At 63.2% G+C, this 54,375-nt stretch carries 63 protein-coding genes and 1 tRNA gene (2 of these 64 only partly in view); 41 read left to right on the top strand and 23 right to left on the bottom strand.

What is annotated here, in order from left to right:
• Positions 1–567, top strand: the 3' portion of a protein-coding gene (urtE, locus tag FJ414_RS07350; RefSeq protein ID WP_140642909.1) for an urea ABC transporter ATP-binding subunit UrtE. Its footprint begins 129 nt before the window's first position; 567 of the gene's 696 nt are visible here — the last part of the coding sequence; the start codon falls outside the window, past its left edge; the stop codon is at positions 565–567.
• A gap of 395 nt (positions 568–962) precedes the next feature.
• Positions 963–1,139: a hypothetical protein gene (locus tag FJ414_RS07345; protein WP_095765283.1), complete on the top strand. Its 177-nt coding sequence runs from the start codon at positions 963–965 to the stop codon at positions 1,137–1,139.
• 44 nt (positions 1,140–1,183) lie between these two features.
• Here FJ414_RS07345 and FJ414_RS07340 read toward each other — a convergent pair whose 3' ends face one another.
• Entirely contained in the window at positions 1,184–2,221 is a 1,038-nt protein-coding gene (locus FJ414_RS07340; RefSeq protein WP_140642907.1) for a DUF1254 domain-containing protein, read from the bottom strand.
• A 111-nt stretch (positions 2,222–2,332) separates the two neighbouring features.
• On the opposite strand from FJ414_RS07340, the gene FJ414_RS07335 reads away from it, so the two are divergent.
• The gene (locus FJ414_RS07335) at positions 2,333–3,232 is read left to right on the top strand and encodes a LysR family transcriptional regulator (RefSeq protein ID WP_140642905.1); all 900 of its coding nucleotides are present in this window, start codon (positions 2,333–2,335) and stop codon (positions 3,230–3,232) included.
• A 20-nt stretch (positions 3,233–3,252) separates the two neighbouring features.
• On the opposite strand, the gene FJ414_RS07330 is transcribed toward FJ414_RS07335, so the two are convergent.
• The 11 genes from FJ414_RS07330 to FJ414_RS07280 all read right to left on the bottom strand — a co-directional run bounded on the left by FJ414_RS07330 (position 3,253) and on the right by FJ414_RS07280 (position 12,605).
• Complete coding sequence (locus tag FJ414_RS07330) at positions 3,253–4,404, bottom strand: GGDEF domain-containing protein (protein ID WP_140642902.1); 1,152 nt, start codon at positions 4,402–4,404, stop codon at positions 3,253–3,255.
• A gap of 104 nt (positions 4,405–4,508) precedes the next feature.
• Positions 4,509–4,766: a hypothetical protein gene (locus FJ414_RS07325; RefSeq protein ID WP_140642900.1), complete on the bottom strand. Its 258-nt coding sequence runs from the start codon at positions 4,764–4,766 to the stop codon at positions 4,509–4,511.
• Positions 4,767–4,982: 216 nt separating this feature from the next.
• A complete protein-coding gene (locus FJ414_RS07320) occupies positions 4,983–5,786 on the bottom strand; it encodes a DUF72 domain-containing protein (protein ID WP_140642898.1) in 804 nt (267 codons plus the stop codon).
• Between the two features lie 26 nt (positions 5,787–5,812).
• On the bottom strand, positions 5,813–6,271 hold the full coding sequence (locus FJ414_RS07315) for a GNAT family N-acetyltransferase (RefSeq protein ID WP_140642895.1): 459 nt from the start codon (positions 6,269–6,271) through the stop codon (positions 5,813–5,815).
• Positions 6,268–6,678, bottom strand: a complete 411-nt coding sequence (locus tag FJ414_RS07310; RefSeq protein WP_140642892.1) for a DUF302 domain-containing protein — start codon at positions 6,676–6,678, stop codon at positions 6,268–6,270. The genes FJ414_RS07315 and FJ414_RS07310 overlap by 4 nt, the downstream gene beginning before the upstream one ends.
• The gene (gene uvrA, locus FJ414_RS07305) at positions 6,678–9,599 is read right to left on the bottom strand and encodes an excinuclease ABC subunit UvrA (RefSeq protein WP_140642889.1); all 2,922 of its coding nucleotides are present in this window, start codon (positions 9,597–9,599) and stop codon (positions 6,678–6,680) included. Before uvrA ends, FJ414_RS07310 begins: the two co-directional genes overlap by 1 nt.
• Positions 9,600–10,414: 815 nt before the next feature.
• Positions 10,415–10,696 carry a hypothetical protein gene (locus FJ414_RS07300; RefSeq protein ID WP_140642995.1) on the bottom strand — a complete coding sequence of 94 codons (282 nt, stop codon included), beginning with the start codon at positions 10,694–10,696 and terminating at the stop codon, positions 10,415–10,417.
• Between the two features lie 76 nt (positions 10,697–10,772).
• Positions 10,773–11,375, bottom strand: coding sequence for an ATP-dependent Clp protease proteolytic subunit (locus FJ414_RS07295; RefSeq protein WP_140642887.1), 603 nt, complete (start codon positions 11,373–11,375; stop codon positions 10,773–10,775).
• Between the two features lie 20 nt (positions 11,376–11,395).
• Positions 11,396–11,869 carry an SRPBCC domain-containing protein gene (locus FJ414_RS07290; protein ID WP_140642885.1) on the bottom strand — a complete coding sequence of 158 codons (474 nt, stop codon included), beginning with the start codon at positions 11,867–11,869 and terminating at the stop codon, positions 11,396–11,398.
• Positions 11,866–12,180, bottom strand: a complete 315-nt coding sequence (locus FJ414_RS07285) for a metalloregulator ArsR/SmtB family transcription factor (protein WP_140642883.1) — start codon at positions 12,178–12,180, stop codon at positions 11,866–11,868. The genes FJ414_RS07290 and FJ414_RS07285 overlap by 4 nt, the downstream gene beginning before the upstream one ends.
• 44 nt (positions 12,181–12,224) lie before the next feature.
• On the bottom strand, positions 12,225–12,605 hold the full coding sequence (locus tag FJ414_RS07280; RefSeq protein ID WP_246672318.1) for a cupin domain-containing protein: 381 nt from the start codon (positions 12,603–12,605) through the stop codon (positions 12,225–12,227).
• Between the two features lie 194 nt (positions 12,606–12,799).
• Between FJ414_RS07280 and FJ414_RS07275 the strand changes: the two genes are divergently transcribed.
• From FJ414_RS07275 to FJ414_RS07265, 3 genes are read left to right on the top strand one after another with little or no spacing between them, the layout of a single operon-like run.
• Entirely contained in the window at positions 12,800–13,318 is a 519-nt protein-coding gene (locus FJ414_RS07275; RefSeq protein WP_140642880.1) for a single-stranded DNA-binding protein, read from the top strand.
• 34 nt (positions 13,319–13,352) lie between these two features.
• A complete protein-coding gene (locus FJ414_RS07270) occupies positions 13,353–13,751 on the top strand; it encodes a DUF2306 domain-containing protein (protein ID WP_140642877.1) in 399 nt (132 codons plus the stop codon).
• 22 nt (positions 13,752–13,773) lie between these two features.
• Positions 13,774–14,208, top strand: a complete 435-nt coding sequence (locus FJ414_RS07265) for an OsmC family protein (RefSeq protein WP_140642875.1) — start codon at positions 13,774–13,776, stop codon at positions 14,206–14,208.
• A gap of 43 nt (positions 14,209–14,251) precedes the next feature.
• Here the strand turns inward: FJ414_RS07265 and FJ414_RS07260 are convergent, their stop codons facing one another.
• From FJ414_RS07260 to FJ414_RS07250, 3 genes are all read right to left on the bottom strand, one after another.
• On the bottom strand, positions 14,252–14,881 hold the full coding sequence (locus FJ414_RS07260) for a MarC family protein (protein WP_140642873.1): 630 nt from the start codon (positions 14,879–14,881) through the stop codon (positions 14,252–14,254).
• A 94-nt stretch (positions 14,882–14,975) separates the two neighbouring features.
• Complete coding sequence (locus FJ414_RS07255; RefSeq protein ID WP_140642871.1) at positions 14,976–15,353, bottom strand: VOC family protein; 378 nt, start codon at positions 15,351–15,353, stop codon at positions 14,976–14,978.
• A gap of 32 nt (positions 15,354–15,385) precedes the next feature.
• The gene (locus FJ414_RS07250; protein ID WP_140642869.1) at positions 15,386–15,916 is read right to left on the bottom strand and encodes a hypothetical protein; all 531 of its coding nucleotides are present in this window, start codon (positions 15,914–15,916) and stop codon (positions 15,386–15,388) included.
• Positions 15,917–16,001: 85 nt separating this feature from the next.
• On the opposite strand from FJ414_RS07250, the gene FJ414_RS07245 reads away from it, so the two are divergent.
• Together FJ414_RS07245 and gyrA are read left to right on the top strand one after the other, a co-directional pair.
• A complete protein-coding gene (locus FJ414_RS07245; protein WP_140642866.1) occupies positions 16,002–16,829 on the top strand; it encodes an AraC family transcriptional regulator in 828 nt (275 codons plus the stop codon).
• Positions 16,830–17,214: 385 nt separating this feature from the next.
• Entirely contained in the window at positions 17,215–20,004 is a 2,790-nt protein-coding gene (gene gyrA / locus FJ414_RS07235) for a DNA gyrase subunit A (RefSeq protein WP_140642864.1), read from the top strand.
• Positions 20,005–20,055: 51 nt separating this feature from the next.
• Here the strand turns inward: gyrA and FJ414_RS07230 are convergent, their stop codons facing one another.
• Entirely contained in the window at positions 20,056–20,208 is a 153-nt protein-coding gene (locus FJ414_RS07230; protein ID WP_095765297.1) for a hypothetical protein, read from the bottom strand.
• A 191-nt stretch (positions 20,209–20,399) separates the two neighbouring features.
• On the opposite strand from FJ414_RS07230, the gene coaD reads away from it, so the two are divergent.
• The 7 genes from coaD (at position 20,400) to tgt (ending at position 24,980) form a co-directional block, all read left to right on the top strand.
• Positions 20,400–20,900 carry a pantetheine-phosphate adenylyltransferase gene (coaD, locus tag FJ414_RS07225; RefSeq protein ID WP_140642862.1) on the top strand — a complete coding sequence of 167 codons (501 nt, stop codon included), beginning with the start codon at positions 20,400–20,402 and terminating at the stop codon, positions 20,898–20,900.
• Between the two features lie 77 nt (positions 20,901–20,977).
• Complete coding sequence (locus FJ414_RS07220) at positions 20,978–21,508, top strand: peptidylprolyl isomerase (RefSeq protein WP_246672319.1); 531 nt, start codon at positions 20,978–20,980, stop codon at positions 21,506–21,508.
• A gap of 29 nt (positions 21,509–21,537) precedes the next feature.
• Positions 21,538–22,050: a peptidylprolyl isomerase gene (locus tag FJ414_RS07215; protein ID WP_140642858.1), complete on the top strand. Its 513-nt coding sequence runs from the start codon at positions 21,538–21,540 to the stop codon at positions 22,048–22,050.
• A gap of 10 nt (positions 22,051–22,060) precedes the next feature.
• On the top strand, positions 22,061–22,510 hold the full coding sequence (locus FJ414_RS07210) for a DMT family transporter (protein ID WP_140642855.1): 450 nt from the start codon (positions 22,061–22,063) through the stop codon (positions 22,508–22,510).
• Positions 22,510–23,598, top strand: a complete 1,089-nt coding sequence (queA, locus tag FJ414_RS07205; protein ID WP_140642853.1) for a tRNA preQ1(34) S-adenosylmethionine ribosyltransferase-isomerase QueA — start codon at positions 22,510–22,512, stop codon at positions 23,596–23,598. Before FJ414_RS07210 ends, queA begins: the two co-directional genes overlap by 1 nt.
• Positions 23,588–23,857: a hypothetical protein gene (locus FJ414_RS07200; protein WP_140642850.1), complete on the top strand. Its 270-nt coding sequence runs from the start codon at positions 23,588–23,590 to the stop codon at positions 23,855–23,857. The genes queA and FJ414_RS07200 overlap by 11 nt, the downstream gene beginning before the upstream one ends.
• Positions 23,850–24,980, top strand: a complete 1,131-nt coding sequence (gene tgt, locus FJ414_RS07195; RefSeq protein WP_140642847.1) for a tRNA guanosine(34) transglycosylase Tgt — start codon at positions 23,850–23,852, stop codon at positions 24,978–24,980. The genes FJ414_RS07200 and tgt overlap by 8 nt, the downstream gene beginning before the upstream one ends.
• Before the next feature lie 84 nt (positions 24,981–25,064).
• On the opposite strand, the gene FJ414_RS07190 is transcribed toward tgt, so the two are convergent.
• Positions 25,065–25,484: a DUF4864 domain-containing protein gene (locus FJ414_RS07190; protein WP_140642844.1), complete on the bottom strand. Its 420-nt coding sequence runs from the start codon at positions 25,482–25,484 to the stop codon at positions 25,065–25,067.
• Positions 25,485–25,700: 216 nt separating this feature from the next.
• On the opposite strand from FJ414_RS07190, the gene FJ414_RS07185 reads away from it, so the two are divergent.
• The 16 genes from FJ414_RS07185 (at position 25,701) to FJ414_RS07110 (ending at position 42,483) form a co-directional block, all read left to right on the top strand.
• Positions 25,701–25,937, top strand: coding sequence for an Lrp/AsnC family transcriptional regulator (locus FJ414_RS07185; protein ID WP_040995065.1), 237 nt, complete (start codon positions 25,701–25,703; stop codon positions 25,935–25,937).
• A gap of 167 nt (positions 25,938–26,104) precedes the next feature.
• A complete protein-coding gene (locus FJ414_RS07180) occupies positions 26,105–27,517 on the top strand; it encodes a circularly permuted type 2 ATP-grasp protein (RefSeq protein WP_181181547.1) in 1,413 nt (470 codons plus the stop codon).
• 123 nt (positions 27,518–27,640) lie between these two features.
• A complete protein-coding gene (locus FJ414_RS07175) occupies positions 27,641–28,582 on the top strand; it encodes an alpha-E domain-containing protein (RefSeq protein ID WP_140642842.1) in 942 nt (313 codons plus the stop codon).
• Between the two features lie 21 nt (positions 28,583–28,603).
• Entirely contained in the window at positions 28,604–29,398 is a 795-nt protein-coding gene (locus FJ414_RS07170; protein WP_140642839.1) for a transglutaminase family protein, read from the top strand.
• A 134-nt stretch (positions 29,399–29,532) separates the two neighbouring features.
• Positions 29,533–30,264: a peptidase gene (locus FJ414_RS07165; RefSeq protein WP_140642836.1), complete on the top strand. Its 732-nt coding sequence runs from the start codon at positions 29,533–29,535 to the stop codon at positions 30,262–30,264.
• Positions 30,265–30,363: 99 nt separating this feature from the next.
• Positions 30,364–31,776 carry a pyridoxal-dependent decarboxylase gene (locus FJ414_RS07160; protein WP_140642834.1) on the top strand — a complete coding sequence of 471 codons (1,413 nt, stop codon included), beginning with the start codon at positions 30,364–30,366 and terminating at the stop codon, positions 31,774–31,776.
• A gap of 125 nt (positions 31,777–31,901) precedes the next feature.
• Positions 31,902–32,669 (top strand): DeoR/GlpR family DNA-binding transcription regulator, encoded by a 768-nt coding sequence (locus FJ414_RS07155; protein ID WP_140642832.1) that lies wholly within the window; start codon positions 31,902–31,904, stop codon positions 32,667–32,669.
• A 126-nt stretch (positions 32,670–32,795) separates the two neighbouring features.
• Complete coding sequence (glpD, locus tag FJ414_RS07150; protein ID WP_140642829.1) at positions 32,796–34,322, top strand: glycerol-3-phosphate dehydrogenase; 1,527 nt, start codon at positions 32,796–32,798, stop codon at positions 34,320–34,322.
• Between the two features lie 39 nt (positions 34,323–34,361).
• Complete coding sequence (locus FJ414_RS07145) at positions 34,362–35,441, top strand: ABC transporter ATP-binding protein (protein WP_140642825.1); 1,080 nt, start codon at positions 34,362–34,364, stop codon at positions 35,439–35,441.
• 10 nt (positions 35,442–35,451) lie between these two features.
• Positions 35,452–36,519 carry an ABC transporter ATP-binding protein gene (locus FJ414_RS07140; protein ID WP_140642823.1) on the top strand — a complete coding sequence of 356 codons (1,068 nt, stop codon included), beginning with the start codon at positions 35,452–35,454 and terminating at the stop codon, positions 36,517–36,519.
• The gene (locus FJ414_RS07135) at positions 36,520–37,386 is read left to right on the top strand and encodes a sugar ABC transporter permease (protein ID WP_140642821.1); all 867 of its coding nucleotides are present in this window, start codon (positions 36,520–36,522) and stop codon (positions 37,384–37,386) included. It abuts the gene before it with no gap.
• A 1-nt stretch (position 37,387) separates the two neighbouring features.
• Positions 37,388–38,296, top strand: coding sequence for a carbohydrate ABC transporter permease (locus tag FJ414_RS07130; RefSeq protein WP_140642818.1), 909 nt, complete (start codon positions 37,388–37,390; stop codon positions 38,294–38,296).
• A 3-nt stretch (positions 38,297–38,299) separates the two neighbouring features.
• Entirely contained in the window at positions 38,300–38,587 is a 288-nt protein-coding gene (locus FJ414_RS07125; RefSeq protein WP_140642816.1) for a DUF2160 domain-containing protein, read from the top strand.
• 76 nt (positions 38,588–38,663) lie between these two features.
• Positions 38,664–40,394: an ABC transporter substrate-binding protein gene (locus tag FJ414_RS07120; protein ID WP_140642813.1), complete on the top strand. Its 1,731-nt coding sequence runs from the start codon at positions 38,664–38,666 to the stop codon at positions 40,392–40,394.
• Between the two features lie 92 nt (positions 40,395–40,486).
• Positions 40,487–41,980 carry a glycerol kinase GlpK gene (gene glpK, locus FJ414_RS07115; protein WP_140642811.1) on the top strand — a complete coding sequence of 498 codons (1,494 nt, stop codon included), beginning with the start codon at positions 40,487–40,489 and terminating at the stop codon, positions 41,978–41,980.
• Between the two features lie 32 nt (positions 41,981–42,012).
• The gene (locus FJ414_RS07110) at positions 42,013–42,483 is read left to right on the top strand and encodes a DUF6882 domain-containing protein (RefSeq protein ID WP_140642807.1); all 471 of its coding nucleotides are present in this window, start codon (positions 42,013–42,015) and stop codon (positions 42,481–42,483) included.
• 107 nt (positions 42,484–42,590) lie between these two features.
• Here FJ414_RS07110 and FJ414_RS07105 read toward each other — a convergent pair whose 3' ends face one another.
• Positions 42,591–43,055, bottom strand: coding sequence for a BA14K family protein (locus FJ414_RS07105; protein WP_140642801.1), 465 nt, complete (start codon positions 43,053–43,055; stop codon positions 42,591–42,593).
• A gap of 289 nt (positions 43,056–43,344) precedes the next feature.
• Between FJ414_RS07105 and FJ414_RS07100 the strand changes: the two genes are divergently transcribed.
• The 3 genes from FJ414_RS07100 to FJ414_RS07090 all read left to right on the top strand — a co-directional run bounded on the left by FJ414_RS07100 (position 43,345) and on the right by FJ414_RS07090 (position 44,968).
• A tRNA-Lys gene (locus tag FJ414_RS07100) sits at positions 43,345–43,420 on the top strand.
• Positions 43,421–43,472: 52 nt separating this feature from the next.
• Positions 43,473–43,724, top strand: a complete 252-nt coding sequence (locus tag FJ414_RS07095; RefSeq protein WP_140642793.1) for a hypothetical protein — start codon at positions 43,473–43,475, stop codon at positions 43,722–43,724.
• A 98-nt stretch (positions 43,725–43,822) separates the two neighbouring features.
• A complete protein-coding gene (locus FJ414_RS07090; RefSeq protein ID WP_140642790.1) occupies positions 43,823–44,968 on the top strand; it encodes a hypothetical protein in 1,146 nt (381 codons plus the stop codon).
• Positions 44,969–44,988: 20 nt separating this feature from the next.
• Here FJ414_RS07090 and dprA read toward each other — a convergent pair whose 3' ends face one another.
• The 4 genes from dprA to FJ414_RS07070 form a co-directional block, all read right to left on the bottom strand.
• Positions 44,989–46,116 carry a DNA-processing protein DprA gene (gene dprA, locus FJ414_RS07085; protein ID WP_140642788.1) on the bottom strand — a complete coding sequence of 376 codons (1,128 nt, stop codon included), beginning with the start codon at positions 46,114–46,116 and terminating at the stop codon, positions 44,989–44,991.
• The gene (gene plsY / locus FJ414_RS07080) at positions 46,113–46,694 is read right to left on the bottom strand and encodes a glycerol-3-phosphate 1-O-acyltransferase PlsY (RefSeq protein ID WP_140642786.1); all 582 of its coding nucleotides are present in this window, start codon (positions 46,692–46,694) and stop codon (positions 46,113–46,115) included. Before plsY ends, dprA begins: the two co-directional genes overlap by 4 nt.
• A gap of 187 nt (positions 46,695–46,881) precedes the next feature.
• A complete protein-coding gene (locus FJ414_RS07075) occupies positions 46,882–48,168 on the bottom strand; it encodes a dihydroorotase (protein WP_140642782.1) in 1,287 nt (428 codons plus the stop codon).
• Positions 48,165–49,130, bottom strand: a complete 966-nt coding sequence (locus FJ414_RS07070) for an aspartate carbamoyltransferase catalytic subunit (RefSeq protein WP_140642779.1) — start codon at positions 49,128–49,130, stop codon at positions 48,165–48,167. Before FJ414_RS07070 ends, FJ414_RS07075 begins: the two co-directional genes overlap by 4 nt.
• Positions 49,131–49,313: 183 nt before the next feature.
• Between FJ414_RS07070 and FJ414_RS07065 the strand changes: the two genes are divergently transcribed.
• The 3 genes from FJ414_RS07065 (at position 49,314) to FJ414_RS07055 (ending at position 52,008) form a co-directional block, all read left to right on the top strand.
• Positions 49,314–50,942, top strand: coding sequence for a DNA alkylation response protein (locus FJ414_RS07065; protein WP_140642777.1), 1,629 nt, complete (start codon positions 49,314–49,316; stop codon positions 50,940–50,942).
• 167 nt (positions 50,943–51,109) lie between these two features.
• The gene (locus FJ414_RS07060) at positions 51,110–51,667 is read left to right on the top strand and encodes a hypothetical protein (RefSeq protein ID WP_140642775.1); all 558 of its coding nucleotides are present in this window, start codon (positions 51,110–51,112) and stop codon (positions 51,665–51,667) included.
• Positions 51,667–52,008: a DUF6105 family protein gene (locus tag FJ414_RS07055; protein WP_140642773.1), complete on the top strand. Its 342-nt coding sequence runs from the start codon at positions 51,667–51,669 to the stop codon at positions 52,006–52,008. Before FJ414_RS07060 ends, FJ414_RS07055 begins: the two co-directional genes overlap by 1 nt.
• Here FJ414_RS07055 and ruvX read toward each other — a convergent pair.
• Positions 51,950–52,432, bottom strand: coding sequence for a Holliday junction resolvase RuvX (gene ruvX, locus FJ414_RS07050; protein ID WP_140642770.1), 483 nt, complete (start codon positions 52,430–52,432; stop codon positions 51,950–51,952). The two genes, FJ414_RS07055 and ruvX, sit on opposite strands and share 59 nt — an antisense overlap.
• Before the next feature lie 118 nt (positions 52,433–52,550).
• Here ruvX and FJ414_RS07045 point away from each other — a divergent pair, with 118 nt between their 5' ends.
• From FJ414_RS07045 to FJ414_RS07030, 4 genes are all read left to right on the top strand, one after another.
• The gene (locus tag FJ414_RS07045; protein WP_140642768.1) at positions 52,551–53,258 is read left to right on the top strand and encodes a metal-dependent hydrolase; all 708 of its coding nucleotides are present in this window, start codon (positions 52,551–52,553) and stop codon (positions 53,256–53,258) included.
• A gap of 266 nt (positions 53,259–53,524) precedes the next feature.
• Positions 53,525–53,761, top strand: coding sequence for a hypothetical protein (locus FJ414_RS31725; protein ID WP_246672317.1), 237 nt, complete (start codon positions 53,525–53,527; stop codon positions 53,759–53,761).
• Between the two features lie 48 nt (positions 53,762–53,809).
• Positions 53,810–54,097, top strand: coding sequence for an Asp-tRNA(Asn)/Glu-tRNA(Gln) amidotransferase subunit GatC (gene gatC, locus FJ414_RS07035; protein WP_140642765.1), 288 nt, complete (start codon positions 53,810–53,812; stop codon positions 54,095–54,097).
• Positions 54,098–54,100: 3 nt separating this feature from the next.
• Positions 54,101–54,375: the 5' portion of a GNAT family N-acetyltransferase gene (locus FJ414_RS07030; protein WP_140642763.1), read on the top strand. 184 nt of this gene lie beyond the right edge of the window; only the first 275 of its 459 coding nucleotides appear in the window; it begins with the start codon at positions 54,101–54,103; its stop codon lies beyond the right edge, outside the window.

The following is a 54,375-nucleotide window of genomic DNA, read 5'->3' as shown; positions in this document are numbered from 1 at the left end:
ATGAGATCGATCGTCGGCCATCACCGGCTGACGAGCGGAAGCGTTGCCTTCGAGGGGAAGGCGCTCGACCGGAGCGCGGCGTATGATCGCGCCCGGTCGGGCATCGCATTCGTGCCGCAGGGCAGGGAGGTTTTTCCACTGCTGACGGTGCGCGAGAACCTGGAATCGGGTTTCGCGCCGCTCAGGCGTGCAGACCGTAGTGTTCCGGCACATGTCTTCGAGCTGTTCCCGGTCTTGAAGCAGATGCTGTCGCGCCGCGGCGGCGACCTTTCCGGCGGGCAACAGCAGCAACTCGCCATAGGCCGGGCGCTGGTGATGCGGCCCAAGCTCTTGGTGCTCGATGAGCCCACCGAAGGCATCCAGCCTTCGATCATAAAGGATATCGGCCGCGCCATCCGCTATCTGCGCGACCAGGCGGGGATCGCGGTGCTTCTGGTCGAGCAATATCTCGACTTCTGCCGGGAGCTTGCCGACGAGGTCAACATCATGGATCGCGGCCAGATCGTGCATACCGGTCCGGCCGAGGACCTCGACCGGGCGGATGTGCGGAAGTTCCTGACAGTGTAGCGCCGGTCGTCATCCTTGGGCGAAGCAGCGACGCCGCGCACCGATGCCGGATGATGCGGCGGTGCAGAATAATAGCCGTTCAACCTCGCTCCTACCGCCCTATGTTTTTGCACCGTTAGTGACGCTTCGAAGTAACGGAATGGATCCTCAGGTCTTCGCTCCGCTTCGCGTCACTACGCCCAAGGATGACGAAGTGTTCGACGGCTTTGGTGCGTCGAATACCGCATGCTAATCTTTTCTTGGCCTTGGTGAGTCGGCCGCTTTCCGTATCAGTCGCGAATGAGGGGGAAGGCGCGCGGACACCGCCCGCAAGTTCCACGCAAGCAAGCCTGCTTAGCTTCCCCGCAGTGATTGTCGGTCAACGCGTCCAAAAAGAATCTTGCCAGGGGACGGCGATGGAACGTTTTGTCGAGGACTACCAAAAGCGGCGTCTCACCGAGCGCGTCGATATCATGACCGCGATCAACATCCTGATGTCGCAAGGCTATGACGAGGATCATCTCCTGGATGAGATCACCAAGGTTTTCTACGTCGATCTCGACGCCTTCAACGAAGTGATCTCACACCATTGACGGCCTGCGTTCAATCTCGACTGCAGATGAAACGAGTGCCAACCTCAATTCTCAGGTCGCGCCAACGGAAATAACCACCTGCCGTCGATGATTTCTGCCCGCGGTCGAAAGAGACGTACCGTGTAGTTCCAACCGGGTGTGATCGGCAGACAATTCAGGACCTGGCCGTCGCACCCGCCGAACTGGATGCTGACGGCACCGTCAGCCCCTTTTTTCGCAGTCAGGCTGTTCACCGAATAGGCGTTATCCTTGTTGGGCTGGAGATAGCCTTCCTTGTTGTAGACGGTGAGTGACCAGAAGCCGTCGACAGGCACTTCCCCAACCGTCAATTCGTGGATCGTGGCGCCGTCATTCCGCGCAGGCGTCGTCGGAAGATAGAGAGAGTCCTTCTCGGGAGCTCCGCCCCAAAGCATGGCGCTTCCGATCAGATGCTTGACGGGGTCGACCTGATCTTCACTGGCGCCAAACATGCGGCGCGTGTCGGAAACTGTCGTTCCCAACTGCAAGAGCGCCGCCTGCACTTTCTTGAGGCTTGCCTCGTCCCAGTTGGGGACGTCGAACGTGCCTGTCCCCTCCTGAGAGAATTGCACTGCATCCTGCAGCGCGTGAACCTGTTCGATATCTGCCTTGTTCGTGTAGTTGACAAGGAAACGCACGACGGCAATCGCATAGCGAGTGCCGATCGTATCCCGGGTTAGCGTGTACCTGCCGGCATCGTAGAAAGTGGCCCGGGTGTATTGATCTTCATTGACGACCTGTAGCCCCATGAAGCGCCTGCCTGCGTCCGGCAGCGTAATGGTCGCCGGCCCGGCGTCGAGATCGACAATCACAAACGAGTACAGCGTGTCGCGGTTGGGGCGAACGATGCCTTGCTGCACGGGAGGGGCGAGCTCGCGGCCATGCCGGAATTTCCCGAAGCCGCCGCTCTTGACCACCCCGGCAAAATAAACATCGGTCTGCGCGCGGTTGTAGTTTTCGAATGTGACGGCTTGGGCTGTCGAAGGACTTGCCCGTGCCGACGTGACGGAACTCGCTAGCAACAATGACATGCCTATCAAAATCCTGATGCCGGCCTTCTTCATAGTGCCCTCCGGGTCGGAGATCTTACGATCCCGGGTTTGCTACGCCGGCCAGATGTGGAAGTGAACAGTCAGCCTTGACAGTCATCCTATCAAATATGGTAGGCCTGCCGCATGGATTTCAACGCTACGCGGATGTTTGTTGCGGTCGTCCAGGCGGGCAGCCTGTCGGCGGCAGCGACTCGTCTCGGAATACCCCTTCCGACACTGAGCCGCCGTGTCCGGGAACTGGAGCGGCAGCTCAACGTGCAGTTGTTGGCCCGCTCGGCACGCGGCACCAGACTGACTGACGCTGGCATGAGGCTGTACGAGCACGCCGCTCGCGGTGTCGAGGCATTGCTGGAGGCAGAGCAGGCTGTGGTGAGCGACCAGGCCCAGTTGAGAGGACGTTTGCGGCTGTCTTTTCCGCCGACGGTCCAGCCATGGTGGGATTTGCTCGCCGCCTTCCAGCATCGCTATCCGGACATACAGATCTATGTCTACTCAACCGAACGTCGGCTGGACCTGATCGAGGACGGTATCGATATTTCCCTACGGGTCGGCGCGATCGTTCACGAGGGCATGGTGGCGCGACAGATGATGTCCGTCCGCAATGTTCTCGTCGCCAGCCCAAGGTTGGTCGAGCGTTTCGGTATGCCGGCCGATCCCGATGCGCTTCATCGCTTGCCGTGCGCGGTGTGGGCCTCGCGCGTCGATACTCCTGTCCGCTGGCAATTGGGCGACCATGTCATTGAACCGAACGCGATTCTGTCCACCAATGACTATCACCACCTGTTTAATCGTGCGGTCGGCGGCGATGTTGTGACAGAGTTGCCGCCATTCCTGGCGGCCGCGCCCATTCGCGAGAAGCGCCTGGTGAGGCTGCTACAGCAATATCCCTTGCCCGAGTGGTCAATCAATCTGCTGTATCCGCCACAGCGCCACCGATCGACTATCGTCAGGGCATATCTCGACTTCTGCCAGAGCTACCTCCCGAAGATCGTGCAAGCCTGCGAGATCGATGCCGACGAATAGGTAACGGTTGCGAGCGACAGCTAGCCCGCGCGGCGCAGTGCTGCTGCGAGCACGCGGTTGCGGCCGTCTCGCTTGGCGGCATAGAGCGCCTTGTCGGCGGCCCTGAGCACTTTGTCGAAGTTCATGCCGTCCGTGCTGCCGAAGGCGAAGCCGGCGCTGACCGTGCAGCGCAATGGCCCGGTCTCTGTCTCCACCGTGCGCGCGGCGAAGGCGGCCCTGACACGTTCGGCCGTCGCCTCGGCTGTCTCGGGCAAGGTGCGCCTCAACACCATGGCGAATTCCTCGCCGCCCATGCGGGCAACCGAGTCGCTCGGGCGCAGATCGGCGGAGAGCACTTCGGCAAAGACCTTCAGCACCTCGTCTCCCGCAGCGTGACCGAACTGGTCGTTGACCGCCTTGAAGCCGTCGAGGTCAAACACCACCACAGCCGTGAAAGCGCCGACGGGTGTCTTGCCGTGAAGGTCGAACAACGCGCGGCGGTTGAGCAGCCCGGTCAAGGCATCGGTCTGCGCCTCGCGCTGATGATGGCGGGCTAGCCGCCCCTGGTTGAGCGCCAGCGACAATGCGCCGATGCCGGTCATGGAGGCGATGACGATGACAAGGCTCAGATCCTCCGCCCAATTGCTCGGCGCATGGCCGAGGACGAGCTTGCCGTCCCATGCCAGCACGGCCGCGCACAGCACGAAGGATGCGGCCGTCAGCGAATAGAGCAGCGCCACGCCGATGAGGTGGACGGGGGCCTCCGCGCGACTCCGCCAATATTGATACGCGGTGCCGAACAGCAGCAGCGCGGCCAGGGCGTTTTCCAGCATGAAGCCCAGCCCGTCATAGCCGATCGCCATGGGCGGCAAGGCGAGAGCATAGGAAATGCCGACGCCAAGCGCGATAAACGGCAATGGCGAGCGTCTTGTCCTGAATTGATGGGCAGCGCCAAGCATCACGGAGAAGCAGAGCAGCAGCAGCGCCAGCGTCAGCACGCCAAGGGCCGTTCCGGGTCTCTCAATATAAGCCTCGTAGGCAAAGACCTCGGCCACGACGACCAGCACGCTGATCGCCCAAGTCAGCAGGAATTTGTCGGAACGGGCGGTCAGCCATGTTCCGAACAGTGTGAGGCTGAGGCAGGCTGCGGAGAAGCCGACGGCCAGCAGCAATGAATTGTAGTCGAGAAGCATGCACTCGCCCTTGCCGCCGCCGGGTCTCTGCAACCTGTCGTGCGTGCATTAGTGCGGCAAGGAAGTATCGATTACGTTACGATAGCGGTGAAGATGCCATTAATTCAGAAGACCGCCACCAACAATAGCAGGATGATGCCGACCCCCATCATCAGCAGACCCGGCCAGTTCTGTGAGAGGCCGAGGAAACCGAGGCCGCGCCGACGTGGCTCAAGCGTCGGGCCAGGCGTTGTGAGGTTTGGCATCGGGCGATCGGATGCTGCAGGTGCCGGATCGCTAAGTTTCCCGCGCCTCAGGACCGCACCCGCCATGTACACAATGCCGGCGACAATGAGCAATGCCCCGATGAGGATGACAGCCATATCACCTCGCTTTCTTCGGGCTCTCCCGATGCCGGAGCCCGGGCCATTGTTCCGCGACGCTCAACCGCTATGGAAACCTGCTCCCGGCGAGAAAGGCAAAACGGTCAAGACGCCCCGTAAGTTCCGACGAAGCTGCCGGAGGCAAGGCGCAGCCGACGCCAGGCAGGCAGGATCCGATGCTCAAACAAAAGGATATGGCCGCAGTGAAGGCTCGCCTCAATCGGTGATCCGCTTCATCAGAGCCATGGCGCCGAATGGCGCGCGCACCTTGCCCTCGGTGATGAAGTAGGCGAACACGTCGCGCGGCTTGACCGGAGCATCGGTCTTGGGATCGGCGCGCGGCAGGTCGGCGGGTTGCTTGCCTTGTGCCCATGTCTTCACCCGTCCCGCCCATTCGTCCAGGCCTTTCGGCGTGTAGCAGTCGGGGTTGTCGTCGCTGCCGGTCTGCAGCCGCGCATAGACGAAGTCGCCGGTGACATCGGCGATCGCCGGATATTTCGCGTGGTCGGCATAGACGATCGCGGCGTTGTACTTGCGCGCCAGCGCCGGGAACTCGGGCACGATGAAGCTGTCGTTGCGCACTTCGAGCGCATGGCGAAGCACCACGCCGTCCTGCTTTTCCGGCAGAAGCTTGAGAAAGGCCTCGAAGTCATCGGCGTCGAATTTCTTGGTCGGCGCGAACTGCCACAGGATTGGGCCGAGCTTGTCGCCGAGCGCGGCGACGCCGGAGCCGAGGAAGCGCATCATCGACTCTCCCGCCTCGCCAAGCACGCGGCGGTTGGTGACGAAGCGGTTGCCCTTGAGCGAGAAGACGAAGCCGTCCGGCGCGTCGTTGGCCCACTTGACGAAAGTCGGTTCCTTGAAGCTGGAATAGTAGGTGCCGTTGACCTCGATGCTCGGCACTTGGCGGCTGGCATAGTGCAACTGCTTGGCCTTGGCGAGCTTCTCCGGATAGAAGGAGGTATCCCAGGGCTCAAAAGTCCAGCCGCCCATGCCGGAGCGGATCTTTCCTTGGCTCATCGTCTTCCTCCTCCGTTGAAATGCGATCAGGCCGCTCGGTCGACCGGCTTCACCATATCGACCAGGATCCATCCTGATCGGTACGGGTTGGCCCGGCGACCCGTTTCGCGATAGCCGTAGGCCGCATAGAGCGCGATGTTCCGCTCCATGCGCGAATTGGTGTAGAGCCGCACCTCCGGCACGCCCCATGACCGCGCCTGCTCGTCGGCGAAAGCCAGCAGTGCAATGCCGAGCTTCCGGCCCTGGAAAGCTGACGCGACGGCGACGCTGAAGATCATGGCGTGGTCGGGATGACGCTCGATGACGATCAATCCGGCGAGCTGTGAGCCTTCTTCCAGCAGCCAGACCTCGCCGCGCTCGATGCGCGGCGCATAATCCTCGGTGACCGGGACCGGCGGTCCGCCGAAGATGGGCGTGTAAGGCGCATAGGCCTCGGCGGTTAGCGCGACGACGGCGGCGAGATCGTCGGGGCGGGCCAGTCTCATGATTGGTCCACTCCGGCAGCGGCCGCGACAACCTTTTTCATGCTTGCCGCAATCGTCGCAACGGCGTCGCGGCTGGCGTCGCCGAGGCCATGGCGCTCCGCCAGCCACTGCGCGTCGTTGTAGGACAGCCAGACCTTGCCCTGCTCGTCCTCCCAGGCCAGCGCCTTGATCGGCAGGTCGATGCCGGCTGTTTGCTTGTCCTGCATCAACGGCGTGCCGCCTTTGGGATGGCCGAAAATCAGCAATTCGGTTGGACGCAGCGGCGCACCGATCTCATGCGCGCCGGCGGCATGGTCGATCCGTGCGAAGACGCGCAATCCGGCGCGCGTGATGGTTTCAACGAGCCTATCGATCGTCTCTGTGACGCCGAAGCGGCTTTCGACGGAGACGAGACCGTTGTTCGTCATCACTCGGCCGCTTCGCGCTTGCCTCCGGGACGGCGCTCCAGAAGCTCCTTCAGGAACTGCCCGGTGTAGCTGCGCTTTTCGCGCACGATCGCTTCCGGGGTGCCCGACGCCACCAGCTCGCCGCCCCCGTCGCCGCCCTCGGGGCCGAGATCGAGCACCCAGTCGGCGGTCTTGATCACCTCGAGATTGTGCTCGATCACCACCACCGTGTTGCCCTGGTCGACCAGTTCGTGCAGCACTTCGAGCAGCTTCGCGACGTCGTGGAAGTGCAGGCCGGTGGTCGGCTCGTCGAGGATGTAGAGCGTCTTGCCGGTCGCCTTGCGCGACAATTCCTTGGCGAGCTTGATGCGCTGCGCCTCGCCGCCCGACAAAGTCGTCGCCTGCTGGCCGATATGGATGTAGCCGAGGCCGACCTGCTTCAGCGTCTCCAGCTTGTCGCGCACGCCCGGCACCGCGGAGAAGAAATCGACGCCTTCCTCGACCGTCATGTCGAGCACGTCGGCGATCGACTTGCCCTTGAATAGGACGTCCAGCGTCTCGCGGTTGTAGCGCTTGCCGTGGCAGACGTCGCAAGTGACGTAGACGTCGGGCAGGAAGTGCATCTCGATCTTGATGACGCCGTCGCCCTGGCAGGCCTCGCAGCGGCCGCCCTTGACGTTGAAGGAGAAGCGGCCCGGCTGGTAGCCGCGCGCCTTGGCTTCCGGAAGGCCTGCGAACCAGTCGCGGATTGGCGTGAAGGCGCCGGTATAGGTGGCGGGATTGCTGCGCGGCGTACGGCCAATCGGCGACTGGTCGATGTCGATGACCTTGTCGAGGAATTCCAGCCCCTCGATGCGGTCATGCTCGGCCGGATGCTCGCGCGAGCCCATGATGCGGCGCGAGGCCGCCTTGAACAGGGTCTCGATCAGGAAGGTCGACTTGCCGCCGCCCGACACGCCGGTGACCGCGGTGAAGGTGCCGAGCGGGATTTCCGCCGTCACATTCTTCAGATTGTTGCCGCGCGCGCCGACAACCTTGATGCGCCGGTTTTTCTTCGCTTCGCGCCGCACGCCAGGCGTCGCCACTTCGAGCGCACCCGACAGATATTTGCCGGTGATCGAATTGGGATTGGCCATCACCTGCTGCGGCGTTCCCTGAGCAATGATCTCGCCGCCATGGATGCCGGCGGCGGGGCCCATGTCCACGACGTAGTCGGCATGCAGGATGGCGTCCTCGTCATGCTCGACCACGATCACCGTATTGCCGATATCGCGCAGATGCTTCAGCGTTTCGAGCAAGCGTGAATTGTCGCGCTGGTGCAGGCCGATCGACGGCTCGTCCAGCACATAGAGCACGCCTGTCAGGCCGGAGCCGATCTGCGAGGCCAGCCGGATGCGCTGGCTCTCGCCGCCCGACAGCGTGCCGGAGTTGCGCGATAGCGTCAGATAGTCGAGGCCGACGTCGTTGAGGAAGCGCAGCCGCTCGCGGATTTCCTTGAGCACGCGGACCGCGATCTCGTTCTGTTTGTCGTTGAGCTCACCCGGCAGATCGGTGAACCATTGATCGGCCTTGCGGATCGACTGCTCCGTGACCTCGCCGATATGTTTGCCGCCGATCTTCACCGCCAGCGCTTCAGGCTTCAGCCGGTAGCCGTTGCAGGCCGGGCAGGGGGTGGCCGACATGAAGCGCTCGATCTCCTCGCGCATCCAGGCCGATTCCGTTTCCTTCCAGCGCCGGTCGAGATTGGGGATGACGCCCTCGAAAGTCTTGGTCGTCTTGTAGGAGCGCAACCCGTCGTCATACTGGAAGGTGATCTCGCGCTCGCCCGTGCCGCGCAGCACCGCGTCCTGCGCCTCCGCGCTGAGGTCCTTGAACTTGTCGCCGAGCTTGAAGCCATAAGCCTTGCCCAGCGCTTCCAGCGTCTGCGCATAGTAAGGCGAGGTCGACTTCGCCCACGGGCTGATGGCGCCGTTGCGCAATGAAACGTTCTCGTCCGGCACCACGAGGTTGGGATCGATGGCGCGCTGGCTGCCGAGGCCATCGCAGGTCGGGCAGGCGCCGAACGGGTTGTTGAAGGAGAACAGCCTCGGCTCGATCTCCGGAATGGTGAAGCCAGATACCGGACAGGCAAACTTCTCCGAGAACAGGATGCGCTCATGCGTCTCGTTCTTCGACTTGTTGACCGAGTCCTCGCCGGTCAGGCTGGCGTCGAGCGGCCGGTCGGCGAACTCGGCCACGGCAAGGCCCTCGGCAAGCTTCAGCGCGGTCTCCATCGAATCCGCAAGCCGGGTTGCCAGATCGCCGCGCACGACGATGCGGTCGACGACGACGTCGATGTCGTGCTTGTACTTCTTGTCCAGCGCCGGCACGTCGGCGATCTCGTAGAAGACGCCGTCGACCTTGACGCGCTGGAAGCCCTTCTTCTGCAGCTCAAGCAGTTCCTTGCGGTACTCGCCCTTGCGGCCGCGCACGATCGGCGCCAGCAGGAACAGGCGCGTGCCTTCGTCGAGCGCGAGCACCCGGTCGACCATCTGCGAGACCGTCTGGCTCTCGATCGGCAGGCCGGTGGCCGGCGAATAGGGAATGCCGACACGCGCGAAAAGCAGGCGCATGTAGTCGTAGATTTCGGTGACCGTGCCGACCGTCGAGCGCGGGTTCTTCGAGGTGGTCTTCTGCTCGATCGAGATGGCGGGCGACAGGCCGTCGATCTGGTCGACGTCCGGCTTCTGCATCATTTCCAGGAACTGGCGGGCGTAAGCCGACAGGCTCTCGACATAGCGGCGCTGGCCCTCGGCATAGATGGTGTCGAAGGCGAGCGACGACTTGCCGGAGCCCGACAGTCCGGTCATCACGATCAGGCTGTCGCGCGGCAGGTCGAGATCGACGTTCTTGAGATTGTGTTCGCGCGCCCCGCGAATGGAAAGGTATTTATGGTCGGCCATCGCCGGTCGCCGCCTCAGATCTGGAATGTGGTGGATTGGCGGGTTTTCCCCGGCCATCCCTTATGTAGGTGGTTTCGCCGCCAAGTCGAGTGACGCCGCACATCTCGACAACAAGCGTTTAACCGCCTTTCGCGCGAGCGGGCAAGCGGAAAGAACAAAGGCCGAACACGCTCCTGACAAAACTGTGGAAACAGAGAGCGCTTGCGCCGCGTCCGAACCGGTTCACGAAGGCGCCCGACTTACTTGGACGTAACCTCTTACCTGGACGTAACCTCCGCGATCACATTTTTCGGTAACCGGCTATTCAACGGTTGACGTGTCGGACTGGGGGGAGCAGTCTCGGAAGCGTCAACGAAGCCGGCCGTCTTTCGATGGCCTCGCCGCCCAACTGGCGGCCTGCGAGACGCCGCAGGCGATAGCGATTAGCGCTTCGAACGACATTGTCGCAACGGACCCAGGAGCGGAGCATGACGCCACCGGACAGTCCTTTGAGGCTCCACACGGAGATGGAGCCGCGGCGGGCATAAGTGCCAGGGCAGACTTGAAACGCCAGCCCGACAAACCGTGACTTGCCGATTCCCTACAATTAGAGACGATAGTCGGATCGTCGGTTGAACGCCGCGTTGCATCCGAAACAGAACGCCGGCAGTCCACTCCCGGCTAAAGTTGGATTTCAGATCCATGAAGCCCCATCCATCTGCACAGCAGGGATGGGGCTTACATTTTTTGCTCTTACGTTCTTTGGCCTGCACCGCCACAGGCGCCGACTGTGCTGAGGGCACCACCCAATCCGACAAATTTCCGGGGCAGGACGCTCAGCGGTTCGGCAGCTTCATGCCGCCCGTCGCCATATCGATGGTTATGCTGCCGCCGATCCTGACATCGGTGTTGCCGATCCTGAACGAGCCGTCGTTGCCGGCCGGCAGGGCGTCATCCGGTTCCGGTTGCGGCGCCGGCTTGGCGATACGGTAGTCGCCGCTGACGCCGGGCAGCTTCTGCGATGAGCTGTCGTCGGCAACCGCGGCACCGGCCGTCAGCGCGCCGGCAAGCGCGGCGGCGGCAACGCACAAATGTCTGGTTTGCAACAGCTTGGGCATGCCCGAACTATAGAGGCGCGGCTGGAGCGAAGCCAGACGCAGGGCGATCAATTTGCCGCGCGTCCGGCCCGCGATATCAGGCAGCTTTCTTGCGCGTGTCGTAGACGTGGTCGACGAGACCCCAGTCCTTCGCTTCCGCGGCGCTCATGAAATAGTCGCGGTCGAGGGTGCGCTCGACCTCCTCATAGGTCCGGCCGCAATGCTTGGCGTAGAGCTCGGTCATATGCTGCTTGGTGCGCACGATGTCCTCGGCATGGCGCTGGATGTCGGAAGCCTGGCCCTGGAAGCCGCCAAGCGGCTGATGCAGCACGATGCGGGTGTTGGGCAGCGCGATGCGCCGTCCCGGGTTGCCGGCCATCAAAAGGAAGGAGCCCATCGAGGCGGCAAAACCCATGCACACCGTCGACACCGGGCAGGAAATGTATTGCATGGTGTCGTAGATGGCGAAGCCGCTGGTCACCATGCCGCCGGGCGAGTTGATGTAGATGGAGATCTCCTTGTCGGGATGATCGGATTCCAGCGACAGGAGCTGCGCGCAGACCAGCGCCGAGACGCTGTCGTTGATCTCCCCGTTGATGAAGACGATGCGCTCGCGCAGCAGCCGCGAAAATATGTCGAAGGCGCGTTCGCCGCGGCTCGACTGCTCGATCACCATCGGCACCAGATTGGCAATGCTCATCGCTTTTCTCCTCGATCTGATCAGGCCGCGCGCAGCATCATGCAGGGCGCATTGGCGGCGATTGGATTTTTGCGCGCATCGAGCGAAAGCCCGCAGCCGGCGCCCGAGATGGCGACGAGAGGCTGCGCTGCCTGCGCGAAGCCGTCATGGACGATGCTGAGATGCGTGCCGCCGGAAGCGGTGCGCGCCAGCGTGAAGGTGACGATGCTGTCGAAGGCCGGGAGTTCGCCATCGTCCGCGCCAGGCCGCTCGCGCCAGGAATAGCGCAGCAGCCTGCCGGGCTCGGCCTCGAGCACCTCGCATTCGATCGGCGCATCCGGGCCGGCAAAGGCGAAGCGGCTGCCGGCTTCCGCCTTCATGTCGTTCGGCATCAGCCATGCGGCGAGCAGCTCCGGCTCGGTCAGTGCCCGCCAGACTTTTTCAGGCGGCTCGGGGAGGTCGCATTCGAAGCTGAGCGGCGTCTCGGCCGCTGTCGGGTTCCCTGCTTTGGTCATTGGTCCATTCCCTTCAGAACGGTCTTCAACTTCTCGATGCGTTCCGGCCAGAAGGCGCGGTAGCGTTCGATCCAGCCGAGCAGCGGGTCGAGCCCTTGCGGATCGGCGCGGTAATAGGCGTTGCGGCCGGCGCGCCGCTCGACCACCAGCCCGGCGCCACGCAACACGGCAAGGTGCTGGGAGACCGCCGGCTGCGACACGCTCATGCCGGCGCGCAGTTCGCTCACGCTCATCTCGCCGGCGGTCAGCCGCTCGTAGACGGCGCGTCGCGTCGGGTCGGCCAGAGCGCGGAAAATCTCTGCTTCGATCATGATAGAAGCATAAGTCGATACTTATTGATTTGGCAAGTGTTGTTTTAAGATGTCCAGCGTCTCACCGGCGCCGCGGCTCCGTCGAAGCTTGCCTCGAACACCGGCGATGCGAGCACGGCTTGGATGTGAAGCGTGCCGGAACCGACGTTTCGAAAGCCATGTTTGCAGTGCGCGGGAATGATCAGCGAGTGCCCGGCCGTGAGCACGGCGCGTCGGTCGTCGATCCACATTTCGGCTTCGCCGGCAATCACCGTCAGCACTTCCTCGACCGTGTGCGCGTGCGTCGGCGCGCCGGTACCTGATCCGACCCACTGCTCGAATATACAAAGGCCGGTCGCGCCATTGATGGCGGCAACATGCATGCGGGTTTCGACTCCGGCTCGCCACGTTTCGCGCGGCTGATCCTGATGCGAAACAATGTTCATTCCGATGTCCCCCTTGTTTCCTGCGCAGGAATACTACCTGTTGCTGACATTCCTTGACAGAGGCTGCGGCCAGGACTAGAACGAAAAGAGAACAAAAACCTTGTGGGAAAAGCCAGCCTGTGCGGGCGGCGGCGACCCACAGGCTGTAAGGTGAGCGACTTAAAATTTGTTTCGGATGAGCGCGGAGAAGTAAGATGGCGGGTAGCGTCAACAAGGTCATTCTGGTCGGCAATCTCGGAGCGGATCCTGAAATCCGCCGCCTGAATTCCGGTGATCCGGTCGTCAACATTCGCATCGCCACGTCGGAAAGCTGGCGCGACAAGAACTCGGGCGAGCGTAAGGAAAAGACCGAGTGGCATAACGTCGTCATTTTCAACGACCAGCTCGCCAAGGTGGCCGAGCAGTATCTGAAGAAGGGCATGAAGGTCTATGTCGAGGGCCAGCTGCAAACCCGCAAATGGCAAGACCAGACCGGTGCCGACAAATACACGACCGAGGTCGTGCTGCAGAAATTCCGGGGCGAGTTGCAAATGCTCGACGCGCGCGGCGAGGGCGGCGGCGGCCAGGTCGGCAACTATTCCGGCGGCGGCAGCAGCCGTGGCTCGGATTTCGGCCAGTCCGGTCCGAATGAAGGCCGTGGCGGCGGTGGCGGTTCCAGGGGCGGCGGTGGCGGCGGCTCGTCGCGCGAGCTGGACGACGAGATCCCGTTCTAAGCGTCTCGAAACAGTCGTCTGAAGGGAAGGCGCGATGTCGCTCGGACCGCTTCTGTCGGCGCCTCCTCCCATTCCATGGCATGCATTCGCGGCCTTCGCCGCGCTCGCCGTGGGCGGCGCCCAGCTGGCGCTGCCCAAGGGCAATACGCGGCACCGGGTGATGGGTTATGCCTGGGTGACGCTGATGCTGGTCATCGCCATATCCAGTTTCTGGATCCAGCAAATCCGGCTCATCGGCCCGTTCAGTCCGATCCATCTGTTGTCGATTCTGGTGCTGGTCACCGTGCCGCTGGCGGCTTGGTATGCGCACACGCATAAGGTGACCGCGCATCGCGGCGCCATGATCAAGCTCTATCTGTTCGCGCTGGTCGGCGCCGGCATCTTCACGCTGCTGCCCGGCCGGATCATGCATGCCGTCGTGTTCGGCCAGTAGGAGCCTCGTAAGGAAGATCAACGTGAAAGCACGCGTCAAATGGGTCGAGGAACGCACCTTCGTCGGCGAATCCGGCAGCGGCCACAAGGTCGTGCTGGGCACGGCGAACCGGCCGGAAGGCCGGACACCCGGACCGAGCCCGATGGAACTGGTGCTGATCGGCACCGGCGGTTGCTCGGCCTATGACGTCGTGCACATCCTCGAGAAAGGACGCGAGGCGGTCGAGGATTGCGTGGTCGAGCTCGACGCCGACCGGGCCGAGGCCGATCCAAAAGTGTTCACGCGCATCCACATGCATTTCATCGTCAAGGGCCGTACCCTGTCGCACGACAAGGTGAAACGCGCGATCGACCTGTCGATCGAGAAATACTGCTCGGCCAGCGCCATGATGGCGAAGACGGCGACCATCACGCATGATTTTGAAGTGGTCGAAACGGCGGCAGTAGGCAGGCAGTAGGCAGTAGGCAGTAGGCAGTAGGCAGTAGGCAGTAGGGTACTGCTCAAGCGGCCATCAGCGCCCTGACGCCGTCGGCCACGAACTGTACGGCGAGCGCCGCGAGGATCACGCCCAGGAGCCTGGTCAGGATCGAGCGGCCGGTCTGGCCGAGGATGCGGTCGATGCGTTCCGACAGCACGAACACCAGATAGGTGATGACGAGGCAGAGGAAGATGATGCTGACCAGCGCTGCCTGGGCGGCAAAGCCCTCGAAATGTCCCGACAAGAGCACGGTTGCCGAAATGGCGCCGGGGCCGGCGATCAGCGGGATCGCCAGCGGGAAGGCGGCGATGTTGTGGATCATGTCCTTGGTGATGGCGACGTCGCCGATCTTTTCCTTGCGGTCCTGGCGGCGCTCGAAAACCATCTCGAAGGCGATGAAGAACAAGAGAAAACCGCCGGCGACGCGGAAGGCCGGCAGCGTGATGCCGAACACCGACAGGATCGAGGCGCCGGCGATCGCAAACAGCGCCATGACCAGGAAGCCAATCACCGAAGCGCGCACCGAGACCTGCTGACGCTCCTCGCGGTTCATGCCGCGCGTCACGGCGAGGAAGAGCGGCGCCAGCCCCGGCGGGTCGATGGTCACCAGGATGGTGACGAAGGCGTTGAACAGGCTGTCGAAACTCGGCATCGCTGGTCCCCTCCCGCCGGGCGAAGCCCAGACTCTGCAATTGGTAGAGCAAAGCCCAGGCGCTGGAAACAGCGCGGAAGGGGAAAACAGCCGGCTATTCGGGCCTGCCGCAAAAGGCTTCCAGGCGGTAGCCGTCCGGGTCGATAACGAAGGCGGCGTAGTAGTTGTCCCCATAGGCCGCCCGGAGCCCGGGCGCGCCGTTGTCCTTGCCGCCTTCATGCAATGCCGCGGCGTGAAAGGCGTCGACGCTGGCGCGCGTCGACGCCGAGAAACAGAAATGCAAGCCAGACTCCGCTTCGGCCGGAACCGGCCGTTCGGCGTCGTTCACCCAAAGCTGGACTGTTTGGGCGCCATAACCGAGGGAGCCGGGCGACTGGCTGAGACAGGAATAACCGAGCGGCTCGAGCGCGGCATCGTAGAAGCGTTTCGAAGCGCCGGCGTTGCGGACACCGATCGAGACATGGTCAAGCATTGTTTCCTCCATGATTACAATTGGTTGATCGCTCAGGCTGGAGTCGTGCGGCGGGCCAGGAATTCCACCTCCATGCGCCAGGTCAAGCCGTGGTCATGCGAGCGTTCGCCGAGCCAGCGAAACGAGTTCCCGGTGATGCGCGAAAAGCTCCAGCGCACCGACGCGCCGGTGCCGTCGGCGCCGACCTGGACGATGGTGTCGTCCTCGGCGCGGCCGAGCTGCCGGCTGTAATACTGGTTGCGCGGATCGCTCCAGAAGATGTGCCAGGCGTCGGCACCGGGATCGTAGACGCGCAACGTCGTGCCGCAGAAGGTCCATGGTCCGAGCGACGGGGAGGGGCCGGCGTCGCGCGCGGGCAGGATCCAGACGTCCTGCACGGCCCTGCCTTCGAGAACCCAGCCGAAATGCACCTCGCCGCGCCCGGTGAGCCTGGTGCCATCTTCGAGAATGCGCGTGGCGTCGAAGGTCCAGGCGCCGATGAAGCGGCCGTAGAGCTTCAGTTTTTCGGCAAGATCCGGATTGGAGCCGTCGCTGTGCAGGGCCTCGGCAAAGGGATCGGTCATTGTTGCTGCCTCGTTTGTCAGGAGAGGGCGAGCAATAGCGGCATGGCTGGGTTCTTCGCTTGGGAAAAATTGCTATCCTTCAGCCATGACCACCGCGCAGAAAACTCTGGCTTGCGGACATGGCTGGCAGGTGTTCGACGTGATCTGCACGGCAGTCGCCGGCGACAGGCCGTTCGAGGAAGAGCATCGGAGCTTCTGCGTCGCCGCGGTGACCAGGGGCACGTTCCGCTATCGCACGAGCCAGGGCACGGCAATGCTGGCGCCGGGCGCCATCCTGCTCGGCAACCCCGGCGCCTGCTACGAATGCGGGCATGAGCACGGCGCCGGCGACCGCTGCCTCTCCTTCCATTTCTCGCCGGCCTATCTGGAGCGCGTCGTGGCCGAACTGCCGGGCGCGAAACGGCTCGGCTTTGCCGATCCGCGCCTGCCGCCCCGGCCGGCGCTGGCGCCGCTACTGGCCGAGGCGGAGGCGGCGCGAGAAACCGGTGACGACGGAGCGTTCGAGGAACTCGGCCTGCGCATGGCCGGCGCGGTGGCCACCGCTGCGACAGGTTTCTCCGGACCTACCCGGATACCCAGCCGTCGCGACCAGAAACGCGTTGCCGAGGCGGTGCGGCTGATCGAGCTCAATGCCGAACGGCCGCTGTCGCTGACCGAGCTTGCCGACGGCACGGCTACCAGCCCTTATCATTTCTTGCGCATTTTCCGGCACGTTGCCGGCATGACGCCCTACCAGTTCCTGCTGAGGACGAGGTTGCACCGTGCCGCGGTGCAACTGCGCACGTCAAATGCCGCGATCTCGACGATCGCTTTCGACGCCGGTTTCAACGATCTGTCGACCTTCAACCGCCGGTTCCGGCGCGAGATGGGGAAAGCTCCCGGCGCCTATCGCGCCCGCCGCACGGGCCGATGAGGTCTGTCGCTGTCAGCCGGATTTATCGTCAGTCCGATGTCGGGCCGCACCAGCCCGGCAGGTAATCCGCGTCCTTACCTTTGGCCAGAACGAGCGCTTGCTTCATCGCCTTGTCGAAGTTCTTCGCGGTCCCTGACACTCCAGCCGCCCAGCGTCCGCAAAGGCAACCATGAGGCCAGGTTCATTGCGCTTGCGGTTTTTGCCCGATCCATCGCCGACCTTGCCGCACGACGGCGAAAACGACTGTGGCCATATCGTCGCAATCAGCGGTATCCATTTGAAATTACCATCAAAATTGTCTCTGGAAAAGTCCGGCCGACATTGGAGTTTCGGCAAGGTTTCCTATATAAGCATGCAGTGATTCCCGACTGGATTGTGACCTGATTTGACCGACCAGAAGACACCGCGCGGGCCGGACGGCGGCCCCACCGGCATCGAGCCGATTTCGATCATCGAGGAGATGCAGCGCTCCTATCTCGATTACGCCATGAGCGTGATCGTCAGCCGCGCGCTGCCCGACGTGCGCGACGGCCTCAAGCCCGTGCATCGCCGCATCCTCTACGCCTCGCATGAGAGCGGCTACCACTGGAACCGCAAATATGTGAAGTCGGCCCGCCCGGTCGCCGACGTGATGGGTAAATACCATCCGCATGGCGACGCTTCCATCTATGACGCCCTGGTGCGCATGGCGCAGGACTGGTCGCTGCGCGTGCCGCTGATCGACGGTCAGGGCAATTTCGGCTCGATCGACGGCGATCCGCCGGCGGCGATGCGCTACACCGAGTCCAGGCTGACCAAGGTCGCGCATGAGCTCTTGGAGGACATCGACAAGGAAACTGTCGATTTCCAGGATACTTACGATGCGTCCGGCAGCGAGCCCAAGGTGCTGCCGGCCCGTTTCCCGAACCTTCTGGTCAACGGTTCCGGCGGTATCGCCGTCGGCATGGCCACCAACATTCCACCGCACAATCTCGTCGAGGTCTGCAACGGTGCCATCGCTCTCATCGACAATCCGGCGATCGACCTGACGGCGCTGATGGAGATCGTGCCCGGTCCGGATTTCCCGACCGGCGGCATCGTGCTTGGCCGTTCGGGCATCTACAACGCCTATTCGACGGGCCGCGGCTCGATCGTCATGCGCGGTCGCGTCGAGATCGAGCAGCGCGGCAATGACCGCGAATCCATCGTGGTCACCGAGATTCCTTATCAGGTGAACAAAGCCTCGATGATCGAGAAGATGGCAGAGTTGGTGCGCGACAAGCGCATCGAGGGCATTTCCGACATCCGCGACGAGAGTGACCGCCAGGGCTACCGCGTCGTCGTAGAGTTGAAGCGCGACGCCGTGGCCGACGTCGTCCTCAACCAGCTCTACCGTTTCACGCCGCTGCAGACCTCGTTCGGCGCCAATGTGGTGGCGCTCAACGGCGGCAAGCCGGAAGTGCTGACGTTGATCGACATGCTGAAGGCCTTTGTCGGTTTCCGCGAGGAAGTTGTCAGCCGCCGCACCAAATACCTGCTGCGGAAAGCGCGCGAGCGGGCGCATGTGTTGGTCGGCCTGGCGATCGCCGTGGCCAATATCGACGAGGTGATCAAGCTGATCCGCACCGCGCCGGATCCGCAGACGGCGCGTGAGCAGTTGATGGAGCGGCGCTGGCCGTCACACGACGTCGCTCCGCTGATCCAGCTGATCGACGATCCGCGCCACCGCATCAACGAGGACGGAACCTATAATCTGTCCGAGGAACAGGCGCGCGCCATCCTTGACCTGCGCCTGCAGCGCCTGACCGCGCTCGGCCGCGACGAGATCGCCGACGAATTGAACCAGATCGGCGCTGAAATCATTGATTTCCTTGATATTTTGTCGTCACGCGCGCGCATCCAGCAGATCGTCAAGGATGAGTTGATCGCGGTCCGTGACGAGTTCGGCACACCGCGCCGCACCGAGCTGACCGACGGCGGTTCGGATATGGAAGACGAGGACCTGATCCAGCGCGAGGACATGGTCGTCACGGTCAGCCATTCGGGCTACATCAAGCGCGTGCCGCTCTCGCTCTACCGGGCGCAGCGCCGCGGCGGCAAGGGCCGCTCCGGCATGTCGACCAAGGAAGAGGATTTCGTCACCCGCCTGTTCGTCGCCAACACGCACACCCCGGTGCTGTTCTTCTCCTCGCGCGGCATCGTCTACAAGGAAAAGGTCTGGCGGCTGCCGATCGGCAACCCGCAATCGCGCGGTAAGGCGCTGATCAACATGCTGCCGCTCGAGCAGGGCGAGCGCATCACGACGATCATGCCGCTGCCGGAGGACGAAACCAGCTGGGGCGAGCTCGACGTTATGTTCGCGACCACGCGCGGCACCGTGCGCCGCAACAAGCTGTCCGACTTCGTGCAGGTCAACCGCAACGGCAAGATCGCCATGAAGCTGGAGGAAGAGGGCGACGAGATCCTCGGCGTCGAGACCTGCACCGACAATGACGATGTGCTTCTGACTGCGAATTCCGGCCAGTGCATTCGTTTCCCGGTCTCCGATGTGCGTGTCTTCCAGAGCCGCAATTCCGTCGGCGTGCGCGGCATAACCATGGCCGAGACCGACCGCATCATCTCGATGTCCATCATCGAGAATGTCGATGCGTCACCCGCCGAGCGCGCCGCCTATCTGAAGCGCGCCGCGGCGGAGCGCCGGCTTGCCGCCGGCGGCGCGGCCGAGGAGGAGGAGATTGCGCTCACCAATGAGGAAATCGGCGAGGAAGCCGAGCTTTCCGAGGAGCGCTACGAGTTCCTTAGGGCGCATGAAAAACTTGTGCTGACGGTGACCGAGTATGGCTACGGCAAGCGCTCGTCTTCCTACGATTTCCGGCTGACGGGCCGCGGCGGCAAAGGCATCCGCGCCACCGATGTGTCGAAGGTAGCTGAGATCGGCCGGCTGGTCGCGACCTTCCCGGTCGGCAATGACGATCAGATCATGCTGGTTTCGGATGGCGGCACGGTCATCCGCGTGCCGGTCAACGGCATACGCTTTGCCAGCCGGGCCACCAAGGGCGTGACGATCTTCAACACGGCCGAAGGCGAGAAGGTCGTGTCGGTGGAGCGGATTTCGGAGCCGCAGGCCGACGATGAGGTCGAGGAGGTGTCTTCGAGCGAGACTGGCGCGGACGACGATATGGGCGGGAGCGAATAGGCTTTCATCCGGCTTAACAGGCCCTTTGGGCCGGCTCGGTCATGGTGGAGATCAGTGGCGACGATAAACATTGCGATGGGCGAAACCATCGAGCCGCTTGGTGTTGGCCTTGACGCGCACCCGCGCTGCTTCCTGATGCAACCCAAATGCGGTCGCGATCAGCATCACGATGGTCATTGCAGTGGCAAGCATGTAGATCAGCATTTGCGTGTTCTCCTGGACTTACAACGATGACATGGGGATTTGGTTTCACCCCTTGAAGCGGCAACTTAGTGAACGCTGCGTGAAATGTTCGTGATCGTCGCATTCATCTGTCGTTCATCGGCGCGAAAAGGTTCACGGCCGGGCAATCGATGGGATTTGCCTTTGTTCGAGAGGCTCGCTAGAAGCCTGCCATGACCGAACGCACCGCCCTTTATGCCGGCTCCTTCGACCCGCTGACCAACGGCCATCTCGACGTGCTCAAGGCCTCGCTGGCGGTGGCCGACACCGTCTATGCGGCGATCGGCACCCATCCGGGCAAGAAGCCGTTGTTTTCCTTCGAGGAACGCGTGGAGCTGATCGAGGCGGCAACCAAGGCCGAGTTCGGCCGCGACGGCGGTCGCATCAAGGTCGTTTCCTTTGATGGCCTTGTCATCGACGCGGCCCGCAAGCACGGCGCCTCGATCATGATCCGGGGGCTGCGCGACGGCACCGACCTCGATTACGAAATGCAGATGGCGGGCATGAACGAGACGATGGCGCCGGAGTTGCAGACGGTTTTTCTGCCCGCCAGCCCGTCCGTGCGCACCATTACCGCCACACTTGTGCGCCAGATTGCGTCGATGGGCGGCGACATCCGTCCTTTCGTGCCAGCGGCCGTCGCCGGCGCTCTCACCGCCAAGTTCACCAAATAGGCTTTCCGGAGATTCCTATGCAGCTGAAGAAGCTCGCTTCGTTCCTCGTCGTGCTTGCCGGCCTTTTCGCGGCATCCATGCCGGCCGTCGCCGCCGACAAGGAAAACACCATGATCATCACGCTGAAGGACGGCGACGTGACCATCGCGTTGCGTCCCGACCTGGCGCCCAAGCACGTCGCGCAGATCAAGAAGCTGGTGCGCGACGGCGCCTATGACAACGTCGCCTTCCATCGCGTCATCGACGGCTTCATGGCGCAGACCGGCGATGTCAAATTCGGCAATATGAAGAAGGGCTTCAACCCCGAAGCCGTCGGCACCGGCGGTTCCGATCTTCCCGACCTGCCGGCCGAGTTCTCGCAGAGCGAGCAGTTCACGCGCGGCGTGATCGGCATGGCCCGCTCGCAGGATCCGAATTCGGCGAACTCGCAATTCTTCATCATGTTCGCGCCGGCGCCGAACCTCGACGGCCAGTATACCATCGTCGGCAAGGTCGTCGGCGGCATGGACCTCGTCGACAAGATAAAGAAGGGCGACGAGGCCGACAACGGAACGGTCACCGACCCCGACCGCATGATCAAGGTTCGCATCGCCGCCGACGGCAAATAACCTCCTCATTTTCAAAAGGATTTTGTGACATGGCTGAGATCAAGGACCGCGAGAACGCGCTCATCCTGGAAACGACCAAGGGACAGGTCGTCATCGAAATGTATCCTGACTTGGCGCCCGGCCACGTTGCCCGCATCAAGGAGCTGGCGCGCGAAGGCGCCTATGACGGCGTGGTGTTTCACCGCGTCATCGACGGCTTCATGGCGCAGACCGGCGACGTCAAGTTCGGCAATTCGAGCAAGCCCAGCTATGCGCCGTCGCGCGCGGGCATGGGCGGCTCCGACAAGCCGGACCTGAAGGCCGAATTCTCCAACGCCAATCACGGACGCGGCGCCTGCTCGATGGCTCGGGCACAGAACCCGAATTCGGCGAATTCGCAGTTCTTCATCTGCTTCGACGATGCCGCCTTCCTCAACCGCCAGTACACGGTGTGGGGCCAGGTCATCGAAGGCATGGAGAATGTCGACAAGATCAAGCGCGGCGAGCCTGTGCAGGATCCCGACAAGATCGTCTCGCTGAAAGTCGCGGCAGACGTCAAGTAAGGGCGGAACGATGATGGGCGCTGTCTGGTCCCTGCTTGGCATCCTGTCCGGCGCCTTCATCGCCATCCAGGCGCCGATCAATTCACAATTGGCGCGCGGCCTCGGCCTTCCGGTGGCCGCCGCGGCGTTCTCTTTCCTGTCCGGCGCCATTGTGCTTGGCATCATCTCCATCTCGGTGGTGAGGCTGCAGGGCATCGAGCTCGACTGGAAGGCGCCGGCGCCATGGCTGTTCGTCGCCGGCGGTATGCTCGGCGGCTTCTATGTGACGCTGTCGACGATCCTCACGCCACGTATCGGCGCCGCAGCGCTGATGGCCTTCCTGGTCGCCGGCCAGCTGATCGCCGGCATGCTGATCGACCGCGCCGGCTTCCTTGGCGTGGCGGTGCGCGAAATCTCGCTTGGCCGTGTCGCCGGCGCTGTGCTCTTGCTTGCCGGGGCGCTGCTCATTCGGCTCTACTGATGCGCGTCGACCTGTTCGACTTCGATCTGCCGGAAGAGCGCATCGCGCTTCGCCCGGCTGAGCCGCGCGACAGCGCCAGGCTCCTGGTCGTCAAACCGGGCGAGACGCCGCAAGACCGCCTTGTCGGCGAATTGCCGTCGCTGCTTCGCGAAGGCGACGTGCTGGTGTTCAACGACACCAAGGTCATCCCGGCGCAGCTGAAGGGCATGCGCAAGCGCGGCGAGGCGGTGGCGCAGGTCGAGGCAACGCTGCACATGCGGGTGGCGCCGGACCGCTGGCAGGCCTTCATGCGGCCGGGCAAGCGCATCGCCGCCGGCGACCGCATCCATTTCGGCCATGACGGCAATTCCTGCTTCCTCGGCCAGCTCGACGCTACGGTGCTCGAAAAGGGCGAGGCGGGCGAGGCGCTGCTCGGTTTCGACCTTTCCGGGCCGTTCCTCGACGAGGCGCTGCATGCCGTCGGCCATATTCCGCTGCCGCCTTATATCGCCTCGAAGCGCGACGACGACGAGCGCGACCGCGCCGACTACCAGACCATCTATGCCCGGGAAGAGGGCGCGGTCGCTGCCCCCACCGCCGGCCTGCATTTCACGCCGGAGCTGTTTACCGCGCTGGACGCCAAGGGCATCGAGCGCCGCTTCGTCACGCTGCATGTCGGCGCCGGCACTTTTTTACCGGTGAAGGCCGACGACACGGCCGACCACAAGATGCATGCCGAGACCGGCTCGGTGAGCCCGGAAACGGCGGCGGCGCTCAACGCGGCCAAGACGCGGGGAGGGCGGATCGTCTGCGTCGGCACGACGTCGCTGCGCTTGCTTGAGAGCGCAGCGCGCGATGACGGCAGGATCGAGCCCTGGTCCGGTCCCACCGACATCTTCATCACGCCCGGCTATCGCTTCCGCACGGCCGACATGCTGATGACCAATTTCCATCTGCCGCGCTCGACGTTGTTCATGCTGGTCTCGGCCTTCAGCGGGCTGGAGACGATGCGTTCGGCCTATGCGCATGCCATCGAGAACCGTTACAGATTCTATTCCTATGGGGACGCCAGTCTGCTTTACCGGGCGGAGACGAGCGATGGACGGTGATCTCGACGGCATGGACCGCGATAGGCTGATCGCCGAGGTGAAGAAGCTGCGCGCCGGCATCCGCGCGCATCGCGACACGACCGGGCATGATCTGTGCTGGCATCACCCCGATCTCTGGGACCTTTTGCTGGAAAAGACCGAACCTGCGATCGCCGTGCCGCCATGGCCGAAATTCATGCGCGGCTGCATCCGCTACCGGCAGTCGCTCGACGAGCAGGCGCCGGCCGCGCCGGTGCACGACAAGGAATTCAATGGCTGAGACTTTTTCCTTCAAGGTGCTTGCCAGCGACGGCAAGGCGCGGCGCGGCCTGGTCTCGATGCCGCGCGGCGAGATCCGCACGCCGGCCTTCATGCCGGTCGGCACCGGCGGCACCGTCAAGACCATGTATATGGACCAGGTGCGCGGGGTCGGCGCCGACATCATCCTCGGCAATACCTACCATCTGATGCTGCGGCCGGGCGCCGAGCGCGTGGCCCGGCTTGGCGGGCTGCACGAGTTCGCGCGCTGGCCGCATCCGATCCTGACCGACAGCGGCGGCTTCCAGGTCATGTCGCTGTCGAAGCTCAGGAAACTGACCGAACAGGGCGTCACCTTCCGCTCGCATATCGACGGCGCGCCCTATGAAATGTCGCCGGAACGGTCGATCGAGATCCAGGGCCTGCTGGATTCCGACATCCAGATGCAGCTCGACGAATGCACGGCGCTGCCGGCCAAGCCCGAGGAGATCGAGCGCGCGATGGAATTGTCGCTGCGCTGGGCAGAGCGCTGCAAGGCGGCGTTCGGCGACCAGCCGGGCAAGGCGATGTTCGGCATCGTCCAGGGCGGCGACAGCGCGGCCTTGCGTGTGCGCTCCGCTCAAGCCCTGAAGGAGATGGACCTCAAAGGCTATGCCGTCGGCGGGCTGGCGGTCGGCGAGCCGCAGTCAGTGATGCTGGAGATGCTCGACATCACCTGCCCGGAACTGCCGGCTGACAAGCCGCGCTACCTGATGGGCGTCGGCACGCCGGACGATATCCTGAAATCGGTGGCGCGCGGCATCGACATGTTCGACTGCGTGATGCCGACGCGGGCCGGCCGCCATGGCCTTGCCTACACGCGGCGCGGCAAGGTCAATCTCAGGAACGCCCGCCATGCCGACGATCCGCGGCCGCTCGACGAAGAAAGCGACTGCCCGGCCGCGCGCGACTATTCGCGCGCCTACCTGCATCACCTGGTGCGCTCGCAGGAAGCGCTCGGCGCCATGCTGCTGACCTGGAACAACCTGTCCTATTATCAGAGGCTGATGCAGGACATCCGGGCGGCCATCGAGGCGCAGGCTTTTGAGACGCGGGCGGCGGAGATCACCGAGGGCTGGGCGCGGGGCGATATCCGGGCGCTATGACGCCGCATTGTTCTGGCGCAATTCCGGACGGAAGGCCACGGCGAAGACGCCGAGCCCAACCGCTCACACTTTTCCTGGAATTGCTCAGGTGCTGACCGAAGTCGAGGCGCGCAGGCTGCAGCCGGTGATCTTGAAACTGCCGTCCGCCTGCTGCTGCAGCGTGTAGACCGCCTCATAGTCCTTGCCGTCGGGTCCGACGATCAGCACCTGCTGGACGATCGAACCCGGCCCGGTCTGCTCGACCTTGCCGAAGGAATAGGACTGGGGCTTGCGGACCGGCGCGTAGCCGTTCGTCACCATGTTCATGAAGGTATCCACGGTCGGAAAGATCTGCTTCACGTTCGGCGCGGCGAAGCTGTAGGCGGTGGCGCCGTCATCGGCGATGAAGGCTTTCAACTGGCTGTCGATGACTGCCTGCGCGGTCTTGATCTCGGCATCGCCGGCAAAGGCAAGCGAGGCTATCCACATCGGAACAAGAGCTAGTGCGAACAATACGCGGCGCATGGCCTGCCTCCCGGAACTCGCTTGGCGAATGCAATCTAACATACGCGCTTCGATGCCCGGCGGTTTCATCCCTTCGCAAGATTTCGCCGTTTCGACGCCGGAGCGCCCTGCCTAGGCGGTCGTCAAGAACGGCGCGCGCCGGCTGATGCTTGAAAGCCGGGCGGCAGTCTGCCACAAGGGCCGCTTAATCGTGAAGCAGGCTGGCAGGACCGGGCAATGAAGGCATTTTTCGTGCAGATCAAGTGCGACCTGGGCAAGTCCTATGAGGTCGCCAGCGCGCTTGCCGATGCCGAGATTGCCTCCGAGATCTACTCGACCGCCGGCAATTACGACCTGCTCGCCAAATTCTATATCGACGACGAGGAAGATGTTGGCCACTTCGTCAACGAGCGGGTGCAGATTCTGCCTGGAATCAAGGACACCTTCACGATCGTGACCTTCCGGGCGTTTTGACGGACCTGGCGATGCCCCGCCGGGAAGCAGCAACTGACCCGGCCTGGCCGCTCATGCCTTAAATTTAGGCAATTCGCATAGAGCGGCCACCATCGCGTCCTAAATCACCGATTGCGCTTGATTTTCTCCGGCGAGGCCAGTGAAATGGTCCAGAGGGGAGTACGCGATTGGCAGCGTTCGACGAAATGCTTCCGGAAGTCTCCGGATTGAGAAGACCTTATGAGGCTTACGATCGCTGGCTGAAGGAGCAGGACCCGGCCAGGCTTACCCAGAAAATGCAGGACGCCGAGCGCGTCTTCCGCAAGACCGGCATCACCTTTGCCGTCTATGGCGAGCAGGAGGCGTCCGAGAGGCTGATCCCCTTCGACATCGTCCCGCGCATCCTCTCCGGCCAGGAATGGCGCCGGGTGACGCAAGGCATCGAACAGCGCGTGCAGGCGCTGAACGCCTTTCTCGACGACATCTACCACCGCCAGGAGATTCTGCGCGCCGGGCGCGTGCCGAGGGAGCTTGTTGCGAAGAACGAGGCCTTCCTGCCCGAGATGATCGGGGTGAGGCCGCCGGCCGGCGTCTACACCCACATCATCGGCGTCGATATCGTCCGCATCTCGGAGAACGAGTTCTATGTGCTGGAGGACAACGCCCGCACGCCGTCCGGCGTCTCCTACATGCTGGAGAACCGCGAGACGATGATGCAGCTCTTTCCAGAGCTGTTCCAGAAGATCAAGGTTCGGCCGGTCGAGAACTACCCGCAGCTTTTGCGCCAGTCGCTCGCCGCGGTGCGGCCGCAAAGCAGCAAGGGCGCGCCGACCATCGCGGTGCTGACGCCGGGTTCCTACAACTCGGCCTATTTCGAGCACGCCTTCCTCGCCGACCAGATGGGCGTGCAACTCGTCGAAGGGCAGGATCTGCGCGTCGTCGACGGCCATGTGGCGATGCGCACGACCGAGGGCTACAAGCAGATCGACGTGCTCTACCGGCGCGTCGACGACAACTTCCTCGATCCGCTGACCTTCCGGCCGGATTCCGCGCTCGGCGTGCCCGGCATCATGGATGTCTACCGCGCCGGCAACATCACCATCGCCAACGCGCCGGGAACCGGCATCGCCGACGACAAGGCGATCTATTCCTACATGCCGGAGATCGTCGAGTTCTACACCGGCCGCAAGGCGATTCTCGGCAACATCCCGACCTGGCGCTGTTCGGAGCCGGACAGCCTCAAATATGTGCTCGAGCACATCGGCGAGCTCGTCATCAAGGAAGTGCATGGCTCCGGCGGCTACGGCATGCTGGTCGGCCCGGCGGCGACCAAGAAGGAATGCCAGGAGTTTGCCAAGAAGCTGCAGGCGAAGCCCTCGAACTACATCGCCCAGCCGACCCTGGCGCTGTCGACCTGCCCGATCCTGACCGAGAAGGGCCTGTCGCCGCGCCATGTCGACCTCAGGCCTTATGTGCTGGTTTCGGATCGTATCCAGATCGTGCCGGGCGGCTTGACGCGTGTCGCGCTGAAGCAAGGCTCGTTGGTGGTGAACTCTTCGCAAGGCGGCGGCACGAAAGACACTTGGGTGCTGGATGATTGAGATGAGTGAGTAGGGAATAGTCAGTAGTCAGTAGGGGAAAGAGCAATGCCACATTCGGTCGAAGTTCGAAAATTCACTACTCACTACTCCCTATTCCCTATTCGCTAACCCGAAGGGCCTGACATGCTTCTCGGCCGCACCGCAAACGGTCTCTACTGGATGAACCGCTATATCGAGCGGGCCGAAAACATGGCGCGCCTGGTCGACGCGGGATTGCGCATGGCGCTGACGCGCACGCAGAGCGCTTCGGAGGAATGGAACTCGGTGCTGCTCAGCGCCGGCTCGGACATCGCCTTCAGCCGGAAATACCAGGACTACACCGCCGCCAACGTCTCCGACTTCCTGCTGCGCGACACTTCGAACCCGTCGAGCACGATGTCGTCGATCGAGACGGCGCGCAACAATGCCCGCATGGTGCGCACGGCGCTGACGCGCGAGACCTGGGAAAGCATCAACGAAGCCTGGATGTCGCTGAAGCGCATGCTGGCGAGGCCGATCGACGAACGCGACCTGCCGACGGTGCTCGATGCCATCAAGCGCGAGACGGCGCTGATCCGCGGTTCGTTCTACGGTACGATGCTGCGCAACGAGATTTTCGACTTCTCGCAGCTCGGCACCTATGTCGAGCGCGCCGACAACACGGCTCGCATCCTCGACGTGAAATATTACGTGCTCTTGCCTTCGCTGTCCTGGGTCGGCTCGACGCTGGACAACTACCAATGGGAGTCGATCCTGCGCTCGGTGTCGGCGCACCGCTCCTATCGCTGGGTTTACGAAGCCGACTACAAGCCGACGAACATCGCCGATTATCTGATCCTCAACGTGCGCATGCCGCGCTCGTTGACCTTCTGCTACCGCTTCCTTGGCGAGCATCTGAAATTCCTCGCCGACGATTATGGCGAGCGCCATGCCTGCCATGCCACGGCCGAGAAGATCCAGGCATTGCTCAAGAGAGGGTCGATCAAGGACATATTCGACCACGGCTTGCACGAATTCCTGGCAGAGTTCATTCGCGACAACACCAGGCTGGGCGACGAGATCGCTCAGGACTACCGGTTCTATTGAGCACAGCCGAGGGCGAGCGCTATGCGGCTCAAGATCATACATCGCACCGAGTACCGCTACGATCAGCCGGTGCAGTATCTGCTGCAGCGGCTGCGCCTGCTGCCTTCCAGCGGGCGTACGCAGACCGTCGACTCCTGGGCGATCAAGGTCGAGGGCGCGCGCGAGGAGGTGCGCTTCATCGACCATTTCGGCAACGATACGCGGCTGGTGAGCGCCGAGAGCGGCCAGAACTCGATCACCGTCGAGGCCGCCGGAGACGTGACCACGCATGATACGGCGGGCGTGACGGGCCCGCATCAGGGCTTTGCGCCGCTCTGGCTGTTCGCACAGCAGACGCAGCTCACCACTGCCGGCGAGCGCATCCGCGAATTGGCCGGCGCGGTCGGACAGGGCACCGAGATCGAGCGACTGCACCGGCTGATGGGCGCTATCGGCGAACGCGTCGCCTACAGGCCAGGCACCACCAGCGTCGTGACGCCGGCGGAGGAGGCGCTCGCGTTGAAATCCGGCGTCTGCCAGGACCATAGCCATATCTTCATCGCCGCGGCGGGCGCGCTTGGTTTTCCCGCCCGCTATATCAGCGGCTACCTGATGATGGATGCTGCCGTCGAGCAGGCGGCAAGCCATGCCTGGGCCGAGGCCTATGTCGTCGGGCTCGGATGGGTGTCCTTCGACCCGGCGAACGGTATCTCTCCCGACGAACGCTATGTGCGGGTGGCGACGGGGCGCGACTATCGCGATGCCTCGCCGGTGTCGGGGATATTGCTGGGGCAGGCGCAAGAGAAGCTTGCCGTGACCGTCACGGTAGAGCAGTAATCTGCGCCGCAATCGCCAGACCGGTTCAGCGTTTGATAGAATCACCGAACCGCTCTATCTCTTTGTTTTCACGCAATTCCAGACGGAAAACCGCTACACGTTTTTCCTGGAACTGCTTTCGCAGAAGAGCGACCATGACCTATTGCGTCGGCCTCAAGATCGATCGCGGGCTCGTGTTCATGTCGGACACGCGCACCAATGCCGGCATGGATTCGATATCGACCTTCAAGAAGATGCATGTGTGGGAACAGCCCGGCGAGCGCGTCATCGTGCTGATGTCGGCGGGCAACCTTGCCACGACGCAGGCCGTCGTCAGCCTGCTCGACGAGCGCAACAAGGCGGTCGGCGACCGCCATGGGAAGCTGCTCGAGACCCCGTCCATGTACCAGACGGTGCGGCTGGTCGGCGATACGGTCAAGGAAGCGATCGCGCATGCGTCGCCCGACGGCGAGAAGGCGGACGCCTATTTCAATGCTTCCTTCATCCTCGGCGGCCAGATCAAGGGCAGCCCGCCCAGGCTGTTCATGATCTATCCGGAAGGCAATTTCATCGAGTCGACCGACGACACGCCCTTCTTCCAGATCGGCGAGACGAAATACGGCAAGCCGATCATCATCCGTGCCTATGACCGGACAATGAGCCTGGCGGAGACGGTGAAGCTGCTGCTGGTATCCTTCGACTCGACGCTGAAATCCAACCTTTCGGTCGGGCTGCCGCTCGATCTTCTGTTCATGGAACAGGATGCGTTCAAGGTGGGGCTGAACCGGCGGATCGGCCATGACGATCCTTACTACCGCACCATTTCGGATGGCTGGTCCAGCGCGCTGAAACTGGCCTTTTCAAACCTGCCGGATTTTCCGGGGTAGGGCCTTTTCGATCCAGCCGTTGCCTTAATATATTTAACATGTTAAGCAAAACTGAGAGCGGTTCGGTTAACCGACATGGGCGGTTGCTGGGAGGAAATTATGGACAATGAGGAATTCCGCGACTGGTCGAGGCGGGCAGCCGATTGGGGCGCCGATTACCGCGCCGGCCTGCGCGAGCGTCCGGTGCGGCCGGCAATAGCGCCGGGCGAGATTTTCAGGAGCATCGAGTTTTCGCCACCCGAAATGCCCGAGCCGATGGACAAGATCTTCGCCGACTTCGAAGAAAAGATCGTGCCGGGCATGACGCATTGGCAGCACCCGCGTTTCTTCGCCTATTTCCCGGCCAATGCGGCGCCGGTTTCGGTCGTGGCGGAATATCTGGTCTCGGCGATGGCCGCGCAATGCATGCTGTGGCAGACCTCGCCGGCGGCGACCGAGCTCGAGACGCGCGTCGTCGACTGGATGCGCCAGGCGCTCGGCCTGCCCGAGGGCTTTTCCGGCGTGATCCAGGATTCGGCCTCGTCGGCGACGCTTGCCGCGGTGCTCACCATGCGCGAGCGGGCGCTTGACTGGCAGGGAAACAAAAAAGGGTTGGCCGGGCAGGCAAAGCTTCGCGTCTACTCCTCCGACCAGGTCCATACCTCGATCGACCGCGCCATCTGGGTTTCCGGCATCGGCGAGGAAAACCTCATCCGCATCCCGGTCGGCGGACGTTTTCGCGCCATGGACACGGCGGCGCTCGAGGCTGCGATCGTTGCCGATCGCAAGGCCGGCCTTCTGCCGGCCGGCATCATCGCCTGCGTCGGCGGCACCAGCACCGGCGGCACAGACGACATCGCGGCGGTAGCCGCCGTCGCGAAGCGGCACGGGCTCTACCTGCACGTCGACGCCGCCTGGGCCGGATCGGCGATGATCTGCCCGGAATACCGGCAATTCTGGACCGGCGTCGAAGGCGCTGATTCCATCGTCTTCAATCCGCATAAGTGGCTGGGCGCGCAGTTCGACTGCTCGATCCAGTTCATCCGCCAGCCGGAGGATCTCGTGCGCACGCTGGCGATCAAGCCGGACTATCTAAAAACCCGAGGCCATGACGGCATCATCAACTATTCGGAATGGTCGGTGCCGCTCGGGCGCCGCTTCCGGGCGCTGAAGCTCTGGTTCCTGCTGCGTGCCCATGGCCTCGAAGGCCTGCGCAACATGATAAGAAAACATGTCGCCTGGAGCGAAGGGCTTGCCGCGCGGCTGGCCAGGGAGGCGGATTTCGAGCTCAGCAGCGAGCCGATGCTGTCGCTTTTCTCGTTCCGGCATCGCGCGGCACCAGGCATCGATGCTGACGAGCACAATCTGCGTCTGGTCGACGCCATCAACACCGATGGCCGGATCTATCTCACGCAGACGCGGGTCGACGGGCGCGTGGCGATCCGCTTTCAGGCGGGGCAGTTCGAGGCGACGGCAGCCGATGTCGACGCGGCGTTCGACGTCATAACCGAGATTGCGCGGCGTCCATTCTGAAGCAGCAGGCGTGTTCCGCACTGGTTTGCCTTTTGCAGTCAGGTGATTTTCGTTAGCCGGCTTATGCCTTTTCTTCGCTTTCGTTTTCCGATATAGACGGAAAAAACGAAAATGGAGGACGCGCGATGTTTCTTTCGCCACGCCATGCCGAGATCATCCAGATGGCGAAAGACCATGGCCGGGTGCTGGTCGACGACCTGGCGACGCATTTCAATGTGACGCCGCAGACCATCCGCAAGGACCTCAACGATCTGTGCGATCAGCGGCTGCTGACCCGCATCCATGGCGGTGCGCTGTTCCCGTCCGGCATCGAGAACATGGAGTACGAGGCAAGGCGCAAGATTGCCGCCGACGAGAAGGAGGCGATCGGCAGCGCGGCGGCGCGGCTGATCCCTGACAATGCCTCGCTGTTCATCAATATCGGCACCACCACCGAGGCCGTCAGTAAGGCGCTGCTCGACCATAACGGACTTATGGTCATCACCAATAACATCAACGTTGCCAATAGGATGCGCATCTACCCGACGATCGAGGTGGTGATCGCCGGCGGCGTCGTGCGCGGTTCCGACGGCGGTATTGTCGGCGAGGCGGCCGTCGATTTCATCCGTCAGTTCAAGGTCGATTACGCCGTCATCGGCGCCTCGGCGATCGATCATGACGGCGCGCTGCTCGACTTCGATTTCCGCGAGGTGAAGGTTGCGCAGGCGATCATCGCGAATGCCCGCCACGTCATCCTGGTCTCCGACCGGACGAAATTCGAGCGCACGGCGCCGGTTCGGATCGGCCATCTTTCGCAGGTGAATACCTTCATCACCGATCGTTGCGAGATCCCGTCGATCCGCAAGATTTGCGAGGAGACCGAGGTTCGGCTGCTTGAGACCGCGCTCGAATAGGCGCGTATGACGGCTTGTTCACGCAGCTGTGATATTTCGTTTGACATTCGGTTTGAGTTCGAAATAATTCCGCCACGGTTTCGTAAAACACAAAAATGGTGCAATGCGAAATCGTTGGAGGATTCTTTGGACGCATCTCCGATCCATGACATTTTCGTCATCGGCGGCGGCATCAATGGCTGCGGCATAGCCCGCGACGCCGTTGGTCGTGGGTTTTCGGTATACCTCGCCGAGATGAACGATCTCGCCAGCGGAACCTCGTCGGGCTCGACCAAGCTCATCCATGGCGGCCTTCGCTACCTCGAATTCTACGAGTTCCGGCTGGTGCGTGAAGCGCTGATGGAGCGCGAGGTTCTGTGGAAGAACGCGCCGCATATCATCTGGCCGATGCGCTTCGTTCTGCCTTATGCCAAAGGCCTCAGGCCCGCCTGGCTGATCCGGCTGGGATTGTTCCTTTACGATCATATCGGCGGGCGCAAGCTGCTGCCGGCGACGAAGACGCTGGATATGGCCCGCGATCCGGCAGGCAAGCCGCTCAAGCCATTGTTCCGCAAGGCTTTCGAATATTCGGACGGTTGGGTCAACGACGCACGCCTGGTGGCGCTGAACGCTCGTGACGCGGCAGATCGGGGCGCCATTGTCCGCACCCGCACCAAGGTTGTCGGCGCGCGGCGCGACGGTGCGCTTTGGACCGTAAAAGTGCAGAATGTGCTTACCGGTGAAATCGAGGAGGTTCGCGCGCGGCTTCTCGTCAACGCCGCCGGCCCCTGGGTCGACCACGTGCTCTCGACCGCCGTCGGCCAGAACGACGTCCACAATGTCCGCCTCGTGCAAGGCAGCCACATCGTCATCCATAGGAAGTTCGACGATCCGCGCGCCTATTTCTTCCAGAACAAGGATGGCCGCATCATCTTCGCCATTCCTTACGAGGAAGAATTCACGCTGATCGGCACCACCGACCGCGACTATCCGGGCGATCCGCACGACGTGAAGATCTCCGACACCGAGATCGACTATCTGTGCGCCGCGGCAAGCGAATATTTCGCGCAGCCGGTGAAGCGCTCCGACATCGTCTGGACCTATTCGGCGGTGCGCCCGCTCTATGACGACGGCGCCTCCAAAGCGCAGGAGGCGACGCGCGACTATGTGCTGAAGGCCGATGGCGGGGAGGGCGCAGCCCCCTTGCTCAACGCTTTCGGCGGCAAGATCACGACCTTCCGCCGACTGGCGGAATCGATGCTTGAGAAGATCGAAGGTTTTCTCGGCAAGCGCGGCAGGCCGTGGACGCATGATGCGCCGCTGCCCGGCGGCGATTTCGCCGCGACCGGCTTCGATGCCCAGGTCGCCAGGCTGAAGAACGCCTATCCGTTCCTCGACCAGCGGCTGGCGCGCCGGTTTACGCGGCTCTACGGCACGCGGGCGGAGAAATTGCTCGGGCTCGCCAAGTCGAATGCCGATCTCGGCCGCAATTTCGGCGCCGACCTTTTCGAGGCGGAAGTTCGCTATCTGGCCGAAAACGAATGGGCGGTCACCGCCGAGGACGTGCTGTGGCGCCGCACCAAGCGCGGCCTGCATTTCAGCCGCGAGCAGACGGCGGCGCTGGAAGAATTCATGCGCGGACTGAGCAGCCGCCATGTCGCTGCGGCGGAATGAGGATCGACCGCTGATGCGCAAGGCCTGGGAGGAGGCGTGATGCTGGAACTGAGGAACGTGACGAAGACCGTCGGCGCGCAGGAGCATATCCGCGACGTGTCGCTGACGCTTCAGCACGGCTCGCTGAACGTGCTCCTCGGGCCGACGCTTTCCGGCAAGACCAGCCTGATGCGACTGATGGCAGGCCTCGACGCGCCGACTTCCGGCTCGGTCTGGTTCGATGGCAAGGACGTCACCGGACAGAAGGTGCAGAAGCGCAATGTCGCCATGGTCTACCAGCAGTTCATCAATTACCCGGCGATGACCGTCTACGAGAACATCGCCTCGCCGCTGCGGGTGGCCGGCCTCGATCAGGCGAAGATCGACAAGGAGGTGCGCAACGCGGCGGCGCTTTTGAAGCTCACGCCCTATCTCGACCGCACGCCGCTCAGCCTGTCCGGCGGCCAGCAACAACGCACCGCGCTTGCCCGCGCCATCGTCAAGAATGCCAGCCTGGTGCTGCTCGACGAGCCTTTGGCCAATCTCGACTACAAGCTTCGCGAGGAATTGCGCGCCGAGCTGCCGAAAATTTTTGCCGCCGCCGGCACCATCTTCGTCTATGCGACGACAGAGCCGCACGAGGCGCTTTTGCTCGGCGGCAACACGGCGACGCTTTCGGAAGGCCGCGTCACGCAATTCGGCCCGACGGTCGAAGTGTTCCGCAAGCCGGTCGACCTGGTGACGGCGCGGACCTTCGCCGATCCGCCGCTCAACACCATCGTGCTCTCCAAGAAGGGGGCGGATTTCCTGCTCGAAGGCGGCGTCAAGCTGCCGGTACCGACGGGACTCAACGGCATTCCTGACGCTAGCTACACGATCGGCTTCCAGCCGCATCATTTGTCGCTGGAGCGGCCGAACGCTTCCGCTGTGCCGGTGCGGGCGAAGGTCACCATCACGGAGATCACCGGCTCGGAAAGCTTCGTCCATCTCGATTTCGCCGATGCGCGCTGGGTCATGCTTGCGCATGGCATTCTCGATTTCGAGACGGACGACGAGGTCGAGGTGTTCATCGATCCGCGCCACATCATGGTGTTCGACCAGAACGGCCGCGCCGTGACGGCGTCGAAGCTGGCGGCGTGAGGAGCAAACGATGGCGCGCATCGAGGTCAACCATATTCGTCATTCCTACCTGCCCAACCCGCAGAAGGATTCCGATTTCGCGCTGAAGGAAGTGCACCACACCTTCGAGGATGGCGGCGCCTACGCACTGCTCGGGCCGTCGGGCTGCGGCAAGACCACTCTGCTCAACATCATTTCCGGCCTGCTGCATCCTTCGCACGGCAAGCTTTTGTTCAACGGTCGTGACGTCACCAATCTGTCGACGCAGGAACGCAACATCGCGCAGGTGTTCCAGTTCCCGGTCATCTACGACACCATGACCGTCTACGACAATCTGGCTTTCCCGCTGCGCAACCGCCGCGTGCCGGAGACGGACGTCGACCGCAAGGTGCGCGAGACGCTCGACATGATCGATCTCGCTTCGCTGGCAAAGAAGAAGGCGCGCGGGCTCACCGCCGACCAGAAGCAGAAGATCTCGCTTGGGCGCGGCCTGGTGCGCTCGGACGTCAACGCCATCCTGTTCGACGAGCCGCTGACGGTGATCGACCCGCATATGAAGTGGGTGCTGCGCTCGCAGTTGAAGCAGCTGCACCGGCGCTTCGGCTACACCATGGTCTATGTCACGCACGATCAGACCGAAGCGCTGACTTTCGCCGACCGCGTCGTGGTCATGTATGACGGCGAGATCGTCCAGATCGGCTCGCCGGCCGAGCTCTTCGAGCGCCCCCGACACACTTTCGTCGGCTATTTCATCGGCTCGCCGGGCATGAACGTGCTGCCGGTTGCGCTGGAAGGCAGAACGGCGACGCTCGGCGCGCAGCGCGTCGAATTGCCCGGCGTGCCCAAGGCCGAAGCCGGCGCCGTCGAGCTCGGCATCCGTCCCGAATATGTGCGGCTCGGCCGCGAGGGCATGGCGGTGCAGGTCTCCAAGGTCGAGGACGTCGGCCGCCACAAGGTGGTGCGCGCCAACCTGGAAGGCAGGGAAATTGCCGCGGTGATCGGCGAGGACGACGAAGTCCCGGCCGAGCCGAAAGTCCGCTTCGATCCGGCCGGCATCAACATCTATGCCGATTCCTGGCGCGTCGAGATGGGGGCGTAGATGGATAAGACCTGGAACAACAAGGCCTGGTTCCTTGTGCTGCCGGTGCTGGTGTTGGTGGCGTTCTCGGCCGTCATCCCGCTGATGACCGTCGTCAACTATTCGGTGCAGGACACGTTCGGCAACAACGTCTTCTTCTGGGCCGGCACCGAATGGTTCGAGGAACTGCTGCACGCCGACCGCTTCTGGGAAGCGATGGTGCGCAACCTGATCTTCTCCTTCATCATCCTGGCGATCGAGGTGCCGCTCGGCATCTTCATCGCGCTCAACATGCCGAAGAAGGGCTGGGGGGTGCCCGTCTGCCTGGTGCTGATGGCGCTGCCGCTGCTCGTGCCGTGGAACGTCGTCGGCACGATCTGGCAGGTCTTCGGCCGCAACGACATCGGCCTGCTCGGCTATTACGTCAATGCGCTTGGCATCGACTACAACTACGTCCAGGATCCGATCGACGCCTGGGTCACCGTCATCATCATGGATGTCTGGCACTGGACCAGCCTGGTCGTGCTGCTTTGCTACGCCGGCCTGGTCTCGATTCCCGATGCCTTCTACCAGGCGGCCAAGATCGACGGCGCATCGCGCTGGGCGGTGTTCCGCTACATCCAGCTGCCCAAGATGCAGCGTGTGCTGCTGATCGCCGTGCTGTTGCGCTTCATGGATAGCTTCATGATCTATACCGAGCCCTTCGTCGTCACCGGCGGCGGCCCCGGCAATTCGACCACCTTCCTGTCGATCGACCTCGTCAAGACTGCCCTCGGCCAGTTCGACCTCGGTCCGGCGGCGGCAATGTCGCTGGTCTACTTCCTGATCATCCTGTTGTTGTCGTGGGTGTTCTACACCGTGATGACCAATTACGACGCGGAGCGCTGAGATGGCGGGCGCCAACGAGACGACGCGCGTGAGCGAGACGGCGGTCACCGAGGTGGGCAGCGCGCTGTCGCAGGACGAGGTGGCGAGGCTGATGCGCCGCCGCGGCGAGGAATCGCGCTGGTGGTGGATCGTGCCGACGGTCTACATCATCGTTATCCTGCTGCCGATCTACTGGCTCATCAATATGAGCTTCAAGACCAACGCGGAGATCGTGTCGTCGCTGACGCTGTTCCCGCATAATCCGACACTGGCGAACTATCGCACCATCTTCACCGACCCGTCCTGGTATTCGGGCTACATCAACTCGATCACCTATGTGGTGATGAACATGGTGATATCGGTGGCGGTGGCGCTGCCGGCGGCCTACGCCTTCTCGCGCTACCGCTTCCTTGGCGACAAGCATTTGTTCTTCTGGCTTTTGACCAACCGCATGGCGCCGCCGGCGGTGTTCGCGCTGCCGTTCTTCCAGCTCTATTCGGCGTTCGGCCTGATCGACACCCATATCGCCGTGGCGCTGGCGCACTGCCTGTTCAACGTGCCGCTGGCGGTGTGGATCCTCGAGGGCTTCATGTCCGGCGTGCCGAAGGAGATCGACGAAACCGCCTATATCGACGGCTATTCCTTCCCGCGCTTTTTCGTGAAGATCTTCATGCCGCTGATCGCGAGCGGTATCGGCGTCGCCTGCTTCTTCTGCTTCATGTTCTCGTGGGTGGAGCTCCTGATCGCGCGTACGCTGACCACGACCGACGCCAAGCCCATCGCCGCCACCATGACCCGCACCGTCTCTGCCGCCGGCATGGATTGGGGCCTGCTCGCCGCCGCTGGCGTGCTGACACTGATCCCCGGTGCTTTGGTCATCTGGTTCGTGCGAAATTATATCGCCAAGGGCTTTGCCCTGGGGAGGGTCTAAGCCATGAACCTCGACTTCTCCTGGATGGCGTGGACGTGGCCGACGGCGGCTTTCTTCATCGTCATCGCGCTGATGCTCTTTGGCATGGGCGTTTGGGAATATGTCTCGCCCGGCGGCAATCCGCGCGTCGGCGTGCTGCGCTTCGAGACGACGCGCGGCGATCGTTTGTTCCTGTCGCTGCTTGGCAGCGCCTTCATCCATCTCGCTTGGCTGGGTCTGGTAGGACCCAACCTGTGGTGGGCTCTCGCTCTCTCCGTGGTCTACGCCGTTGGCGTGTTCCGATACGTATAGAGGGGGAATAGCCGGAGCGGCCGCGTGCTGGCGGCCGCCCCGGAATGCACTTGAAACCTAAGACTGGAGGAGACACATGCGACGGCAATTTCTAACATCGACGACCGCCCTAGCCCTATTGCTCGGCGTGGGCAACGCCTACGCCGGTATGGACGAGGCAAAAGCCTTTCTCGACAAGGAGATAGGCGACCTGTCGACGCTTTCACGCGCCGACCAGGAAAAGGAAATGCAGTGGTTCATCGACGCAGCCAAGCCGTTCGCCGGCATGGACATCAAGGTCGTTTCGGAAACCATCGCCACGCACCAATACGAGTCACAGGTGCTGGCGCCGGCCTTCTCCGCCATCACCGGCATCAAGGTCACGCATGACGTCATCCAGGAAGGCGACGTCGTCGAAAAGATCCAGACCCAGATGCAGACGGGACAGAACCTCTATGACGGCTGGGTCAACGATTCCGACCTGATCGGCACGCACTGGCGCTACCAGCAGGTGCGCAACTTGACCGACTGGATGGCGAATGAAGGCAAGGACGTCACCAATCCGAACCTCGACCTGAAGGACTTCATCGGCACCTCGTTCACGACGGCGCCCGACAAGAAGCTCTATCAACTCCCCGACCAGCAGTTCGCGAACCTCTACTGGTTCCGCTACGACTGGTTCAACGACGAGAAGAACAAGGCCGACTTCAAGGCCAAATACGGCTACGACCTAGGCGTTCCCGTCAACTGGTCGGCTTATGAGGACATCGCCGAATTCTTCACCGGCCGCGAGATCGACGGCAAGAAGGTCTACGGCCATATGGACTACGGCAAGAAGGACCCGTCGCTCGGCTGGCGGTTCACCGACGCCTGGCTGTCCATGGCCGGCAATGGCGACAAGGGCATTCCGAACGGCCTGCCCGTCGACGAATGGGGCATCAAGGTCGACGAGAATTCGCGCCCTGTCGGCTCCTGCACGGCGCGTGGCGGAGACACCAATGGCCCGGCGGCGGTCTACTCGATCCAGAAATATCTCGACTGGCTGAAGGCCTACGCTCCGGCGGAAGCCCAGGGCATGACCTTCTCCGAATCCGGCCCGGTGCCGGCGCAGGGCGCGGTCGCGCAGCAGATATTCTGGTACACCGCCTTCACCGCTTCGATGGTCGACGCCGGCGCCAAGGCGGTGCTGAACGACGACGGCACGCCGAAGTGGCGCATGGCACCGTCGCCGCATGGCGTCTACTGGAAGGACGGCATGAAGCTCGGCTATCAGGACGTGGGTTCCTGGACGCTGATGAAATCGACGCCGGACGATCGCGCCAAGGCCGCCTGGCTTTATGCGCAGTTCGTCACCTCGAAGACGGTCGACGTGAAGAAGAGCCATGTCGGCCTGACCTTCATCCGCGAGAGCACGATCCACGACAAGAGCTTTACCGAGCGCGCTCCGAAGCTCGGCGGCCTGATCGAGTTCTATCGTTCGCCGGCCCGCGTCCAGTGGTCGCCGACGGGTACCAACGTGCCTGATTATCCGAAGCTGGCGCAGCTCTGGTGGCAGGCGATCGGCGATGCCTCGTCCGGCGCCAAGTCGGCTCAGGAAGCGATGGACTCGCTCTGCGCCGAGCAGGAAAAGGTCATGAGCCGCATCGAGAAGTCGGGCGTCCAGGGCGATATCGGCCCGAAGATGGCCGAAGAGCATGACCTCGCCTACTGGAACGCCGACGCGGTCAAGAAAGGCAATCTCGCTCCTCAGTTGAAGATCGAGAACGAGAAGGAAAAGCCGATCACCATCAACTACGACGAACTGGTGAAGAGCTGGCAGCAGCAGTAACTGCATGACGCGGGCGTGCTTGCCCTTGTAGGAAGTGCGGGGGAGGCGGCTTTGCCGTCTCCCCTGTTGCATGAGAAGTGGGAGGATGCGGAATGAGCGGTTTTGTGCTGGCCATCGATCAGGGGACGACGTCGACGAGGGCCATCCTGTTCGACGACAAGATGAAGGTCGCCGGCGCCGGCCAGCAGGAATTCACGCAGCATTATCCGGCTTCCGGCTGGGTCGAACATGACCCGGAAGACATCTGGGCGAGTGTTCTCGCCACGGTGAAATCGGCGTTGAAGGCCGCCGGCCGCACGGCATCGGATGTCGCCGCGATCGGCATCACCAACCAGCGTGAGACCGTCGTCATCTGGGACAAGGCGACTGGCAAGCCGATCCATAACGCGATCGTCTGGCAGGACAGGCGCACCGCGCCGCTCTGTCAGAAGCTGAAGAAGCAGGAATTGGAGAAGACATTCACGAAGAAGACCGGCCTGCTGCTCGATCCCTATTTCTCCGGCACCAAGATCGCCTGGATGCTGGACAAGGTGAAGGGCGCCAGCAAGCGCGCCGAGAAGGGTGAGCTGCTCGCCGGCACCATCGACAGTTTCCTGATCTGGCGGCTGACCGGCGGCCAGGTGCACGCCACCGATGCCACCAACGCCTCGCGCACTTTGGTCTACAACATCGAGAAGAATGTCTGGGACGACGAGCTGCTTTCGATCCTGAAGATCCCGGCCGCGATCCTGCCGCGGGTGAAGGATTGCGCCGACGATTTCGGCGTCACCGAGAAGAGCCTCTTTGGCGCCGAGATGCGGATTCTCGGCGTGGCCGGCGACCAGCATGCGGCGACGATCGGCCAGGCCTGCTTCGAGCCCGGCATGATGAAATCCACCTACGGCACCGGCTGCTTCGCGCTGCTCAACACGGGCGCCGACCTGGTGCGCTCGAGGAACCGGCTCTTGACCACTATCGCTTATCGGCTCAACGGCAAAACCACCTATGCGCTGGAAGGTTCGATCTTCATCGCGGGCGCCGCCGTGCAGTGGCTGCGCGACGGCATCAAGGTGATCGGCAAGGCCGAGCAAAGCGGCGCCTTGGCGGCGGCCGCGGACCCGGCGCAACAAGTCTATCTGGTGCCGGCCTTTGTCGGCCTCGGCGCGCCACATTGGGACGCGGACGCGCGCGGCGCTATCTTCGGCCTGACGCGCAACTCCGGCCCGGCCGAGTTCGCGCGCGCCGCACTTGAATCGGTCGCCTTCCAGACCCGCGACCTGCTCGACGCCATGCGCAAGGACTGGAAAGGCGCCTCGGCCAAGACGGTGCTTCGCGTCGACGGGGGCATGGTGGCGTCCGACTGGACCATGCAGCGGCTCGCCGACATTCTCGACGCGCCGGTCGACCGTCCGACGATCCTGGAGACGACGGCGCTTGGCGCCGCCTGGCTCGCCGGTTCGAAGGCCGGTGTATGGCCGAAGGCAAGGGAATTTGCTAAGAGCTGGGCGCTTGAACGGCGCTTCATGCCGCAGATGGATGCGGCCGCGCGCGGGGCGAAGCTGGCCGGATGGCGCGATGCGGTGCGCAGGACGTTGAGTGGGCAATAAGGAGCTGTCAGTCAGCGTGCAGGGTGAGGGGAATGGACCCAGACTGGTATGCTGCCTGGCGTGAGGAGGCTTTCGAACAACTTCGAGCGAAAAATAGGCGCTTGCAGGATGACTTCCGCCTTGGCAGTTGGTCTCGCTATAATTACGACCTGAAGGCTGGAAAGCTCCTTTTCTCAGAACAAGGCGTCGTCACGGTCGTCTCGGAGATCCAAATTGCTGGGTCAACGAGCGTTGAAGCTGGCAATTGGCTCTGGGCTTGGGCCAATTCGAATTGGCCCTCGGAATTCATAACTGACGCCCAGTCAGCCCGATCTTTCGGTAAGAAGCACGGCATCGGCGATTTAACTCGAGACTATGTGACGGGCGAAGATCTTGATGCACTCGGCTGGAAACTGACCTCAGCAGTGACTCGGATTTGCAACGCTTGCGGAGCCTATCGCTCTCCTCCAGATGACGGCGTAGGTCTTTATCTGATTCTCAAAAGCATTAGCTGGGCAAGCTGACCTGTGGGCGCGCTCAACTGTTGAAATCCGGCTGAACAACGACGAGAGAGCCCGTGCCTCTCGAGGCACGGGCTCAGTCAACGACCCTGGGTACTGACTGGAGGCCGTCAGTAGGGCGAAACGCACTGCTGACGCGGGCCGTTGTAGGGTTGGAAGGTGTTGTCCGAAGCGCGATACGAACGATAACGGTCGTAGCACCACTGTACGTGCGAGTTGCCGCGATAGACGCGGTTGTTCTCGCTGTTGACGATGGCGCCGGTGATCAGCGCGCCGGTGGCGAAAGCGGCAAGCGGGAACCAGTAGTCGCCATGACGGCGATAGCCGCGGCGATATTCACGATAGCCGCGATGGCCGTTCCAGTACATGCCGTCATTGCGCGAGAAACGCTGGCCGCCGCGCCAATGGCCGCCATGCCTCCATCGGAAATCGCGTTCTGCGACCGTCTGGACGTCGGACGAAGCCGGCGAAGCCTGCGGGACGAACACCTGGGCGGCGTTGGCCGGCACCGCCGCCGCGGCGGCGAACGAAACCGACAAGGTGGCGGCAAGCAAGCCCGATACGATCTTTTTCATGGGTCTTCTCCTGGGAAGGGTGGTTGACGTCCCTGTGCCGAAGGAACGGAAAATGACCTCAATGGTTCCCCTTTGAATCTCAAACCATTGTTATTTCAGGAGCTTCTGAGATAGCGAGGGAGATCGAAGCGGGCATCGCACTCGGCACCACGGATGCTTGATCGCCAGTCGCCAAAATTCGCCAGACCCGTTGATAACTCCGGCTGGCGGCCGTCTTTTTCCGGTTGACCGGCCGCGGCACTCTCCCTATGTTCCGCGCAATTTCGAGGGCGGCGTTTCGAGCCCGCGGGAGCGCGTAGCTCAGCCGGTAGAGCAACTGACTTTTAATCAGTAGGTCATGGGTTCGAATCCCATCGCGCTCACCAAAATTAATGATCCAAAACCGTCCGTGGTCCCCGGCAATCGGAACAAAAACTCATGCGCGGCTGTTTCCCTCCCGAAGGGACCGCAATTCGGGATGCGGATGCAGTGGACGTAATGAACTTGGAACTGGCCAGGGCCAGGCAGCGCGTCAAGCGCGCAGAGATTTCGCTCAATCACGCAAAAGAACTGCTGGACGAGGAATGCGGCGTCGGGATCAATCTTGCCCTATGCGACCGCATAAGGTCGGAACAGCAGCGGGTCGCGGAGGCCAGAAAGCGGCTGATGAATATCGCTTCGACCGCCTGATGGGGTGACTTTCCGCAAGACAAGCGTGATCCTGCCGCGTTGCCTTGTCGCTGGATAAGGTCGTGGTTAAACTCGGCGCCTCCGAGGGAGGCTCCAGGATGACACTCGACCTTTCGGTAGACGCTGAGGCCCCCAAGGCGACGACACCGCCTGGCAAATATCTTTTTGGTCCGGTCGCCGACTTTCTCATGCTGGGCGGCAGCGCGTTTCTGATCCTGCCGGTGCTGTTCTTCGTGCCGCGCGCATATGAAGGCCCGCTGGCCGCGACGATGGTCGTCGTGGCCTATCTGGTGAACTATCCGCACTTCGCCCACTCCTACCAGATTTTCTACCGCAATTTCGGCCGCAAGGCGCGCGGCGACGGCTACGACAGGAGCCTGCAGCTTCGGTATATTTTCGCCGGCGTTATCGTTCCGGCGATCATGGCCCTGTTCTTTGCCTATGGGGCGGCGATGTCGAACACGCGGCTGCTCGGCTTCGCGGCCAACGCAATGTTCTTCTTCGTCGGCTGGCACTACGTCAAGCAAGGCTACGGCATGCTGATGGTCGACGCCGTCCTGAAACGCAAATTCTTCGATGACCGGGACAAGAAGGTGCTGCTCGTCAACAGCTACGCGGTGTGGATCCTGGCCTGGCTGCAGACGAATACGGCTGTGACGCAGGGGCAGTATTACGGCCTTCAATATTACACTTTCGCGGCGCCGTCCTGGATCACCGACATTGCCGTGCTGGCGGCCGTCGGGTCGACGGTGGCCACGTTTTTGATGCTGGTCAACCGCTGGCGACGGAATGGCGGCGGACTGCCTTACAACGGCATCGTGGCCTATGTCGCCTCACTCTATCTCTGGATCCTGATCGCCAGGATCAACCCGCTCTGGCTGCTCGTGGTGCCGGCGCTTCACTCGCTGCAATATCTGGCCGTGGTGTGGCGCTATCAGACCAATGTCGAGCGTGACGTCTCGGACGCCGTGCGGGATCCGGAGCCGAAGATACTATCCGTGCTTGGGCCCCGCTACCGGTTGCGGGTGCTGGGGTTCATCATCGGCGGTGGCGCTCTCGGCTATCTTGGCTTCTGGCTGATTCCCTTCGTGCTGACCGCCCTGATCCCGTACGACAGCCAGGTTCTCGGTTCCTCGCTGTTCTTCTTCATCGTGCTGATCTTCATCAACGTGCACCACTACTTCCTCGACAACGTGATGTGGCGCCGCGGCAATCCGGAAGTGTCTAAATATCTGTTCCGGTAAAGTTGCGGCAGTGCCGCGGATCACGCGATCAGCGACACATTCCCGCCAGCATGGCGTTCCAACCTTCCGGCGAGGTCGAGCTCCAGAAGCACCATCGCAATCTGCGCGGCGCTTAATCCCGTGTGGCGGATGATCTCGTCTATGCCTGTCGGCGTGGGCCCAAGCGCTTCCAGCACATCGGCGCGGTCGTTTTCGCCGGGCGGCGGCATGGCGGATATGTCGGGCGCCTCGGCAATTGGAGCGGTTCTTGGAGCCCGGGTGCCGGCAAGCGGCGCCAGCGCGCCGAGCACATCGGCGGCCTCGGTGACGAGCGTGACGCCGTCCTTGAGCAGCGCGTTGCAGCCGGCGGCGCGTGGATCGAGCGGCGAGCCCGGCACGGCGAAGACCAGCCGGCCCATTTCATTGGCGAGGCGGGCGCTGATCAGCGAGCCGGAGCGCTGCGCGGCCTCGACCACCACGAGTCCAAGCGCCATGCCGGCGACCAGGCGGTTGCGGCGCGGGAAATCCTGGGCGCGCGGCTGCCAGGCGAAGGGCATTTCCGAAACGATGGCGCCGCCGCGATCGGCGATCTCATCGCACAGGCCGGCATTCTCGGACGGGTAGGGGACATCGAGCCCGCCGGCCAGCACGCCGATGGTGCCGGTCGAAACGCTGCCCTTGTGCGCGGCCGTGTCGATGCCGCGCGCCAGACCGGAAACGATGGCGTAGCCTTCCCGGCCGAGATCGGCTGCCAGCATGCGCGCCATCTTGATGCCGGCCAGCGAGGCATTTCGGGCGCCGACAATCGCCACCGCCGGCAGGCGGAAGACCGCGCCTTCGCCTTTCACCGCCAGCAGCGGTGGCGGATTGTCGAGGGTCTTCAGCAAGGGCGGATAATCGGCCTCGCCAATGCCGACGAAGCGGGCGCCGGCGCGCCGGGCGGCGTCCAGCTCGGCTTCGGCCTCGGCGACGGAAGGGATGCGGACGGTACGATTGGCGCCGCCGGAGATCATCAGCTCGGGCAGCATTTCAAGCGCGGCTTCGGCCGAGCCGAAGCGGTTGATCAACTCGCGAAACGAGGCCGGGCCGACATTGGGCGTGCGGATCAGGCGAAGCCAGGCAAGCCGCTGCCGGTCGCTGAGGCGCGGGCCGGCGGCCGGCGCGCTCATCCCTTCGCCCCGATCTTGCCTTCGGTGCCGGCCAGCAGCCTCGAGATGTTGGCATGATGCTTGACGATGACGATCAGGCTCATCACGGCGAACAGGCCGGCGATCTGCGGCGTGCCTATGAAATAGAGCGCGATCGGCACAATGACCGCCGCCGACAGCGCCGCCAGCGAGGAATAGCGGAACAGGAAGGCCATTGCGAGCCAGACGACGGCGAAGACGAGCATGCCTTGCCAGGCAAGGCCCAGCAGCACGCCCAGATAGGTGGCGACGCCCTTGCCGCCCTTGAAGCCGAGCCAGACCGGGAAGAGATGCCCGAGGAAAGCGCCGAAGCCGGCCAACAGGCCGAAGTCCGGCGAAAAATGCCCGGCGACCAGCACCGCGGCCGTGCCTTTCAGCGCATCGAGCAGCAGCGTGGCGGCAGCGAGCCCTTTATTGCCCGTCCTCAGCACATTGGTCGCGCCGATATTGCCGGAGCCGATCTTGCGAACGTCGCCGAGCCCGGCCGCGCGGGTGATCAGGAGCCCGAACGGGATCGAGCCGAGCAGATAGCCGAAGACGAGCGCGACCGCGTAACCCATTGTTTCCCCCTTATTTCCTGTGCTCCGGCTGCTCGCTCCAGGATTGAGATACTGTGCGTTATGCAACCATGGTTTGCAAGAGCTAGCTCTGCTCAGGCATCAGTTGGTCATAATGGTAGAGTCGGGAGGGTTCGCCAAGCAACTCTGTGCAGGGGCAGGCCAGGCAGGGCTCAAAGCGGTGGGTGGTCTATGCGGAAAACACCGTGCGTCCCGCAACCATCGTCTGCAAGACCTTGCCCTGCAGGCGCGCGCCTTCGAAACAGGTGTTCTTCGAGCGCGATCGCAGACCGCTTTCGCTGACGATCCACGGCTCGTCGACGTCGACAAGTACGAGATCGGCCGGCGCGCCCGGCTTCAGCGTGCCGCCCGGCAGGCCGAACAGTCTTGCCGGCGCCGTGGACAGCGTCTCGATCAGCCTCAGCAACGGCACGTCGGCATTGTGGTAGAGCCGAAGTGCTACGCCAAGCAGCGTCTCCAGCCCGATGGCGCCGGCGGCGGCATCGGCAAAGGGCAGGCGCTTGGTGTCGACGTCCTGAGGGTCGTGCGAGGAGACGATGATGTCGATCGTGCCGTCCTTGATCGCCTCGATCATCGCCAGCCGGTCGTCCTCGGCGCGCAAGGGCGGGGTCAGCCGGAAGAAGGTGCGGTATTCGCCGACGTCGTTCTCGTTGAGCGACAGGTTGTGGATGGCGACGCCGGCCGTGACATTGGCGCCGTCGGTCTTGGCCCTGTTCACCGCGCCGGCCGCCATCGCCGACGAGATCTTGGCGGCGTGGTAGGCGCCACCGGTCAGCCGGGCCAGTGCCAGGTCGCGTTCAAGAGGAATGAGCTCGGCCTCGCGCGGGACGCCAGAGAGGCCAAGCCAGCTTGCGTAGAGCCCCTCGTTCATCACACCGGACGAGGCGAGGTCGGCATCCTGGGTTTCATGCGCGATCACACCGCCGAAATCGCGGGCGTAGGTGAGCGCGCGGCGCATCACCAGCGCATTGGCGATCGTGTGGCGGCCGTCGGTGTAGGCAACGGCGCCGGCTGCGCGCAGCAGGCCGAATTCGGTCATTTCGCGGCCTTCGAGGCCCTTGGTGATCGCGGCCGCCGGAAAGATGTTGACGCTTGCGGTGTCGCGTGCCGTGCGCAGCACGAATTCGACCAGCGCCACATTGTCGATCACCGGATCGGTGTCCGGCATCATGACGACGGAGGTGACGCCGCCCGCCGCCGCCGCCACGCTTGCCGAGGCGATGGTTTCGCGATGTTCGCCGCCTGGTTCGCCGATGAAGACGCGCGCGTCGACAAGGCCCGGAATGATCGTCTTGCCGGCGCAGTCGACGACGGCGGCGCCTTCCGGCACGCCCTGGTTCAATGCCGCCTTTCCGGCCGCGACGATTCTGCGGCCGTCGACGATGACGCTGCCGATCTCGTCGACGCCGCGCGACGGGTCGACAATATGCGCCTTGCTGAAGACGGTCACGCTCATGCGCCGCGCCCCTCATGGTTGCGGCGCGGGTCGAGCAGAGCTTCCATGACCGCCATGCGTACGGCGACCCCCATCTCCACCTGTTCCTGGATGACGCTTTGCGGCCCATCGGCGATTTCGGAGGCGATTTCCACGCCACGGTTCATTGGACCGGGATGCATGACCAGCGCATCGTCCTTGGCGGCTTTCAGCTTTTCGGCATCCAGGCCGAAATAGTGGAAATATTCGCGGATCGACGGCACGAACGCGCCTTCCATGCGCTCGCGCTGCAGGCGCAGCATCATGACGACGTCGGCATCCTTCAGGCCCTCGGCCATCGAGCGCGCGACGATCACGCCCATCCTGTCGATGCCGGACGGCAGCAATGTCGAGGGCGCGACGACGCGCACCTGCGCGCCAAGCGCGTTCAAAAGCATGATGTTGGAGCGGGCGACGCGCGAATGCAGGATGTCGCCGCAGATCGCCACGATCAGCTTCGACAGCGGCCCTTTGGCGCGGCGGATGGTCAGCGCATCGAGCAGCGCCTGCGTCGGGTGCTCGTGCGCGCCGTCGCCGGCATTGACCACCGAGCAGCCGACCTTCTGCGCCAGGAGCGCCGCCGCGCCGGCCGACTGGTGGCGGATGATGAGGATGTCCGGGCGCATGGCGTTGAGCGTCATCGCCGTATCGATCAGCGTCTCGCCCTTCTTCACCGAAGAGCTTGCCACCGACATGTTCATGACGTCGGCGCCAAGCCTTTTCCCGGCCAGTTCGAAGGACGATTGCGTGCGGGTCGACGCCTCATAGAACAGGTTGATCTGGGTTCGGCCGCGCAGCGTCGAGGTCTTCTTTTCCGATTGCCGCGAGATCGCCACGGCCTGGTCCGCCCGATCGAGCAGCAGCTCGATATCGGCGGGGGAAAGATCGCGGATGCCTAGAAGATGGCGGTGGGGAAAGAGCGGCAGGGACGAAGCGTCGGTCATCTCAAGGCGCTGCTATAGGGTGCGGTCCGGCCCGCCGCAAGCGCCAGCTTTGGATTGCGAGCGTTCTCCCCGGTATTTTCGTCGCGCGCCTTGCATGGCTTGGGCTATAAGGCCCAGTGGCTTCGGATTCGCGACCGCTGCCTTGAAAATGATAGGACCTCCCTGCCAAACGAAGGATTGGGCTTGACCGACGAGGTGATCAACCAGCCGCCGCCGTTGACGGGCGGCAACGCATGGCGGGGCGATCCGTTGCTCATCCAGCTTGCCGAGCGTTTTTCCGACCCCGTGCGCAAGGATCTCGACGGGCTTGGCCGGTTCGTCATGACGCAGGAGGCGCAGGAACTCGCCCGCCTCGCCAACACCGACACGCCGAAATTGCGGACGCATGACCGCCAGGGCCGCCGCCTCGACCTGGTCGAATACCATCCGGCCTATCACGCCTTGATGCGCCGCTCGGTCGCCGGCGGGCTGCATTCTTCCGTGTGGGAAAACGGCGATGCCGAGATCGGCCGTCGCCATCAGGTGAGGGCGGCGCGCTTTTATCTGACCGCCGAGCTCGAGACCGGGCATCTTTGTCCCGTCACCATGACCAGCGCCTCGCTGGCGGCCTTGATGGCAAGCCCGAAGCTTTTCCGCGAATGGGCGCCGCGCGTGACGACGCGCAAATATGACCAGACACAGAAGCCTCCGGTGCAAAAGACCGGACTGACGCTCGGCATGGGCATGACCGAGAAGCAGGGCGGCACCGACGTGCGTGCCAACACCACCAGGGCGGAGCGCACGGGAAGCGGGTTCTACCGGTTGACCGGCCACAAATGGTTCATGTCGGCGCCGATGTCGGATGCCTTCCTGGTGCTCGGTCAGGCGCCGGAGGGACTGTCCTGCTTCCTCGTGCCGCGCATCCTGGGCGACGGCTCCGGCAACGGCTTCCGCTTCCAGCGTCTGAAGGACAAGCTCGGCAACCGCTCGAACGCCTCGTCTGAGGTGGAGTTCGTCAACGCGATCGGCGAGATGGTCGGCGACCCAGGCGCCGGCGTGAAGACGATCATGGACATGGTGACGCTGACCAGGCTCGACTGCGCGGTCGCTTCGTCGGCGCTGATGCGGGCGGGCCTCGCCGAGGCCGTCCATCACACGCGTCATCGCCAGGTGTTCGGCTCCAGCCTGATCGACCAGCCGCTGATGCAGCGGGTTCTGGCCGACATGGCGCTCGATGTCGCCGCGGCCACGGCGCTGTCGTTCCGGCTGGCGCGCTCTTTCGACGAGGCGGCAAGCGATCGCGGCGAGGCGGCCTTTGCCCGCGCCATGACGCCTGTCGTCAAATACTGGGTCTGCAAGATCGCGCCGCAGCTGCTTTACGAGGCGATGGAATGCCTTGGCGGCAACGGCTATGTCGAGGAAGCGCCGCTTGCCCGCTACTACCGGGAGGCGCCGGTCAACGCGATCTGGGAGGGCTCGGGCAATGTCATGGCGCTCGACGTGCTGCGCGTGCTTGGCCGCGCGCCCGGCCTGTTCGAGGAGGTGCTAACCGGCATCGACCGCGATCTCGGCACCGGCGGGCGCGGCACCATCGGCGTGCTGAAAGCCGCCATGCAGGTCGCCGCGACCGACCAAGGCTCGGCGCGCCTGCTCACCGAACAGCTGGCGCTTTCGGCCGCCGCGGCGGAGCTTCGCAGGCTGGGGGCAGGGCGGATCGCCGACGCCTTCGTCGAAACCCGGCTCGGCGGCCAGTGGCGCACCACCTACGGCATGCTCGATTCGCGCCACGACGCGCGCATGATCATCGACACGCTCTATCCGCCGGTGACCTGATCCGGCTTTTCGGCATCATGCCCCAAAGGCGGATTGCCGATCTGTGGGTAGCTGTTAACCTTAACAAATGGTTTCCGTTGCGGCGAACCGTTGCAAAGCCCAATCTCCGCTTGCTGGAGTAGGGAACGGTTAACCATGACCCCCCGAGCTCCGCCAGCGGGAAGCGTATGCGGCACGTGTTGAGCTCAGTTCTGGCCTTGCATTGGGCGGTGGTTTTCGCCCTGCTTGCCTATATCTGCATAGACGGCAGCCGCGGCATAGCGGCGGCGCTTGGCGTGCTTGGCCTCTCAGTCCAGGGCAACCGGTTTCCGCAGTTTGAAAATGCCGTCGTGGTCGCGCCGCTTTCGGTCGCGCTTTTGACCGTCGCGGTGCTGTTCTGCTGGACCTTCGTCGAAACGCTGCTGAACGCGGCGGCAAGGCCGGACGCGGGCGAGAGCGTGGCGCGGATCGCCTTCATCTCGGCGTCCTTCCTGCTCTCGGTGATCCTCATCGGCGGCGTGGCGCAAGGCGTCGACGGCCTGTTCATGATCGTCGCCATCCAGATGACGGCGCTGCTTGCTTCCTACGTCGCCGTGCTGGCCGAACGCCGCTCCACCTTCGCCGCAATGAATTTGCCGGAGGGCGATGTTCGTGCCGCCTCGCGCATGGCGATGGGCGCCGCGCACAGCTCGCTCCTTTCCCGCATATCCGGCCGTCCGGAACGCAAGCCAGGAGGCAGCCGCTGATGCGCACGCTGTTCGCACTCTGGGCCGCTCCGATGGCCATCTTCTGGGGATGGTTCTTCCTGTCGCTCAACGACATGAATTTCGGCTATGTGATGCTGAGCCGCCAGTTGCATGATTTCGTCTTCGAGCTCTATGGCCAGATGCTGGGCATCGATCCGGCCATTATCCCCGGCATGGTGGCGCGGACCTGCATTTTCGACTTTTTCCTGCTGATGGGGCTTTGGGCCTTCCGCCGCCGGCGCAACATCGCCGAATGGATCAGGCAGCGCCAGCAGCGCGATATCAGCTCCGATCGGCTCGGCCGAGCGACTGAAGCCGGTCCAACGCTCCCTGCAGAATAAAGGCGGCGGCCGCCGAATCGATCTTGCCGGCGCGCTTCTTGCGCGAGAAATCCATCTCGATCAGTGTGCGTTCAGCAGCGACCGTCGACAGCCGCTCGTCCCACAGCACGAAGGGCAGGTCCGACAGCGGCGCCATGTTGCGGACGAAGGCGCGCGATTTCTGGGCCCGCGGTCCTTCCGAGCCGTCCATGTTGACCGGCAGGCCGAGCACGACGGCGCCGACGTTGTCCTTCTCGAACTGAGCGAGCAACTGGGCGGCATCGAGCGAAAACTTCTTGCGCAGGATGACCGGGCGCGGATGGGCGAAGGACAGCCCGCGATCGGAAACCGCCACGCCGATCGTCTTGTCGCCGAGATCGAGCCCGGCGAGCGTCCTGCCGCCGGCAAGCCGTTCCGGCAGTTCCTCGATTGAAATAATGCCCAACGGCTTTTTCCTGACATCCGGGCGTCACACATTCTTTTGACGGTGAGAAGCGCCGCGCTACTTTCAATTTGCCGGGAGCGTTCTATCTTCCGGCAACGGAAAAATCGAGGAAGCATTCATGAAACTGACCTGGTACGGACATTCGGCATTCCGCGTCGAGACCAAGGACGCCACCATTCTCATCGACCCCTATCTGGTCGGCAACCCGTCCTGGACGGGCGGCTGGGAAGGGCCGGCTGAGGGCGTGACCCATGTGCTCCTGACCCACGGCCACAACGACCATGTCAGCGGCGCGGTCGAGGTGCTGAAGAAAAGCGGCGCCGTGCTGGTCGCCAATTTCGAGATCTGCATGTATCTCGTCGGCCAGGGCGTCGGCGGCGACAAGATCAATCCGGGCAATCTCGGCGGCACGGTCGATTGCGGGCCGTTCACCACCACTTTCGTCCAGGCGCTGCATTCGTCCTCCTTCGGCGGTGAGGGCGGCACGAACACCTATCTCGGCAATCCGGGCGGGCTCGTCCTGCACTTTCCCGAGGACAAGACGCTCTACCACATGGGCGACACCGACATCTTCTCCGACATGGGGCTAATCAACGAGCTGCACGAGCCGAAGATCGGCATCGTGCCGATCGGTGACCGCTTTACCATGGGCGGTGCGGTGGCGGCGCTTGCCTGCCGCCGCTTCTTCGGCTTCGACACAGTCGTTCCCTGCCATTTCGGCACTTTCTCGATGATCGATCAGACCGCCGACAAGTTCGTCACCGGCATGGAAGGGTCGGGCGTCAAGGTAGCGTTGCCGGAAATAGGCAAGGCAATCACGATCTAGGTTTCTCCGTCAGGAATCTAGAATAAAATCATGGTCTTTAGACAGACTCTCTGCGTTTTGATGCTGGTCGCGGCAACGCCGGCGCCGGCGGCCGACGATTCATCGAGGGCTGCAATCCGAGGAGCTCTGCGACAAGGCCAAGAACGAGACGCTGCAGACAGTGATCGGCGCCGGCAACATCGTGCTGATGGCTGAGGGATTGCAAGGGGTCGAGCACAATTGCGAGTTTCTCCAGGTCTGCAAGGCACAGCGCGCCGAGCTGGGCCGTGACCGCGATCTGCCGGGAACCCGACCATGTGTTTCCGGACGTGCTTTACGTACTTTCGGCCACCCCGGTAAACGCAAAACAGATCGGCCTTGTCTCGGTCCGGCCGGTCGACGATGGGGGCGACCGGTCCGGCAACGGCGGCAGCTACTATCATTGCGAAGGCGTGGCGCTGCCTCAGGAGCCGAGCGGGCGGCCGCGTGCCGACCGCTCCGGCATCATCCATGTTGCGCGCTGAGCGCGGCGCCGCTATAGCCCGCACTGGTTTTCCCGAGGCGAAAAGAACATGTCCGTTGATCTTCAGACCGTGAAGCGCGTCGCGCACCTTGCCCGGATCGCGGTGAGCGAGCAGGACGCCGAGCGCATGACCGGCGAATTGAACGCCATCCTCGGCTTCGTCGAGCAATTGAACGAGGTCGATGTCTCGGGCGTCGAGCCGATGACCTCGGTCACGCCGATGGAGATGAAGAAGCGCCAGGATGCCGTGACCGACGGCAACAAGGCCGCCGACATCGTCGCCAACGCGCCGGCGACGGAAGAGAACTTCTTCCTCGTTCCGAAGGTGGTGGAGTAGGCTGTGGCTGTCGAGATCGCCATCGAGACGCCTTTGCAGGACGACGTGCGTGCGCTGGTCGCCGAACTCAACGCCGCGCTGCTCGAGCTGACGCCGCCCGAGCATTGCTATCATCTCACCGTCGAGCAGATGGCGGACATGGATACGACGGTGTTCATCGCCCGCGACCACGGCCTTGCCGTCGGCTGCGGCGCGCTCAAGCGCCATGACGACGCCACCGGCGAGGTCAAGCGCATGTATACGCGGCCCTCGCACCGTGGCCGCAAGATCGGCGCCGA

The sequence above is a fragment of the Mesorhizobium sp. B3-1-6 genome, from assembly GCF_006439555.1.
In the GTDB taxonomy this organism is placed as follows: domain Bacteria; phylum Pseudomonadota; class Alphaproteobacteria; order Rhizobiales; family Rhizobiaceae; genus Mesorhizobium.
Note: the sequence above shows the minus strand (reverse complement) of the source record. Positions and strands in the feature narration are given on the sequence as shown.

Bases quoted from the DNA above. Each gene is read 5' to 3' on its own strand.
- FJ414_RS07250 (WP_140642869.1), bottom strand. From the start codon at position 15,916: ATGACCGATCCCTTTGCCGAGGCCCTGCACAGCGACGGCTCCAATCCG.
- FJ414_RS07165 (WP_140642836.1), top strand. From the start codon at position 29,533: ATGACCTATTGCGTCGGCCTCAAGATCGATCGCGGGCTCGTGTTCATG.
- tgt (WP_140642847.1), top strand. From the start codon at position 23,850: ATGGCTGAGACTTTTTCCTTCAAGGTGCTTGCCAGCGACGGCAAGGCG.
- coaD (WP_140642862.1), top strand. From the start codon at position 20,400: ATGACCGAACGCACCGCCCTTTATGCCGGCTCCTTCGACCCGCTGACC.
- FJ414_RS07210 (WP_140642855.1), top strand. From the start codon at position 22,061: ATGATGGGCGCTGTCTGGTCCCTGCTTGGCATCCTGTCCGGCGCCTTC.
- FJ414_RS07220 (WP_246672319.1), top strand. From the start codon at position 20,978: ATGCCGGCCGTCGCCGCCGACAAGGAAAACACCATGATCATCACGCTG.
- FJ414_RS07175 (WP_140642842.1), top strand. From the start codon at position 27,641: ATGCTTCTCGGCCGCACCGCAAACGGTCTCTACTGGATGAACCGCTAT.
- FJ414_RS07335 (WP_140642905.1), top strand. From the start codon at position 2,333: ATGGATTTCAACGCTACGCGGATGTTTGTTGCGGTCGTCCAGGCGGGC.
- FJ414_RS07330 (WP_140642902.1), bottom strand. From the start codon at position 4,404: ATGCTTCTCGACTACAATTCATTGCTGCTGGCCGTCGGCTTCTCCGCA.
- FJ414_RS07160 (WP_140642834.1), top strand. From the start codon at position 30,364: ATGGACAATGAGGAATTCCGCGACTGGTCGAGGCGGGCAGCCGATTGG.
- FJ414_RS07185 (WP_040995065.1), top strand. From the start codon at position 25,701: ATGAAGGCATTTTTCGTGCAGATCAAGTGCGACCTGGGCAAGTCCTAT.
- FJ414_RS07190 (WP_140642844.1), bottom strand. From the start codon at position 25,484: ATGCGCCGCGTATTGTTCGCACTAGCTCTTGTTCCGATGTGGATAGCC.
- FJ414_RS07060 (WP_140642775.1), top strand. From the start codon at position 51,110: ATGCGGCACGTGTTGAGCTCAGTTCTGGCCTTGCATTGGGCGGTGGTT.
- glpK (WP_140642811.1), top strand. From the start codon at position 40,487: ATGAGCGGTTTTGTGCTGGCCATCGATCAGGGGACGACGTCGACGAGG.
- plsY (WP_140642786.1), bottom strand. From the start codon at position 46,694: ATGGGTTACGCGGTCGCGCTCGTCTTCGGCTATCTGCTCGGCTCGATC.
- FJ414_RS07255 (WP_140642871.1), bottom strand. From the start codon at position 15,353: ATGCTTGACCATGTCTCGATCGGTGTCCGCAACGCCGGCGCTTCGAAA.
- FJ414_RS07125 (WP_140642816.1), top strand. From the start codon at position 38,300: ATGAACCTCGACTTCTCCTGGATGGCGTGGACGTGGCCGACGGCGGCT.
- FJ414_RS07340 (WP_140642907.1), bottom strand. From the start codon at position 2,221: ATGAAGAAGGCCGGCATCAGGATTTTGATAGGCATGTCATTGTTGCTA.
- FJ414_RS07075 (WP_140642782.1), bottom strand. From the start codon at position 48,168: ATGAGCGTGACCGTCTTCAGCAAGGCGCATATTGTCGACCCGTCGCGC.
- FJ414_RS07155 (WP_140642832.1), top strand. From the start codon at position 31,902: ATGTTTCTTTCGCCACGCCATGCCGAGATCATCCAGATGGCGAAAGAC.
- FJ414_RS07290 (WP_140642885.1), bottom strand. From the start codon at position 11,869: ATGACCAAAGCAGGGAACCCGACAGCGGCCGAGACGCCGCTCAGCTTC.
- FJ414_RS07045 (WP_140642768.1), top strand. From the start codon at position 52,551: ATGAAACTGACCTGGTACGGACATTCGGCATTCCGCGTCGAGACCAAG.
- FJ414_RS07200 (WP_140642850.1), top strand. From the start codon at position 23,588: ATGGACGGTGATCTCGACGGCATGGACCGCGATAGGCTGATCGCCGAG.
- FJ414_RS07055 (WP_140642773.1), top strand. From the start codon at position 51,667: ATGCGCACGCTGTTCGCACTCTGGGCCGCTCCGATGGCCATCTTCTGG.
- uvrA (WP_140642889.1), bottom strand. From the start codon at position 9,599: ATGGCCGACCATAAATACCTTTCCATTCGCGGGGCGCGCGAACACAAT.
- FJ414_RS07300 (WP_140642995.1), bottom strand. From the start codon at position 10,696: ATGCCCAAGCTGTTGCAAACCAGACATTTGTGCGTTGCCGCCGCCGCG.
- FJ414_RS07285 (WP_140642883.1), bottom strand. From the start codon at position 12,180: ATGATCGAAGCAGAGATTTTCCGCGCTCTGGCCGACCCGACGCGACGC.
- FJ414_RS07110 (WP_140642807.1), top strand. From the start codon at position 42,013: ATGGACCCAGACTGGTATGCTGCCTGGCGTGAGGAGGCTTTCGAACAA.
- FJ414_RS07270 (WP_140642877.1), top strand. From the start codon at position 13,353: ATGTCGCTCGGACCGCTTCTGTCGGCGCCTCCTCCCATTCCATGGCAT.
- FJ414_RS07095 (WP_140642793.1), top strand. From the start codon at position 43,473: ATGCGCGGCTGTTTCCCTCCCGAAGGGACCGCAATTCGGGATGCGGAT.
- FJ414_RS07140 (WP_140642823.1), top strand. From the start codon at position 35,452: ATGGCGCGCATCGAGGTCAACCATATTCGTCATTCCTACCTGCCCAAC.
- FJ414_RS07135 (WP_140642821.1), top strand. From the start codon at position 36,520: ATGGATAAGACCTGGAACAACAAGGCCTGGTTCCTTGTGCTGCCGGTG.
- FJ414_RS07295 (WP_140642887.1), bottom strand. From the start codon at position 11,375: ATGAGCATTGCCAATCTGGTGCCGATGGTGATCGAGCAGTCGAGCCGC.
- FJ414_RS07245 (WP_140642866.1), top strand. From the start codon at position 16,002: ATGACCACCGCGCAGAAAACTCTGGCTTGCGGACATGGCTGGCAGGTG.
- FJ414_RS07215 (WP_140642858.1), top strand. From the start codon at position 21,538: ATGGCTGAGATCAAGGACCGCGAGAACGCGCTCATCCTGGAAACGACC.
- FJ414_RS07280 (WP_246672318.1), bottom strand. From the start codon at position 12,605: ATGAACATTGTTTCGCATCAGGATCAGCCGCGCGAAACGTGGCGAGCC.
- FJ414_RS07230 (WP_095765297.1), bottom strand. From the start codon at position 20,208: ATGCTGATCTACATGCTTGCCACTGCAATGACCATCGTGATGCTGATC.
- dprA (WP_140642788.1), bottom strand. From the start codon at position 46,116: ATGAGCGCGCCGGCCGCCGGCCCGCGCCTCAGCGACCGGCAGCGGCTT.
- FJ414_RS07105 (WP_140642801.1), bottom strand. From the start codon at position 43,055: ATGAAAAAGATCGTATCGGGCTTGCTTGCCGCCACCTTGTCGGTTTCG.
- FJ414_RS07325 (WP_140642900.1), bottom strand. From the start codon at position 4,766: ATGGCTGTCATCCTCATCGGGGCATTGCTCATTGTCGCCGGCATTGTG.
- FJ414_RS07345 (WP_095765283.1), top strand. From the start codon at position 963: ATGGAACGTTTTGTCGAGGACTACCAAAAGCGGCGTCTCACCGAGCGC.
- FJ414_RS07090 (WP_140642790.1), top strand. From the start codon at position 43,823: ATGACACTCGACCTTTCGGTAGACGCTGAGGCCCCCAAGGCGACGACA.
- FJ414_RS07120 (WP_140642813.1), top strand. From the start codon at position 38,664: ATGCGACGGCAATTTCTAACATCGACGACCGCCCTAGCCCTATTGCTC.
- FJ414_RS07260 (WP_140642873.1), bottom strand. From the start codon at position 14,881: ATGCCGAGTTTCGACAGCCTGTTCAACGCCTTCGTCACCATCCTGGTG.
- FJ414_RS07170 (WP_140642839.1), top strand. From the start codon at position 28,604: ATGCGGCTCAAGATCATACATCGCACCGAGTACCGCTACGATCAGCCG.
- gatC (WP_140642765.1), top strand. From the start codon at position 53,810: ATGTCCGTTGATCTTCAGACCGTGAAGCGCGTCGCGCACCTTGCCCGG.
- FJ414_RS07145 (WP_140642825.1), top strand. From the start codon at position 34,362: ATGCTGGAACTGAGGAACGTGACGAAGACCGTCGGCGCGCAGGAGCAT.
- FJ414_RS07275 (WP_140642880.1), top strand. From the start codon at position 12,800: ATGGCGGGTAGCGTCAACAAGGTCATTCTGGTCGGCAATCTCGGAGCG.
- FJ414_RS07310 (WP_140642892.1), bottom strand. From the start codon at position 6,678: ATGACGAACAACGGTCTCGTCTCCGTCGAAAGCCGCTTCGGCGTCACA.
- FJ414_RS07315 (WP_140642895.1), bottom strand. From the start codon at position 6,271: ATGAGACTGGCCCGCCCCGACGATCTCGCCGCCGTCGTCGCGCTAACC.
- FJ414_RS07320 (WP_140642898.1), bottom strand. From the start codon at position 5,786: ATGAGCCAAGGAAAGATCCGCTCCGGCATGGGCGGCTGGACTTTTGAG.
- queA (WP_140642853.1), top strand. From the start codon at position 22,510: ATGCGCGTCGACCTGTTCGACTTCGATCTGCCGGAAGAGCGCATCGCG.
- FJ414_RS07070 (WP_140642779.1), bottom strand. From the start codon at position 49,130: ATGACCGACGCTTCGTCCCTGCCGCTCTTTCCCCACCGCCATCTTCTA.
- FJ414_RS07130 (WP_140642818.1), top strand. From the start codon at position 37,388: ATGGCGGGCGCCAACGAGACGACGCGCGTGAGCGAGACGGCGGTCACC.